This window comes from Streptomyces alboflavus (assembly GCF_000716675.1).
Taxonomy (GTDB): Bacteria; Actinomycetota; Actinomycetes; order Streptomycetales; family Streptomycetaceae; genus Streptomyces; species Streptomyces alboflavus.
The window spans coordinates 1-57,671 of the sequence record NZ_JNXT01000057.1 but is presented as its reverse complement, the minus strand read 5'-3'; the positions used below and the strand labels follow the sequence as shown (position 1 = coordinate 57,671).

Here is a 57,671-nt window from a genome sequence, read left to right as displayed (position 1 = left end):
GGGGCGACACGTCGATCTTCGTGCCGCCGGTCAGGGACGGGCGCAGCTGCATGCGCGTGTCCATGGGCCCCACGGACGTACGTACGCTGCCGACGATCAGCAGCCCCAGCCAGGCCCCGAGCAGCACCACCGCCACCAGGCCCACCGCACGGCCGAACGGGTGCGGGGTGCTTGTGAGGTTCGTGGTGGGGGGCCGGTGCGCCGCGCGGTAGCGGCTGACGAGAGCCGTCGCCGCCCCGCGCAGGCCGCGCAGGTTGCGCAGAACGACCGTCACGTCGCGCCCCATTGGGCCCGTATGCCCATGCGCGGAGGTGGCTATGCCCGCGCCGGTCCTTCGCCCCGCCCGTCGGGGGCGCGGGCGCGGGCTCCGCGCGCGGCTGTTCCCGGCCGGGGCGGCGGCGATCGCGGGGCGTGGCGGACAATGGGCGTGTGCTGGAGATGACGCGCGAGGAGTTCGAGGAACTGGTGGCCGAGGCGCTCGACCGGATCCCTCCCGAGCTGACGCGGCTCATGGACAACGTCGCGGTGTTCGTCGAGGACGAACCGCCCCGCGACGACCCCGAGCTGCTCGGTCTCTACGAGGGAACTCCGCTCACCGACCGCGGTGAGTGGTACGCGGGGGTGCTGCCCGACCGCATCACCATCTACCGGGGTCCCACCCTGCGGATGTGCGAGTCGCGCGAGGACGTCGTCGCCGAGACCGAGATCACCGTGGTGCACGAGGTCGCGCATCACTTCGGGATCGACGACGAGCGGTTGCACGCCCTGGGGTACGGCTGAGGTTCCGGGGCCTCGCACCTCGGGCCTGTGCGGTCGCGCTGAGGCTTCGGTCACAGGTCGGGTGCGGGCGCGGGGTTTCCGTGTCCTCTTGCGGGGCGCGGGAGTTGGGCAGGGCGTTCCTTCCCCCAGCGCCTTCGGAGGTGCTCGGCCGTGCGCCATGTGTACGTTTCCGTTCGGTGGGCCGCGGCCGTGATGGCCGTCGCGGCCACCGCGGGCTGTATGAGCATCGGCGACGACGGGAGCGGCGCGCCCGCCCCCGCACGGTCCGCCGGTGAGCGGAGCGGGGCCGCCGCCCCCGACGGGGGGAGCGTCACGCCCGGCGGCTCCCGTGGCGACGGGCGCGCCGACGGCGGCCGGGGCGGCGAGAAGGACGGCAAGGGCGGCAAGGACGCCGAGGGCGGCGAGGACGGCGGGAAGGACGGCGGCAAGGACGACAAGAAGCCGGCCGCCGGGCGCGGCAAGGACGCCGCGCCCGACGACAAGCCCTCGAAGGGCGGCTCCGGCGGCGGCTCGACCGTCGAACCCACCAGCGACGGCGGCAAGCCCTCGCCGACTCGTACGCGGCCGGGGCCCCGGCCGACCCGGAGCACCCCCGCCCCCGACCCGACGTCCGCGACGCCCACGCCCACGCAGGAGCCGACGTCCCCGGAGCCGTCGTCGTCCGCCCACGGAGGGGTGGGGGAGCCCGCCGGGCGGGGGGAGCCTTCGCCTCAGGCGGGGCCGGCGTAACGGGGTGTCTACGGGGGGTGTGAAGCCGTGGTCGGGGCCTTGGGAAAGCCCCGATATGGTGGGCGTTTGCCAATTGGGGTGGGGGGTGCGTATGGTGGTAGATCGTTTGATCCCATTTGCCCGGCGCCGACACAGAAGAGCGCCGCGTGGCGCGTACTCTCCCTTGCCGTGGCTGACCGCATAGAGGCGGTCCATTGCGAAATCACGGAGTTGACGGGCGCGTGCCGAGACTCCGGAAGGTTTCGCATTTCGCATGTCCATTTTCAGTTCTGACCACGCCGTCCTGCCCGAGAACGAGTCGGTCGAGGCCGTCGAGAGCGACGCCGTAGCGGCTGTCGCCGAGACCGTCGAGCCCACCGAGACCGTCGAGCCCACCGAGATCGTCGAGGCCGCGGACGTCACCGAGGTCACCACCGACGCCGTCGCCGAGGCCGTCGAGGCCGACGCCGACGCCGAGCCCGAGATCACCTTCGGTGACCTCGGCCTGCCCGACGGAGTCGTCCGCAAGCTCGCCCGCAACGGCGTGCACACCCCGTTCCCGATCCAGGCCGCGACCATCCCGGACGCCCTGGCCGGCAAGGACATCCTCGGCCGTGGCCGCACCGGCTCCGGCAAGACCCTCTCCTTCGGTCTGCCGACCCTGGCGCGCCTCGCCGACGGCTACACCGAGAAGAAGAAGCCCCGCGCGGTCATCCTGACCCCGACCCGCGAGCTGGCGATGCAGGTCGCCGACGCCCTCCAGCCCTACGGCGACGTCCTCGGCCTCAAGATGAAGGTCGTCTGCGGCGGTACGTCCATGGGCAACCAGATCTACGCCCTGGAGCGCGGCGTCGACATCCTCGTCGCCACGCCGGGCCGACTGCGCGACATCATCAACCGCGGCGCCTGCTCCCTGGAGAACGTCGAGGTCGCCGTCCTCGACGAGGCCGACCAGATGTCCGACCTGGGCTTCCTGCCCGAGGTCACCGAGCTGCTCGACCAGGTCCCGGCCGGCGGCCAGCGCATGCTGTTCTCCGCCACGATGGAGAACGAGATCTCCACGCTGGTCAAGCGCTACCTGACGAACCCGGTGACGCACGAGGTCGACAGCGCCCAGGGCAACGTCACGACCATGACGCACCACATCCTGATCGTGAAGCCCCGCGACAAGGCGCCCGTCACCGCCGCCATCGCCGCCCGCAAGGGCCGCACCATCATCTTCGTCCGCACCCAGCTGGGCGCCGACCGCATCGCCGAGCAGCTCCGCGACGCCGGTGTGAAGGCCGACGCGCTGCACGGCGGCATGACGCAGGGCGCCCGTACACGCACCCTCGCGGACTTCAAGGACGGCTACGTCAACGCCCTCGTCGCCACCGACGTCGCCGCCCGCGGCATCCACGTCGACGGCATCGACCTGGTCCTGAACGTGGACCCGGCCGGCGACCACAAGGACTACCTGCACCGCTCCGGCCGTACGGCCCGCGCGGGCCGCAGCGGCACGGTCGTCTCCCTCTCGCTGCCGCACCAGCGCCGCCAGATCTTCCGCCTGATGGAGGACGCGGGCGTCGACGCCTCGCGCCACATCATCAACGGCGGCGGCGCCTTCGACCCGGAGGTCGCCGAGATCACCGGCGCCCGCTCCATGACCGAGGTCCAGGCCGAGTCCGCGGGCAACGCGGCCACCCAGGCCGAGCGTGAGGTCCGCGACCTCACCAAGGACCTGGAGCGCGCCCAGCGCCGCGCCGCCGAGCTGCGCGACGAGGCCGACCGCCTCACCGCCCGCGCCGCCCGCGAGCGCGGCGAGGACCCGACGGCCGCGGTCGCCGCCCTCGCCGAGGCCGCCGACGCCCCCGCCGAGACCGAGGGCGAGACCGCCGCGGTGTCCGTCGACCGCCGTGACGACCGCGGTGGCGACCGTGGCGGCTTCAACCGTGACCGTCGCGACCGCCGTGACGACCGCGGTGGCGACCGTGGCGGCTTCAACCGTGACCGTCGTGACGACCGTGGCGGCGACCGCGGTGGACGTTCCTTCGAGCGCCGTGACGACCGCGGTGGCTTCAACCGTGACCGTCGTGACGACCGCGGCGGCGACCGTGGCGGCCGTTCCTTCGAGCGCCGTGACGAGCGGGGCGGCTTCCGCCGCGACGACCGCCCGTCCGGCCACCGGGGCAGCGACCGCCCGTTCAACCGCGACCGCCGCGACGACCGCCCCGCCGGCGGCCACCGCGCCGGCGGCCACGACCGCCCGTCGTACAACCGCGGCTCCGGCACCGGCTCCTTCGGCCGCCGCGACGACAAGCCGCGCTGGAAGCGCAACGGCTGACGCCGTCTGAGCAGTGACTGAAGGCCCGTACGACGTACACGTCGTACGGGCCTTCGCCAGACCACGGGCACCCGGACGGGATACCCGATCGGATGCCGGGCCCCGTCCGGCTATGCTCATGGGTGCGCCGACACTGTGTCGGCGAGGACCGTTAGCTCAATTGGCAGAGCAGTGGACTTTTAATCCATTGGTTGTGGGTTCGAGTCCCACACGGTCTACCGGGAGCGGGAGAGGGGAACCCCCTCTGACCTGCTACGCAGCGTCCGCGTCCACTTCGGTGGGCTCGGACGCTGCGTCGTTCTCCGGCTCGTGCGTGAGTGATGCGTGAGCGGACGAGGCGTCAGCAGGCCTTCCTCAACGAACTCCTCGACGCACCCGCGTCCGTGGCTCAGGGCGAGCCGGGCAGTTGTGGCAGGGGCGGTCGGCGCAGCAGGAGGAAGGCGCAGCATACGGCTGTCGCCGCGAGCACGGCACAGGCGGTGAAGGCGGCACGGTGGCCCGACGCGGCGTCGTGAGCGGTCGTGCAGGAGGCGGCGACGGAGGAGGCCACGGCCACGCCGAAGGCGCCGCCGATCTGGAACGAGGCGGTGCTCAGGCCGGAAGCCACCCCGGAGTCCCGCTCGGCCACTCCGCCGAGCGCGGCGGCCGTCCCGGCCACCGCGCATGCCCCGAGACCTGGACCGAACAGGAGCAGTCCGGGCAACAGGTCGCGAGTGAAGGAACCGTTGGCCGGAACCGAGCTGAGGAGGGCGCAGGCACATCCGATGAGGGTGAGGCCGCCGACTGCCACCGCTCGCGTGCCGAGGCGGGAGACGAGGGCTTGGCCCGCGTACGCGCCGACGGCGGCCAGGGCGGGCAGGGGCACGGTGGTGAGGCCCGACCGCAGCGCGGACCAGCTGAGGGGGCCCTGTCCGTACTGGGCGATGGTGTAGGGCGCGCCGAAGGCACAGGAGCCGAGGAGGAACATCACGGTGTTGCCTCCGGTGACCGTGCCGGTACGGAACAGGCGGGGCGGTACCAGGGGCGCTGTGACGCGGCGCTCGATGGCGCCGAACAGGGCAGCGAGGAGCGCGGCCGCGACGAGCAGCCCGAGGGTCTGTGGGCTGAGCCAGCCGGCACTGGGCGCCCGTTCCACGGCGTACACGCAGGCGACCATGGCGGCGGTCGCGGTCACCGCTCCGGCCGTGTCGAAGGCGCGGGGGCGGCGGGGTGCGCGGCTTTCCCTCAGGAGCAGCGGGCCCAGGACCACCATCACCGCGGCGACCGGCACGTTGAGGAAGAAGACCCATTCCCAGCCGAGGAAGTCGGTCACCGGGCCGCCGACGAGGAGCGCGGCCGTACCGCCGAAGCCGCCGCTTCCCGATCAGAAGGCGAGCGCCCTGTTGCGTTCCGGCCCCTCTTCGAAGGTGTTCATGAGGATGGAGAGCGCGGTCGGTGCGAACACGGCGGCCGACATGCCCTGGGCGACCCGCGCCGCGACCAGGACACCGAGCGACCAGGAGAGTCCGCAGAGCAGCGAGGACAAGAGGAAAAGCAGGCTACCGGCGACGAAGACGCGGCGCCGACCCAGCAGGTCCGCGGTACGGCCGCCGAGCAGCATGAGACCGCCGAAGCTCAGCAGGTACGCGGCCATGACCCATTCCTCATGACCGTCCGTCACGCCGAGGTCCTCGGCGATGGTCGGCAGGGCGAGGATGACGATCTGCGCGTCGAGGATCACCATGAACCCGGCCAGGCAGAGCAGAGCGAGGGCCCGCCAGCGTGCCGGGTCGGGAGTGGGGGCGGTGGCCTTCGTGGTCGGATCTGACATGGGACTTCCTCAGGTGCGTGGCCTTGCCGGCCGCGGTCTGACCGGCCTGGGACGAAGGACGGTCTCGGAGGGCTGCGCGGCGACGACCAGATGCCGATCGCTCGCCATGACGTACCTCGCCCTGTGCGCTCGCGTCCACGGCGACACCCGTGCCGGGTGCGAACGAGCGCCGTCCAGCGGAATGTGCCGCCCCGGTTCACGCCTGCCGCCGCTGATCATCGAGGGTCACCCCGTCCGGCGGGCCACGGCCGGCCTTGCGGACTGGTGCGGCCGTCTGCCGTTCTCGCGGTTGTCCACTGCCCAGACCACGAGCCCCAGAGCGGTGAATGCGGCGCCCGCTGCGGACACGGCGTGCCATCCACCGACGCGGTAGGCGGCCGTCCCCACGGCGGAACCCGCCACCCCGCCCAAGGTGTAGCCGGTCATGTAGGCCGACGCGATCCGCGCGCGGGCGCCTTCGACAAGGCCGTAGACCACGCTCAGGTTCAGCATGTGGGTCCCCTGCACGGCGATGTCCATGGCCAGGACACCGACGACGAGCCAGGCCAGGTACCGGTCCCCGGCGGCGATGGCGGTGAACGAGGCGGTGCCGAGCAGGAGGAGAACCCCGGTCGCCGCGCCCTGCCGACCGCGGTCCGCGAACCGGCCGGCCCCGCGCGCCGCGAGCGCGCCCGCGGCGCCGAGCAGCGCGAACCAGCCGATGCCCGCATCGGTGTAGTGGTAGGGCGGCCCGGCCAGCAGGAACGCCGCCGTCGCCCAGAAGACCCCGAAGCTCGCGAAGACGCAGGCGCCGATCAACGAGCGCCGCCGCAGCACGGGTTCGTCCGCCACCAGCCGGACGGTTGCCCGCAGCTGCGCTGTGTAGCCGAGCGCCGCATCGGGCGGTGTGGACGGCAAGGCGCGGGCGAGCGCTCCGGCCAGCAGCAGCGTGACCAGGGCCGCGATCCAGAACAGACCCCGCCAGCCCACGGCCTCGGCCGCCAGCCCGGCGACGGTCCGGGACAGCAGCACTCCCGCCATGCCACCGCTGAGCACGGTCGCGACCACCCGGCCACGCTCGTGGTCGGGCGCGAGCGTGGCCGCGTAGGGCACCAGCACGTTCACCACGCCCGCGCTCGCCAGTCCGGTCACCGCACCCGCGGCGAGCAGCACACCCATCGTCGGCGCCACGGCGGTGGCCGCCAGGGCACCGGCCTCGCCGAGCAGCAGCACGCACACCAGGGGGCGTCGACGGACGATGTCGCCGAGCGGCACGACGATGAGCAGGGCCAGCAGATAGCCGACCTGCCCGACTGTGACCAACTGCCCCACGGACGCATCCGCCCCGAGGGAATGCCCGATGCGGGGCAGCAGCGGTTGGCAGTAGTAGAGGTTGGCGATGGTCAGGCCGTAGGCCCCGGCGAGCAGCCGGATCAGCCATCGCCGAGGGCTCGGTTGCGCGCCGGGAAGGAGCGGCCCTGCCGTCTCTGGAGTGGTCACGCTCATGACGCTAGTTCGGTATTGGGCCGCTGCTAAGGTCCACTTTTGTGAGGGAATCCTGGCCCATTTTCGGTGTCGATCTTCATCTGGAGATCGACCCGGCGCTCGGCCGTCAGCGGGGTCTGGAGCAGGCCCTGCGGGCGGCCATCCGCTCCCGCCGTCTCGTCTCGGGGACCCGACTGCCCGCCACCCGCAGGCTCGCAGCCGACCTCGGCCTGTCCCGGGGTACAGTCCGGGGCGCGTACGACCAGCTCGTAGCCGAGGGCTATCTCACCGCCGACCAAGGCTCCGGCACAGCAGTGGCCCAGCTCCCCCACCTCTCGGCCGACGTCCCCGGCGAGCCATCCGCTCCGGCGCCGGAAGTGCCCTGGCACGACCTGCGGCCGGGCCGACCGGACGCCTCCGCCTTCCCGGTGACGGCGTGGCTGCGCTCTGCCCGCCGCGCACTGACCGCAGCTCCGGCGGACGCCTACGCGTACGGCGACCCGCGCGGCCAGTTCGAGCTGCGCACCGCGGTCGCCGCTTACCTGGGGCGCACCCGCGGGGTGCTCGCGCATCCCGACCGGATCGTGATCACCAATGGTTATGTGCAGGCACTCGCCCTGCTGACTCGCGTGCTCGCCGAGAACGGACCGGCCACGGTCGCGATGGAGGACCCCGGCGCCGCCTTCCACCGGGAGGTGGTCCGCAGAGCCGGAGCGACGGTCGCCCCTCTCCCCGTCGATGACCGCGGTGCGCGCACCGACCTCCTGGCCACGTTTCCGTCCGTCGACGCGGTGGAGGTCACACCGGCGCACCAGTACCCCACCGGACACACCCTTCACCCTGCGCGCCGCCGCGAACTGGTGGCCTGGGCGCGTTCGACGAGCGGTCTGGTCATCGAGAACGACTACGACGGTGAGTTCCGCTACGACCGCCACCCGGTCGGCGCCATCCAGGGCACCGCAGCGGAACACGTCGCCTATGTCGGCACGGTCTCCAAGACCCTCGGCCCGGCCCTGCGCCTGGGCTGGGTGGTCTGCCCGCGCCGACTGCTGACTCCGCTCGTCGAAGCCAAGCAGTACGACGACCACCACACCGAAGTCCCCGGACAACTCACTCTGGCGGACTTCATCGACAGCCACGCCTACGACCGGCACATCCGCACCAGCCGACTGCGCTACCAGCGCCGCCGCGACCAACTCCTCGCCCGGCTGCGGGCCCTGCCCGGACCTCCGGCCCGCCGCCCGGCCGTCCACGGCATCGCCGCCGGTCTCCACGTTCTGCTCAGCCTGCCGGACCAGGGCCCCACCGAAGAGGACGTCCTGTCCGCCGCCGCGGCCCGGGCACTGCGGCTGGGTCGGCTGAACGGACGCTGGCACGCGTCCGGTGACCACCCCCAGGGCGTCATCATCGGCTACGGGACACCGAGCGAACACGCCTACCCTGCCGCGCTCGACGCCCTCACCGACGCTCTCGACTGTGTGTACGGGGCTGCGTGAGGGAGCTTGAGCGGCCGCTCTTGTCGCATCGGCTTGACTCTGTCGGGACCTTGGATTTTCTCAGTGCGGCAGCTTGGTCAACGGGCCTGCTCAGGTAGCTCCGTTGCCCGGTGTAGCTGTCGAGGTGCCCGTTGTTTCTCTGCTCGCGCTCTGGCACCGTCCCAGGCCATACCCCGGCCAGCCCGAACCCACTGACTAGCACCAGTGCCCGCACTGCGAGTTCGAGATCTGTCAGGAGGGCTGGTCAAGCACGTGCCTGCGTGAGCGATGCGTGAGCGGACGACGGCCCACTCTTCACGTGCTGGTGGATCACTTAGCTGCATTGACCACGTCTGACCAGGCATCCCCGGACAGACCCGCACAGAACGAGGGCCCCGGCCGGGACGGTCGGGGCCCTCGTGGCTGGTCGCCGACGGGGGTCAGGCGGCCACCGCGCTGCGCGGCCCCAACTCCTTGGCCAGACGCTCCTTCAGGACGTCCAGGTCCTCGCAGTCGCCGCCGGTCCGCTCGGCGATGTGGACGCGGTACAGCTCGGCCAGCTCCTCCTGGGTGACATCGAGGCCGAGCTGGTCGAGGAGGTGGCGCAGGACGGCGCGGCCGGAGTGGCGCCCGATGAGCAGGGAGCGCTCACGGCCGAAGCGCGCGGGCTCGGCGTACTCGTAGGTGGCGGGGTTGCGCAGGATGCCCTGCTGGTGGATGCCGGCCGCGGTGGCGAAGGCGTACGTGCCGAAGATGGCCTTGTTGCGGGGCTCCTCCATGCCGATGACCTTGCGCAGCGCGGTGTACGCCGCGTACATCGAGGCCAGGTCGATGTCGGTGCGCAGGCCCAGGTCGTCGCCGCGGTAGGCGAGGAGGGCGGCCACTTCCTCCAGGGGCGTGTTGCCCGCGCGCTCGCCGATGCCGCCGAGGGTCGCCTGGACCTCGTCGGCACCGGCCTGAAGGCCGGCCACGGCGTTGGCCAGGGAGAGACCGAAGTCCTGGTGGCAGTGGGTCGCGATGCGCACGGGCGCGGGCGCCCAGGTGCGGAACGCGGAGATCAGCGCGGCGTACTGGGCCGGGGTGTGGCAGCCGGAGGTGTCCGCGACGACGAAGCACGTGGCTCCGGCGGCGATGGCCTCCTCCGTGATGGCCCGGAGCAGGTCGTGCTCGCCGCGGCTGGCGTCCTCGATGCCGATGGACACGGACTCCACGCCGAGGGAGCGGGCGAAGGTGACGGTGTCCGCGACCTCGGCGACGGCCTCGGCGCGCGAGATGCCGCGCTTGTGGCGCAGATGCATGTCACTGCCCGTGGCCATGATCTGCACTTGGTGGTTGGCCGTGCCGCCCGCCTCCACCGCGGTCGCCACGTCCTCGCGCACCGCCCGGCAGAACGTGGTGAAGCGGGCCTTCGTCAGGTTTCTGGAGATGAGTCGGGTGGCTCTGTACTCACTGCGGGAGGAGGCGGGGAAGCCCGCCTCGATGTAGTCGACACCGAGCGCCTCGATGCGCAGGGCCATGTCGAGCTTCTGCTGCGGGGTCATGGCGTTGCCAGGGGCCTGTTCACCATCGCGGAGCGTGGTGTCGAAGACCGAGATCCGGCGAGCTTCAGCGGACTGCTGCATGTGTTCCGTACTCCTCAGACCGTGTCCGGCACGGTCTCCTCAGACCGTGTCGAGCACGGTGCGTGTCAGGGATTCCAACGGGGAGAGGGCGTGTGCGGCGATGGCGTCGGCGTCCCGGACGAAGTCCGTCCAGAACCCCGGCCGGCTGCTGCCCGCCTGCATGAACCAGCGGGTGTGCTCGGTGGGGATGCCCAGGACGTAAAGCCCCTCGTCCGGGGCGCCGGAGCTGTCCATCGGATGGAAGGGCGACCCGGTGACGGCCACGCCGCCCGTGTCGAAGGCGTCCGCCCCGGTGCCGTTGCGAAAGCTGGTCCAGAGGCCTCGCTCGACGAGGCGGCGGGTCAGCGGCGACGGGTCCCGGTGCAGGTCGGGGGAGGGCACACGGGCGTCGATCACGGTGTCCACGCGCACGTGCGAGTCGGTCACGTACGGGGACGAGCAGAGGAAGCGGCCGGTCGCGGCGTCCCCCGTGAAGCGGGTGTCCGGGCCGACGACGCGCAGCGTCCCGGCCGAGACCAGGGCCGCGACCTGCCGCAGCCGGACACGCGGCGGACCGGCTGCGAGGAACGAACTCCTCGGGTTGTACCAGCCGATGAAGTCGTCGCGGTGCGACGCCGGGAGCAGCCCGCCGAAGTCGACGAACTCGCGGATGAGCGCGCGGGTGTCCCGCAGGACGTCGAGGGCGGCCTTCAACGGCGAGTCCACATTGCCGAGTTCGGCGTGCGCGAGGTCGTCCTCGACAGCGCTCAGGAGGGCCTTGGAGAACTCCTCGGGACCGGCGAACGTGCGCCCCGCGAAGGGCCGGGCGAGCCGGTCGAGGTCGAGCGGCGGCAGGTCGCCCACGCCGTACCGGTCGGCCGCCGCGGCCGGCTTCGGCGGTCCTGACTCGGCGGCTCTCGCGACTTCGGCGGTGAACTCCCGGGCGGCCCGCTCGCCCGCGCGATGGCGCAGTTCCGTGGCGTAGTAGACGAGTTCCACCTCGGCGAGGAGCCAGGGAACGATGTCCGCGCGGAAGTCGTACGGCCCGTGGGGGCGCGCCCGGCGTACCTGGTCGGCGGTGAAGAGCACCGGTGTGTAGCGGTGGTTGGCGTCCTTCTGGTTGCGTCCGCGCGCGGGCAGAGGCATGGCGCTTCGGGAACCGGCCACCAAGAGCGGCTCGTCGCCGCTGGGTTCGTAGACGAGCCCGCCGATGCCGTCGTCCCGGAAGGCGCCGCCGCGCCCCAGGGTCAGCGCCGCCATGACGTCGTAGAAGGAAAGGCCGAGGCCGAGAATTCCGACCGCCGAACCCGCCGGAATTCGGTCCAGCGGCATATCGGCCGTGGAATCGCCGCGGATGTACGAGAGGCGCGGCCGCGCGGCCGCGAATTCGGCGAGTTCCCGCTGTGCCCCGGTCAGTCGGGGCCGGGTGTGTCCCGTGGTCAGGACCACCCGGTCGGCGTCGAGGCGGGTGCCGTCCGAGAACGTCAGCCGGTAGCCGTCGGCGGCGCGCTCCAGGTCGGCCACCGCCGCCGTGGTCCGGTGCAGCCGCACGCCCGCGGGCAGCGTCGCCTCGATGGTGCTCAGCACGTACAGCATGTAGCGGCCGTGGACGGCGCGGGGAGCGTAGCCGTGCGGGCCCGGACAGTTCGCGTCGGCGGAGCTCCACCACTCGGCCAGCGAGGGCCCGGCGCCGGGGCGGTGCGGCCCGCCGTCCTGGGGGCCCGAGTACGCGGAGACCTCGCCCGCCACGGTGTTCATCAGGAACCACTCGGGCTGGTCCGTCCGCCAGACCCGGCCGCAGCCCACCTGCACGGAGTCGATCAGGTGGATGTCCACGGGGTGGGCGGGCGGCGCCGCGAGCAACCGGGCGGCGAGGCGCTCGACCACCGAAAGGCCCCGCGGCCCGCTGCCGACCACCGCGACGCGATACGGAGCCGACTCGGACAGTGAGTTGTCATCGGCAACACGGAGTGTCAAGGCAGGCCATTCCCTTTCGAGTTCCCACGATTGCGTTCGCACGCAGGCGATACCGCGCCGGAGTTACGGCGCAGGCGATACCGAACTGGCGTTACGGCGCCGGCGTTCCCGCGTTGGCGTGACGCCCTGGCGCGCAGAATTCGATTGCGCCGCCAACCACCGTAGAGGCGCCTGCATTCAACCTTCAACGACCCATTGCTCATGCTTCACATGAATTTCCCTCATGCACTGCCGAGTTGGCGATCGGCCGATTTTCCGGTGGTACTGTGGCGGCGCCTCGATATGAGCCAACTCGGCCTGTGCCAACGGAAGGAATGCGTGATGCGGCGACCTGCACTTCTAGTGATGGACCTCATCAATGAGATCGTCCACCCGGAAGGAAAGTACGCGGGCGACGGATATCTGGAACAGGTACGTCGGCGCGGTGTGCTCGATCACGCTGCCGAAGCAATTTCCCTGGCCCGCGCCCAGGGAATTCCCGTGCTGTACGTCGTGGTGGGATTCTCGTCCGACTACGCCGAGTGGCCCGAGACGTCCCCGGTCTTCCGTGAGGCACGGGACGACCGGCGGATCGTGCTCGGCACCTGGGCCACCCAGGTGCACGACCAGCTGAAGCCCGCCGAGGACGAGCCCGTCGTCGCCAAGCACCGGCTGAGCCCCTTCCACGGCACCGACCTCGACGGGCTGCTGCGGGCGCGGAACGTCAACACCCTGCTGCTGACCGGGGTCACCACGGATCTGGTCGTGCTGTCCGCCGCACGTGAGGCACACGACCGCGACTTCGCCGTCGAGGTCCTCGAGGACGCCACCGCGACGTCGGACGACGCTCTGCACCAGGCCGCCCTGACGGTGCTCGCCCGCACCGCGACGATCAGCTCAGTCCGGCAGGCGCTGGCCGGCTGACCGGCCTCGGCACGCCCGCACCGAGAAGAGGAGAACCGTGCAGCACCGCCTGTCGAACCGGATATCCGGCATCGAGAAGTCGGCCACCTACGACATATTCGACATGGTGCGGAACCTACGCACCCAAGGGGCTTCTATCCTCGATCTCGGCGGCGGTGAACCCGATTTTTCCACGCCTCCGCACATCACCGAAGCGGCCGTCGCCGCGCTGTCCGAAGGATTCACCCACTACACACCGAGCCGAGGCATCCCGGAACTCCTGGAAGCCCTCTCGGAGAAGCTTGCCAAGGACAATGGCATCCACGCCGAGGCCGTCAGCGACATCATTGTCACGCCCTCGGCCAAACACGCCCTCTACATTTGCTTCCTCAGCGTCCTCGACCCCGGCGACGAGATCCTCGTGCCGACCCCGAGCTGGGTCAGCTACGGCGCCATGGCGCAGCTCGCCGGCGCCCGGCCGGTGCCGGTGCCGCTCGCGGCCGACCAGGGGTTCCGGCTGAGCCGGGACCGCCTGGAGCGGCAGGTGTCCGGCGCGACCAAGGCGATCGTCGTCAACACGCCGAACAACCCGACGGGGCACGTCCTCGACGAGGACGAGGCCCGCGACATCGCGGAGTTCGCCGCCGCGCACGACCTCTTCGTCATCTCCGACGAGATCTACGAGAAGATCCGCTACGGCGGCGCCCGGCACCTCAGCCCCGCCAGCCTGCCGTCCTGCGCCGACCGCACCCTCACCGTCAACGGCTTCTCCAAGGGCTACGCCATGACCGGATGGCGGCTCGGCTATGTGGCGGGCCCCGCCGGTGTCATCGGGGACGTCCTCAAGGCGCAGCAGCACACCGTCGGCTGCGCGGGCTCGTTCGTGCAGCGCGGCGCGCTCGCCGCGCTCACCGGTCCGCAGGAGCCCGTACAGGACATGGCGGACGAGTACGCGGCCCGCAGGAAGCTCGTCGTCGACGGCCTCAACGCGCTTCCCGGGGTCTCCTGCTCCGCGCCGGGTGGTGCCTTCTACGCCTTCGCCGACATCCGCGGCACCGGCTTCGACGACTCCGCCGAGTTCGCCACCTGGCTGCTGACCACCGCCGGCGTGGCGGTGACGCCGGGCACCGCGTTCGGGCCGGGCGGCGAGGGGCACGTACGGCTGTCGTTCGCGACGTCGCGCGACGTCATCGAGCAGGCGCTGGACCGCGTCGGCGCCGCGCTGGCCGCGCGCTCCTGACCACCGAGAACTTCAGCCGCCATCGAGAACTTAGCCGCCACCGAGAACCGTGAGCCGAGGGACGGAGACTGACATGGGATCGACACTGGCCCAGAAGGCGTGGGACGCGCACGTCGTACGGGACGGCGGTGCCGGGGACGACCTGATCTACGTCGACCTTCAACTGCTGCACGAGGTCAACACCCCGCAGGCGTTCGACGCCCTGCGCGCCGCCGGTCGCACCGTGCGGCGGCCCGACCTCACCATCGGGACCGAGGACCACAACACGCCGACCCTCGCCCTCGACCGGCTCATCCAGGATCCGGAGGGGCGCCGCCAGGCGGAGCTGATGCGGGAGAACTGCGCACAGTTCGGCATCCCGCTGCACCGCCTCGGCGACCCGGACCAGGGCATCGTGCACGTCATCGGCCCGGAACTCGGACTGATCCGGCCGGGCATGACGATCGTCTGCTGCGATTCGCACACCACGACGCTCGGAGCCTTCGGCGCCCTCGCCTTCGGCATCGGCGCCAGCCAGGTCGAGCACGTCCTCGCCACCCAGACCCTGCCCATGCGCCGCATGAAGGACATGGCGGTCGAGGTCACCGGCCGGCTGGCGCCGGGCGTCACCGCCAAGGACCTGATCCTCGCCCTGATCGCCGAGATCGGCACCGCAGGCGGCCAGGGGCACGTCATCGAGTACCGGGGAGAGGCGATCTCGGCCCTGTCGATGGAAGCCCGGATGACGCTGTGCAACATGTCCGTCGAGGCGGGCTCCCGCGCCGGGATGGTCGCCCCGGACGAGACGACCTTCGCGTACCTGGAGCAGCGCCCCGGCATGCCCAAGGGTGCGGCCTGGGACGATGAGGTCGCGTACTGGAGGTCGTTGCGCACCGACGAGGACGCCGTGTTCGACCGGCGGGTGAGCCTGGACGCGAGCGCGGTGAGCCCGTACGTGTCCTGGGGAACGAACCCGGCCCAGAGCGTCCCGCTGCACGACCGGGTCCCCGCCGCCGACGAGTTCGCCGACGCGGACGAGCGGGCGGCGGCCGCACGGGCCCTGGAGTACATGGGTCTCGTGCCCGGCACCCCGATGCGGGGCATCCTCATCGACACGGTCTTCCTCGGCTCGTGCACCAACGGCCGGATCGAGGACCTGCGCGCGGCCGCGGCGGTGCTGCGCGGGCGCAAGGTCGCCGACGGGCTGCACATGATGATCGTCCCCGGCTCGGCGCGCGTGCGTGCGCAGGCCGTCGAGGAGGGCCTCGACCGGGTCTTCGCCGAGGCGGGCGCCGACTTCCGGGCCGGGGCCGGCTGTTCGATGTGCGCCGCGCTCAACGAGGACCGGCTGCTCCCGGGCCGGCGCGCCGCCTCCACCAACAACCGCAACTTCGAGGGCCGGCAGGGCAAGGGGTCACGCACCCACATCGTCTCGCCGCCGGTCGCCGCCGCCACCGCCGTGGCCGGCCGGCTCGTCGCGCCCGCCGATCTGTGAGGACACCGCCCATGGAACAGTTCACCGTCCACACCGGAACGGCGCTTCCGCTGCGCCACAGCGACGTCGACACCGACCAGATCATCCCGGCGCGGTTCTGTGTGCGCTCCACCCGCACCGGGCACGCCGACGCGCTGTTCGCCGACTGGCGCGACGACCCGGACTTCGTGCTCAACCAGGCCGCGCACCAGGGCGCGACCGTACTGGTCGCGGGCCCCGACTTCGGTACCGGCTCGTCGCGCGAGTACGCGGTCTGGGCGCTGCAGGACTACGGCTTCCGGGCCGTGATCGCGCCCCGGTACGGCGACATCTTCCGCGCCAACTCCCTGCTGAACGGGCTGCTCACCGTGGTGGTCCCCACCGACGTGGTCGAGCGCCTGTGGGAGGCGGTGGCGGCGGACCCCACCGTCGAGGTCGTGGTGGACCTCATGGCCCTCGAGGTCCGCTGCGGGGATCTGACGCAGCCGTTCTCACTCGACGAGGAGGTCCGGGCCCGGCTGTTGTCGGGCGAGGACCTGATCTCCGCCACGCTGCGGCACGAGGACGCGATCGCCGCCTATGAACGTGGCCGCCGCGCGGCCCTGCCCACCACCCGATAACCACCCTGCAAGGAATCCGCCAAGGAATCCGTCAAGGAACAAGGAAGGCGAACCATGGAACCCCTTTACGTCCTGACCGACGCCGAGCGTGACGAGTTGACCGCGGTCCTGGAAGGCGTCGCCAAGCACCCGTACGAGGACTACGCGGCCTTCTCCCGCGCCGTGGCCGACGTGGTGGACCGCGGGGAGGTTCCCGCGTTCTTCCGGGAGGTCTGCGAGCGCGTCCGGCACGACCGGGAGACCGGGGCCGGCGAGGCCCACGTGCTGCGCAACTGCCCGCTGGACCACGAGATCCCCGTCCTGGACCTGGACGACCCGGTCGCGGACAAGCACGCGAAGAAGAACACCTTCGTCGCCGAGACGTTCCTTGAGCTGTTCGGGCAGCTGGTGGGCACTCCGCTGCTGTCCTACGCGACGCGGTTCAACGGCGACTTCTTCACCGACGTCATCGCCATCAACCGCTACAGCGGCATGCAGACCGGCTTCAGCGACAGCGAACTCGTCTACCACAACGACCGTACCGCGCACCCGGTCCGCGCGGACTTCATCTCCCTGCTCGGCATGCGCTGCCCGGAGGGTGACTACATCTACACGGGCTTCGTCAGCGGCCGTGGCCTGCTCGCCCACCTCAGCGCCGAGGAGCAGGAGACACTGCGGCAGCCGTACTTCTTCACGCCGTACGACGTCCTCTCCCGGGACAACAACGGCGACCTCACGGACTCCGGCGCGCACCCGATCCTGGAGAACGAGCACAGCTTCCGCTACCTGGACACCAGCACCACCGTGGTGCCGGGCGCCCCGGAGAAGGCCAAGGACGCGCTGCTCTCGCTGAAGAACGCCCTGGTGAAGGCGGACAAGCAGCGGCACCGGCTGCTGAAGGGCGACCTGTTCACCTTCGCCAACCAGGACGGTCTGCACAGCCGCGACAAAATGGAGATCAACGACCCGGAGCGGGCCCGCCAGCGCTGGCTGCTCAAGACCTACGCGTTCCGCGACCAGGCCGCCGCCGACCGGCACCGCGACCGCTGGATCGACGGCGTCCAGGGCCGCGTCGGGGACTGACGCGGCGCGCTGGTCCCGTCGGTCCGGGCCCCGGCCCCGGTGTGGGTGCCGGGGCCGGGGCGTTCCCGGTCAGGACAGCGAGGGAAGCCGGTGGCGGACCGGGCAGGTGCGTGCAAGCGCCTGTGCCGACCGGATGAACTCCATGGTCAGGGAGCGCTCGTCGGGCTCGGCGCTCACCCCGATGGCGATGTGTCTGCGCACCGCGGGTTCGAAGGGAACGGCGACGAGGTCCTGGCGCGACGAGGGGATGGCCAGGGAGGGCAGGACGGTGACCCCGAGCCCCTCGGCGACCATCGAGAGCACCACGTGCAGATCCTGGATCCGATGGGCGACGCGCAGCCGCGCGCCCGCCGCCTGGAACAGCAGCCGCAGTGTGGGCTCCACCCCGTCGGCAGGAATGATCAGGTCCTCTTCCGCCAGGCGCCACACCGGAAGCCGGGCCACCGAGGCCAGGTGATGATGGCCCGGCACGACGACGCACATCTCGTCCCGCAGCAGCGGATACGTCGTGAGGTTGTACTTCGGCAGGGTCACGATGCCGACGTCGATCGTGTGCTCGTACAGCATCTCGGCGATCCTGCGGTCGTTGCCCTCGCGCAGGCCGATCTCCAGACTCGGGTGCCGGGCACGGAAATCGGCGATCAGGCGGGGCAGCAGTTCCAGCGAGAAGCTCTGGCTGATGCCGATGAGGAGGCGGCCCTCGGCGGTGGTGTGGGCGGCGCTGGCCTCCAGCTTGATGCGCTCGGTGCTCGCGAGGACGGAGCGGGCGTGCTCCAGGATGCGGCTGCCGGCCTCGGTGAGGTCGACGCCGGAGCGGTCCCGCCTCATGACGCCGACCCGCAGCTCCGCCTCCAGGCCCGCGATCGCGTGGCTGACGGCCGACTGGGTCACGCCCAGGGAATCCGCGGCCTTGGTGAAACTCCCATGGTCGGCAATCGCTACGAACGCGGCCAGCTGTGAAAACTTCATGTCAGTCATCCGTTCACCGCCCGGGGCGGGGCCTGGGCCCCGCCCCGGGCGCGTGTCATGGAGCGGCTACGACGTCGGGAGCTGGACGGACTGCGCGTGCCGGAAGACGTTCTTGGGGTCGTACTTCGCCTTCACCCGGGTCAGGCGCGGATAGTGGTCCTTGTAGTAGAGGGTGTGCCAGGGAACACCGGAAGTGTTCAGCTTCGGGTCGGTGATATCGCTGTCCTGGTAGTTCACATAGCAGCCGTCGGTGCTGGCGTTGGGAGCCGGATAGCCGCCGGTGGACGAATAGACATCGGTGAAGATTTCCCGGAGCCAGGTCACATTGTCCGTGTCTCCCGATTTCCCGGTCCACTGGGTGGAGAAGAGCGCCTTGAAAACCGAGTCGCGCTGCGCGGTCGCCGTTTCGGAGGGCTTGACCTCGCTCACCTTCCCGCCGTACGGGAAGAGAATGAGATTGGACATCGGGTTCTTGTGGTCGGATCGGGTCAAGTGCTGGTACAGGGACGCGATCTGTGCGCCCGTGAAACCCTTCCGCTGGTAGGCGGACTTATAGGCGCCGCGCAGGGTGGGATTCGTGAGTGAGGGGTAGTGCGTGCCGATGAGTCGCACCGACGTCAGCCACGGAATCCGCTGGGGCGTGAACAGGTCGGGCAGCGGCGGCTGTTCGCCGACCGGTTCGGTCATGGGCTGTGTGTCGATGCCCACCGTCGAGGTGATCGTGGACAGGTACTTCTTGAGCTTCCCCTCGGCGTCCGGCACCGAGGCGTCGATCTGGGTCACCAGGCCGACGTTCCCGTTCGCCTTGTGGTTGAGCATCAGCAGGCCGCACAGCGGTGCGTACGGAGAGTCCGGGGCGCTGTTGCGCTCGTGCCAGGTGCCGTAGTTGCGCAGCAGCGTGGTGAACCGCTGCTTGTCCAGCTCGGCCCAGGGCAGCGTGACGGCGCTGAGCAGGACGTCCTTCGGCGGCCGCATCAGCTGCCCGGAGGGCTCCGCCCCGCTCGCCCCCGGCGTGCGGAACCAGAACCGGGTGACGATGCCGAAGTTGCCGCCACCGCCGCCGGTGTGCGCCCACCACAGATCGTGGTGGGGGTCCTGCTCGTCGCGCGTCGCCACCACGCTGCGCACCGTTCCGTCGTCGTCCACGACCACCACCTCGACCGCGTCGAGATGGTCGACGGTCAGACCGTACTGGCGGGAGAGCAGGCCGAAACCGCCGCCGGTGACATGGCCGCCCGCACCCACGGAGTAGCACATGCCGGCCGGGAGGCCGACGCCCCAGCCCTTGTAGAGCCGCTGGTAGACGTCCATCAGCGTGGCCCCCGCCTCCACGGCGAACGCCTTGCGCTCCTCGTCGTAGGAGACCGCGGACATCATCGTCATGTCGATGACGACCTTGACGTCGGGGTTGAAGACGTGGTCGGCGTAGCAGTGGCCGCCGCTGCGCACGGAGACGCGCTTGTCGGCGCGCACCGCGTCGCGCACGGCCTGCACCACTTCGTCGGTGGAGCGGACCAGGCGGACGTAGTCAGGTGTGCCGACCCAGCGGGTGTTGTGTCCGACGGTCAGTTCCGGGTAGCGGGGATCGTCCGGAAGAACGGTGATCGGCGTGGCCTTGCCGCCGGCGTTGGCGCTGCCAGTGGCAGCGATGGCCTGGGACCGCGGGAGCCCCCACTCCACGGCCGTCGCGCCGGCCAGCGCTCCGGTGATGGTGAGAACGGAGCGTCTACGCACGTTTCCCATTTTCGGGCCCTCCTCATGAGCAGCGGAGGGAATATTGGAAAATGGCAGGGCTAAATAAGCGTCGACACTCCCCCCGGGTGCAGACGCAGCATTTTGAAATAACTCGGCATAAGTCGACGGGTAGGCCGGAAAATTCTCAAGAAGTTAGTGATGGCCCGCCCTGACCTGCATGGATCCCCTTGCCCCACCTAAACTGTACAACGCTCAATATACATTCGTGGCGGTCCGTCAGCAAATAGGGCAGAGAGGTCGGAGCGGATATTCCTTGGCATTGGGCCGGGAAATCGATTACGGCCAGGCGCGCATCGCGGTCGCCGCGACCTCCTCCAGTTGTGTGCGGCTCGCGCCGTCGCGTGCCTGCTGGGACATGCCCTGGAAGACCGCGGCGAAATACCGGGCGAGCGGTGCCGGGTTGACCTGGGCGGAGAGTTCCCCGGCGGCGATCCCGGCCCGGATGCGGTCCTCGAAGGCCGCCGTGAACGCGGCGCGGTGGGTGCGCAGGATCCGCTCCGCCCCGGCGGACGCGGTCGCGTTGTCGTTGGCGGCGAAGACGACGAGGCAGCCGCGCGGGCGGTCGTCGGCGGTGAGCTGCCCCGCGGCCTCGCGCAGCATCCGGGCGATGCCCCCGTGGGCCGTCGGCTCCTCGCCGAGCGCGCGGCCCATGTAGGCGCCGTACGTCGTGACGTAGAAGTCCACGACCTCCTTGAACAGCGCTTCCTTGCTGCCGAAGGCGCCGTACAGGCTGCGGGCCCCGATGCCCATGGCCTCGGTGAGCAGGGTGATCGAGGTCGCCTCGTAGCCGTGCTCCCAGAACGTGCGCATCGCCCGGGCGATCGCCTCGTCCCGGTCGAACAAGCGGGGTCGCCCGCGCTGCTTCGTCGTCATGACGCGATTTTACAGCGCTCGCTGAAAAATCTGTTAGCCTCCCTTTTGCAACGAGCACTGCAAAAAAAGAGGAGGGGCCTGACATGGGCGCGCTCACTGGTAAGACGGCGCTGGTCACGGGGGGTAGCCGAGGGATCGGCCGGAGCATCTCGGAGCGCCTGGGGCGCGACGGGGCGCTGGTGGCGGTGGCTTACGGCCACAACGAGGCCGCCGCCAAGGAGACCGTCGCGGCGATCGAGGCAGCGGGCGGGAGGGCGTTCGCCGTCCACGCCGAGCTGGGTGTCCCCGGGGACGCCGAGGCCCTGTGGGCCGCCTTCGACGCGAAGATCGCCGAGTTCGACTCGGACGGCGGCCTCGACATCCTCGTGAACAACGCGGGCACCGCGCTCGCGGCCGGCATCAAGGAGACGGACGAGGCCGGTTTCGACAAGGTCTTCGCCGTCAACGCGAAGGCGCCGTTCTTCATCATCAAGCACGGCCTCGACCGGCTGCGCGACGGCGGCCGCATCATCAACACCACGTCCGGCATGACCCGGATCGCCTTCCCCGGCATCGCCGCGACCGCCTCGTCCAAGGGCGCGCTGACCACCCTGACGCGCACCCTGGCCCTGGAACTCGCGCCGCGCGGCATCACGGTGAACTCGGTCGCCCCGGGCGTCACCGAGACCGAGGTCAACGCCTGGCTCGCGGACCCGCAGGCCCGCGCCTACGGCGAGTCCTTCTCGGCGTTCAAGCGCGTCGGCCAGCCCGAGGACGTCGCCGACGTCGTCGCCTTCCTCGCCTCCAACGACTCCCGCTGGGTCACGGGGCAGGACCTCGACGCTACGGGTGGGTCGCTGCTCGGGCAGTGAGTCGAGCCTGGGCGCCCTCACTCTGCTGCACCGAGTGGGGGCGCTTCGGCGTTCTCAAGGGGGCTTGCGTGCCCTGTGCGTGCCCCTTGGTGAGCGTCCTGAGGAGGGCGTGGTCCGGCCCGGAGCGGGGTCGTGCGCCCGTGGCAGACTCGGCTGGTGCAGATCCGGATGCTGGGGCCCCTCGAAGTGCGTACCGACGACGGTGGGTTGGTCGACGTGTCGGGGGCGCGGCTGCGGGGGCTGTTGGTCGCGCTCGCGCTGCGGGCGGGGCAGGGTGTTCCGAAGGGCGTGCTCGTCGACTGGATCTGGGGGGACGCTCCGCCCGCCGACGCCACGAACGCCTTGCAGCGGCTCGTGTCGCGGTTGCGGAAGGTGCTGCCGGACTGCGCTGTCGAGGGGCAGGCCGGCGGGTACCGGCTGGTGGTCGCGGCCGACGCTGTCGATGCCCTGCGGTTCGAGCGCCTCGTCGCCGCGGGGTGCGTGCGTACGGGGGACCTTTCCGGGCGGGTGCGGGTGCTTCGTGAAGGGCTTGAGTTGTGGCGCGGTGCGGTCATGGAGGACGTGGGCGTGCGTGGCAGCGCGCCCTTCGACGCCGCCGTCGCCCGGCTCGACGCGCTGTGGCTGACCGCCACGGAGGAGCGGGTCGAGGGGGAGGTCGCCCTCGGGCGCGGGTCGGAAGTCGTCACGGAGCTGGCCGGGCTCGTGGCCGCGCATCCGGTACGGGAGCGGCTCGTCGCCTCGCTGATGCGGGCCCTCGTCGCCGCCGGGCGCACCGGTGAGGCGGTGGCCGCGTACGAGCACGTGCGGGACGCCCTCGCCGACGCGCTGGGCGCCGATCCCTCGCCCGAGCTCGCCGCCTTGCATGGCGCCCTTGTACGGGGGGAGTTGGGGGAAGCCGCCCCGACGGGAGGCTCGGGCGGTGCCGGGCCGACCAACCTGCGCGCCGAGTTGACCAGCTTCGTCGGGAAGAGCGCCGACATCGCCGCCGTACGCGAGCGCCTCCGCGCACACCGCCTCACCACCCTCATCGGGCCCGGCGGCTCCGGCAAGACCAGGCTGGCCTCCGAGACCGCGCGCACGCTCCTCGGTGAACTGCCCGACGGGGCCTGGCTGGTGGAGCTCGCCGCCATCGGCCCCGACGGTGACGTGGCGCGGGCGGCTCTCGCCGGGCTCGACCTGCGGGACGCCCTGTTCGGCGGGGCCCCGAACGCCGATCTGACGGACCGGCTCGTCGCCGCCTGCCGGGACCGGGACGCGCTGCTGGTCCTGGACAACTGCGAGCACGTGATCGAGTCCGCGGCCGTGTTCGCCCACCGGCTGCTCGGCGAGTGCGGGCGGCTGCGGATCCTCGCGACCAGCCGGGAGCCGCTCGGCATCACCGGCGAGGCGCTGTGGCAGGTCGAGCCGCTGGCCCTGCCGGACGGCGGCGCGGGACCGGACGCCATCGCGTCCTCGCCCGCCGTCCAGCTCCTGCGCGACCGGGCAGGGGCCGTGCGCCGGGGCCTCGCCGCCGACCCGCGCACTCTGGCGACGATGGCGCGGGTGTGCCGCGCCCTCGACGGGATGCCGCTGGCGATCGAACTGGCTGCGGCCCGCCTGCGCACGATGTCCGTCGACCAGCTCGCCCACCGGCTCGACGACCGGTTCCGCCTGCTGACCAGCGGCAGCCGGACCGCCCTGCCGCGCCACAGGACGCTGCGCGCGGTGGTCGACTGGAGCTGGGAGCTGCTCACCGACGCCGAGCGTGCGGTGTTGCGCAGGCTCTCGGTGTTCTCCGGCGGGGCGAGTCTGGAGGGGGCGGAGCGGGTCTGCGCGGGGTACGCCGACGACGTGGCCCCCGGGGGCGACGGCGGCCACGCGAACGCCGCCGACGCCGTCCTCGCCCCTGAGCACGTGCTCGAACTCCTCACCGCCCTCACCGAGAAGTCCCTGCTCCGCGCCGAGGGCGGCACCGCGCCCCGCTACCGGATGCTCGGCACCATCAAGGAGTACGCCGGGCAGCGCCTCGCGGAGGCGGGCGAGGCGGACCTGGCGCGGCGCGAGCACCTCGCGTACGTCTCCGGGCTCGCCGAGACCGCCGAGCCGCACCTGCGCCGGGCCGAGCAACTGGAGTGGCTCGCCGTGCTCGACGCCGAGCACGACAACATCGGCGCGGCCATGCGCGGCGCGCTCGCCGCGGGCGAGGCGCAGGCGGCGATGCGGCTCGCGGCGGGCGCGGGCTGGTACTGGTGGCTCAGCGGCCACAGGACCGAGGGCTTCGAGCTGATCACCGCGGCCACCAGGACGCCCGGTGCGGTGACGGACGACGTACGGGCCACGGTGTACGGCCTTGTCGTGCTGTTCGTGACGTCCGGGCCCGGCGACGAGCACCAGGCCGCGGAGTGGATCCACAAGGCGTACGAGTTCGGCAGGCGAGGGCGGGGAGGGCGGCGCAACCACCCGCTGATCGGCCTGGTCGCCCCGCTGGAACGCATGCTGCGGGAGCCGGGTGCGGGGGTGTCGGCGTTCGAGGAGCTGCTCGACCACGAGGACCCGTGGGCGCGGGCGCTGGCGCGGCTGCTCATGGGCAAGATGCGGATCATGTTGGGGCCGGACGGCCAAGGCGGCGGGCCGGACGGCCAGGACGGACAGGACGTGGACGCGCACCTCGCCCAGGCCATCGCCGAGTTCCAGTCCCTCGGCGAGCGCTTCGGCATCTCCTTCGCGCAGACCGAGTTCGCCGCCCGCATCGCCGTGCGCGGCGAGTTCGCCGCCGCGTGCGAGCACTACGAGCAGGCGATCGCGGCCATCGCCGAGGTCGGCGCCACCGAGGACGTCATCCCGATCCGGTCGGCGCAGGCGCAGTCGTACCGGCTCCTCGGCGACAAGGCCGCGAGCGCGGCCGCGCTGGCCGATGCCGAGCGGTGCGCGGAGCGGGTCACCTGGCCGGGCTCCCTGGCCGTCCTGGCCTTCGCGAAGGCCGAACTCGCCCGGTGGGACGGCGACGTCGCTCAGGCGCGGGCGCAACTCGACGTGGCGAGGGACCTGTTGGGCGAGGAGGCGGAGCGGGCCAACATCCGCTCCATGACGTACGACCTGCTCGGATATCTCACCGACGACCTCGACGAGGCCCGCGCGCACCGGGCGGCGGCCTGCGCGGCGGCGGCCGAGGCGGGGCACGCGCCGGTGATCGCGCGAGCTCTTGTCGGGGTCGCGGACCTGGCGCAGCGCCGGGGCGATCACGAGCAGGCCGTACGGCTGCTCGCGGCGGGCGAGGCCGTGCTCGGGCTCACGGACCGCTCGCACCCGGACGCGGCCCGGATCGAGCGGACGGCGCGGAGCCGCCTCGGCGACACGCGGTTCGCCGAGGCGGCTCTGGAGGGGAGGCGGACCGGCTGGTCCGAGCTGGCCGGGGTCACGCTCGCTTCTTGAACGAGGAGACCGCCCACAGGTACCCGATGACGGCGAAGCCGACGCTCCAGGCGACCGCCGCGATCGTGTCGCCGCTCGACGGGTTGCCCGCGAGGAGGCCGCGCAGCGCCTCGATGATCGGCGTGAAGGGCTGGTACTCCACGAACTGCCGTACGCCCGTGCCCATCGTCTCCGAGGGGACGAACGCACTGCTCAGGAACGGCAGCATGATCAGCGGGACGGTGGCCATGCCCGCCGACTCGGGCGACTTGGCGGCGAGGCCGAGGCCGACGGTGAGCCAGGCGGCGGCGAAGCTGACCAGGACGATCAGGCCGAGCACGCCGAGCCATTCGGCGGCGCTCGCGCCCGGGTCGAACCCCATCAGGAAGGCCATCCCGATGATCGCGGAGCAGGCCACCAGGCAGCGGACCGTCGTGACGACGACGTGGCCCGTGAGCATGGCGCCGCGGGAGACGTCCATGGTCTTGAACCGGTTGATGATGCCCTTGGTCATGTCGTCGTTCACGGCCGTGGAGGTCGCTCCGAGGCCGTAGCTGATGGTCATCACGAGCAGGCCGGGGGTCGCGTAGTCGATGTAGTCGACGCCGGCGCCGACGTCGAAGCCGCCGCCGAGGACCTTCACGAACAGCAGCATCATGACGATGGGGAACAGGATCGCGTTGAACACCGTGACGGGGTTCCGCAGGGTGTGCTTCAGGTTGCGGCGCAGCATGATCGCCGAGTCGGCCATGGCCGTGGAGACAGTGCTCACTGGGAGATCGCCGCCTTGTTCAGGTAGTTGGTGCCGGTGGTGAGGCCCGTGTCGGTGCGCTCGGTCAGGGCGAGGAAGACGTCGTCGAGGTCGGGGGTGTGCACGGTCAGCTCGTCCGCCTCGATGTCGACCGAGTCCAGCCAGTCGAGGATGGAGCGGAGCTCGCGCTGGGTGCCGTCGCTGGGGATCTGCAGGGACTGCGCCTCGTCGTCCTTGGTGGCCTCCTCGCGCAGGGCGGAGGCGGCGTGCCGGTACGCGGCCGGGTCGGTGAAGCGGAGGAGGACGTGACCGCCGGGGATGAGGCGCTTCAGCTCGTCGGCGGTGCCCTCGGCGGCGATCTTCCCGTTGCTCAGGACCGCGATGCGGTCGGCGAGCTCGTCGGCCTCTTCCAGGTACTGGGTGGTGAGGAAAATGGTGGTGCCGTCGGCGACCAGCTCGCGGACGATCTGCCACATCGTGCGCCTGCTGCGCGGGTCGAGGCCGGTCGTCGGCTCGTCCAGGAAGATGATCTCCGGGCGGCCGACCAGCGTCATCGCCAGGTCCAGCTTCCTGCGCATGCCGCCGGAGTACGTCGACACGAGCTTCTGCGCCGACTCCACGAGGTCGAACCGCTCGAGAAGCCCCGAGATGAGCTTCTCCTTGTTGCGCACCCGCTTCAGCTCGGCCATCAGGAGCAGGTTCTCCCGCCCCGACAGCAAGTCGTCCACGGCCGCGAACTGCCCCGTCACACCGATGGCCGCCCGCACCCCCTTGGTCCCGCTCGCCACGTCGTGCCCGGCCACCTGCACGACCCCGGCGTCCGCCGTCATCAACGTGGTCAGGATGTTCACCGTCGTCGTCTTGCCCGCCCCGTTCGGCCCGAGCAGCGAGTAGACCGACCCCGCGGGCACCTCGAAGCCGATGCCGTCGAGCACGACCTTGTCCCCGAATGTCTTGCGCAGTCCCGAAACCGCGATCGCTGAAGTCCTCATGTCCTCAAGGTCGCGGCGGCACCTTTCACGGGGCTGTCACGGGCCTGACACGGGTCCTGACAGCGGAGACGCCGACCGTGACAGGGGCCGGCCCCCGCCCGGGGCGAGCCCTGAACGGCCGATCGGGTGACCCGTCCCCCACATGGCCCACCACCCCCTGCACCCCCACCCGCCCCACGGCACGCTGCCAGGGGCGCGACCCGACTACGGAGGTGCGGGATGGCGGCAGCGGAGCGCAAGGGCCGTGGCGGGCGGGTGGGGCTCGTGGTGGCGGTGGTCCTGGCCCTGGGAATCGGCGCCGCGGGGTGTGGTGGGGACGACGGCAAGGACGAAGGCGTACGCCGGGCCCGCGCCGCCGATCTGCCGTTCGCCCACCCCGGGGTCCTCGTCAGCAAGAAGCAGTTGGACCGGGTGCGCGCGCATGTCGCCGCGCGGCAGGAGCCCTGGTTCAAGGCGTACGAGCAGATGCGGGCCAGCAAGTACGCCGCGGACGACTACACGGCCAAGCCGTACGCGGTCGTGGCCTGTCCGCCTGATCTGCGGCCGGGGCAGGGGTGCGTCGAGGAGCGGGAGGACGCGCTCGCCGCGTACACGCACGCGCTGCTCTACAACATCACCGGTGACCGCGCGCACGCCGCGAAGGCCGTGCAGATCATGGACGCCTGGTCCCGTGTCCTCACCCGGCACACGGAGGCGAACGCCGGGCTCCAGACCGCCTGGGCCGCCACCTCCTGGGCCCGCGCCGCCGAGGCCGTGCGCTACACCTACGACGGCTGGACCGACGGCGAACTGCTGCGCTTCGAGCGGATGCTCCGCAACGCCTACCTGCCCCAGGTCCGCGACGGCTCCGCCGAGTCCAACGGCAACTGGGACCTCGTCATGGCCGACGCCACCATCGGCTTGGCCGTCTTCCTCGACGACCACGAGTCGTTCGAGCGGGCCGTCCACCACTTCCGCACCCGCGTCCCCGCCTACTTCTACCTGAAGTCCGACGGGCCCCTGCCCGTCCCGCCGGAGGGCAGCGGCATCACCACGAAGGCCCAGCTCCAGAAGTACTGGTTCGGGCAGAAGACCTTCGCCGACGGGCTCTCCCAGGAGACCTGCCGCAACTTCAAGCACGCCAGCTACTCGCTCGCCGCCACCGCCCACATCGCCGAGACCGCCTGGCATCAAGGTGTCGACCTGTACGACGAGACCAAGGACCGGCTCAAGGCCGCCCTGGAGTTCCACTCCCGCTACCAGCGCGGCGCCGCTGTCCCCGGCTGGCTGTGCGGCGGGAGGGTCCAGCGCGACATGGGGCCCGACACCGAGGTCGCCCTCAACCACCTGCACGGACGCCTCGACCTCGACCTGCCGCAGACCCAGCGGCTCACCGCCGAGCTGCGGCCCGAGGGGACCGACGACCTGTTCGTGGCCTGGGAGACGCTGACGCACGCCGGGAACACGTGAGGCCCGGGCACGGACGGCCCTCGGCCCGGGCACGGACGCGGGGTGGAGCAGCTCGGTAGCTCGCTGGGCTCATAACCCAGAGGTCGCAGGTTCAAATCCTGTCCCCGCTACTGAAACCGAAGGCCCGGAATCGTTCATCGATTCCGGGCCTTCGGCATGTGCGGCCACTCCCGCCTCGGGCGGATGCGTTTCGGCTGTACGTGGCGTTGTTTCACGCCGTTGTCGGCGCTGGGCTTTGCGTTGACTCGTGTGCCGTGCGTAGCTTTGTGGTCACTATGAGTCGGGTGCGATACGTGCTCTCGGTGGTGCTGCTCACCGCCTGCGCGCTGTTCGCCGGTGTGTGCCACGGGCCGCACGGGCTCACCGCCGCGACCGCGGTCACCGCCGTCCCGCCCGTCCACCACGCCTGCCCGGGCCCCGGCCACGGCGAGCACGCGGGCTCGGCGCACCCCGCCGCGCTCGCCGCACAGCCCGCCGACCGGGAGCGGCAGGACGGGGCGGGCGGCAAGACCGGCAAGACCGGCAAGGACGCCCTCGGCGGCGTACCCGCGACGGACACGGCGGCCCGGCTCGCCCGGTGCGCGCCGCCCCGCGCCGGACCCTGTTGTCCCAAGGCGGGCCAGCAGATCCTTCTCGCCATCGGAGTGGACCGGAACTGAGGGTGCCCCGGAGTTCCCGCGCGGACTCCCACGCCACCCCCCCATCCACGTACCGAAGCACCGAAGGACACCCCCGCATGATCGGCAACCTTCAGCCCGCGGCGGCCGCCGTGGGCAACACGCCCGTGCTCTGGATCGACGAGCCCACGCCCGACGGCGGCCGCGGCTACTGGGCCAAGCTCGAAGGCTTCAACTTCGGCGGCATCAAGGACCGGGCCGCCCTCCACATGGTCGAACGGGCCCGCGCCCGCGGCGAGTTGCGGCCCGGCGCGCCCATCGTCGAGTCCACGTCCGGCACCCTCGGCCTCGGCCTCGCCCTGGCGGGCGTCCACTACGGCCACCCCGTGCACATCGTCACCGACCCCGGCCTCGAACCCATCGTCGAGCGGATGCTGACCGCGCACGGCGCCCGCGTCCACCTCGTCCGCGAACCCGGGCCCGTGGGCGGCTGGCAGCAGGCCCGGGTCGAGCGGGTCGCCGCGCTGATGGAGCGGCCCGAGTTCGCCGGGGCCTGGTGCCCGAACCAGTACCACAACCCCGAGAACCAGGCCGCGTACCGGCCCCTCGCCGACGAACTCGTCCGGCAGATCGGCCAGTTCGACGTCCTCGTGTGCGCCGTCGGCACCGGCGGGCACTCCGCGGGGATCGCCAGGACCCTGCGCGCGCACGCCCTGCCCGGCCTCGAACTCGTCGGCGTGGACAGCGTCGCCTCGACCATCTTCGGGCTCGCCGCCGGGCCCCGCCTGATGCGCGGGCTCGGCTCGTCGATCCACCCGCGGAACGTCGACCACGCCGCCTTCGACGAGGTCCACTGGGTGGGCCCCGCCGAGGCCGTGCGCAGCGCGCGGCGGCTCGCCGGGCGGCAGTTCGCCTCCGGCGGCTGGAGCGTGGGCGCGGTCGCGCTCGTCTCCGCGTGGCTCGCCCGCACCCGGCCGCGCGGCACCCGGATCGCGGCGGTCTTCCCGGACGGGCCGCAGCGGTACTTCGACACGGTGTTCAACGACGAGTACTGCGACGCCCACGGGCTGCTCGGCCGCCCCGGCACGATCCCGGACGAGCCCCGGGAGGTGCCGGGTCCCGGCGACGGGGTGGTGGCGTGGAGCAGGTGGCGGGCCGGACGGTGCGCGACGGCTCCGCGGTGGGAGGTGCGGGGCGAGGCGCGAGAAGGGGTGCGGGGAGACGTGCGAGGTGAGGCACGGGGAGACGCGCTAGGTGAGGCGCGGGGTGCGGTGAGCCTGTCCGGCGGCGGCCCCGGCCGTCCCGGTGAACCCGTCGGCGCCCACGGCCACCCCGTCGCCGTACCGGGCGAAGGCGTCGTCCAGTGACCCAGGTCTGGGCCCGCGCGCGCACCTTCGAGCCCGCCGTGCAGCTCCTCTTCGTCAACCAGTTCAGCATCAACCTCGGCTTCTACATGCTGATGCCGTACCTGGCGGCCCACCTCTCCGGCCAACTCGGGCTCGCCGCCTGGGCGGTGGGCCTGGTGCTCGGCGTGCGGAACCTCTCCCAGCAGGGGATGTTCCTGGTCGGCGGCGCGCTCGCCGACCGGCTCGGGTACAAGCCGATGATCGTCGCCGGGTGCGCCCTGCGCACCGGCGGCTTCGCGGCGCTCGCGTTCGCGCAGACCCTGCCGGTGCTCATCGCCGCGTCGGCGGCGACCGGACTCGCGGGCGCGCTGTTCAACCCGGCGGTACGCGCGTACGTCGCCGCCGAGGCGGGCACGCCGGAGCGCCGCGTGGAGGCGTTCGCGCTGTTCAACGTCTTCTACCAGACCGGCATCCTGCTCGGCCCGCTCGTCGGACTCGCCCTGACCGGCGTGGACTTCAAGCTCACGTGCGCGGTGGCGGCGGTCCTCTTCGCCCTGCTCTCGGTGGTGCAGGTGCTGCGCCTTCCGGTACGCAAGGGGGATGCGGCCGGGGACGGCTCCGCCGGTCCGGCGCGGGGACAGTGGCGGGCGGTGTTCGGCAACCGGCCGTTCTGGCTGTTCTCGCTCGCCATGACCGGCTCGTACGTCCTGTCGTTCCAGGTGTACCTCGCGCTGCCCCTCGAAGTGGAGCGGCTGCTCGGCGGGGGCACGGCCACGACGGTCGCGACCAGTGCGCTGTTCGTGGTGTCGGGGCTCGTCGCGCTCGTCGGGCAGCTGCGGATCACCGACTGGTGCCGGCGGACGTGGACACGGGAGCGGTGTCTGGCCGCCGGGCTCGCGCTGATGGGCGCCGCGTTCCTGCCGCCCGCCCTGGGCGGACCCGGGTACGCGGGCGTCACGGCGCTGCTGCTGTGCGCGGCGGCCCTGGCGGCCGCGAACGCCGTGCTCTACCCCTTCGAGATGGACACCGTCGTCTCGCTCGCGGGGGAGCGGTGGGTGGCCACGCACTACGGCCTCTACAACACGGTCTGCGGCGTCGGCATCACCGCGGGGAACCTCGCGATGGGCGCGCTGCTCGACGTGGCGGACGACCGGGGGCTGCCCGCGGTGCCGTGGCTGGCGCTCGCCGCGCTCGGCGGCGGCTGCGCGCTGGCGCTGCGCTCGCTGGGCAGGTCCGGTCGGCTCGCGGCGCCGGTGCCGGTGCTCGGGGGTGACGCCGCCTGACCCTCGCGCGCCCGGGGCGTGCGGTGCCGGTTCCGCTCGGCCGCACGCCTCCGGGCGCGTCCCCGCCCCACCACACGGCTCACCCACTCGGCCCACATCAGGTCGCCCCTGGCTCCCGCTGCGGGAAGCCTGGATGGGCCGACGCGGCGCTGATGCGGTGGAGTGGAGTGGTGGTGGTTGCTGTGCGTGGTGGGGGGCCGGACGGTGCGCAGGGCGACCCGGGGGCCGGGGGTGGGGGGTCTGGTGACCGTCGGTCTGGTGACTGTCGGTCTGGTGACTGTCGGTCCGGTGACCGTCGGTCCGGCGGTCGGGAGCTCGGCGGTCGGGAGTCCGGTGGTCGGGAGCTCGGCGATCGGGAGCCCGACGGTCGGGAGTCCGGCGGTCGGGAGTCCGGTGGTCGGGAGCTCGGCGATCGGGTGCCCGGCGGTCAGGAGTCCGGCGGTCGGAAGCCCGGCAGCCCGGCCCGCACCCGCGCCCGCCCCCGTAAGACAGCCCGCCTCTCCCAGCCGACCATCGCCCCCGGCGGCACCACCCGCACCCTCCCCCGTGAGCGTGCCCTCGTCCGCGCCCTGCCCCCGCTCCTCCTCGTCGCCGGGATCTGCTTCGACCTGCTCACGCCGCCCGAGTTCACCGCGTCCCCGCTGTTCGCCGCGGCGCCCCTGATCACCGCCCCGTTCTTCCGGCTGCGGACCACCGTCGCGACCGCCGCCGTGTCCTGTCTCGCCGTGCTCGTGCTGCGCATGAGCCACCCCTTCGGCGGCCCCGACGTCCAGGTCATCACCGAGTTCGTGACGATGCTGACCGTCGGCGCGCTGGCCGTGGTCATCAACCGGGTCGTCCGCCGCGGCGACGCCCGCCTCGCCTCCGCCCGCTCCATCGCCGAGGCCACCCAGCGCGCGGTCCTGCCCCAGCCCGACCCGCGGATCGGCGGCCTGGACATCGCCGCGCGGTACGAGGCGGCGGAGGCCGACGCGTTCATCGGCGGGGACCTCTACGCCGTGCAGGACACCCCGCACGGGGTGCGGCTCGTCGTTGGTGACGTACGGGGCAAGGGGATGGGGGCGGTCGCCGCCGTCGCCGTCGTCATCGGGGCCTTCCGGGAGGCCGCCGAGCAGGAGGCCACGCTGGAGGCGGTGGCGCAGCGCCTGGAGCGGGCCCTAGCGCGGGAGGGGACGCGGCGCGACGGGCTCGACGCCTTCGAGGGGTTCACCACGGCGGTCCTCGTGGAGATCCCGCGCGGCGACGAGGGCACCGTACGCATCATCAACCGCGGCCACCCCGAACCGCTGATGCTGCGCGCCGACGGACGGCTGTGCGTGCTCTCGCCGTCCGAGCCCGCGCTGCCGCTCGGCATGGGCGACCTCGGCACCTGGCCGGACCGCGCCGACCAGACCCCGTTCCCGCCGGGGGCCACGCTGCTGCTCTACACCGACGGGCTCTCCGAGGCCCGCGACGAGAAGGGCGAGTTCTACGTCCCCGCCACCCGGCTCGGCGGCCGCATCTTCCCCGGGCCCGCCGGACCCGACTCGCTGCTCGCGACCCTCGTCGACGAGGTCCGCCGGCACACCGGGGGCGCCGCCACGGACGACCTGGCGATGCTCGCCGTCCGCCGCCCGATCACGGTCGGTGACTGAAGGGCACCCCTCCGCAGCCCGATTGACGTGATGTCAGCAAGCTCTGAAAGTCCAGAACGATGCGGTGCGTCATGGACCGGGCTCAACTCGCCCTACTCCAGCCGCTGATGTCCTTTGTGTTCGTGGCGTAAGCGTTAACGATCAGACGGAACAGCTTGGAATACGGCACCGCTGTCTATTAACGTTCGATAACGCAGCGCGGTTGTCCCAGCCGGCACTCAAGTCGGCTCCGTGCGCACGCGCCTAATCCCGCAAGGGAGCCGGGGAACCACCACATTGGGGTGAATCGGGCACGCATCACGCCCGTAGGAGACCTTCCTGCTCCGAACCCGTCAGCTAACCCGGTAGGCGAGAAGGAAGGAAAGGAGTGCGCCCCAGTGGCGTCCAACCGGCCTGCCCCCGAAGCGCTCTACGTACCGAACGACGAATCCGCCGAAGGACCCGAAGGTCCCACCGGATTCGGCGGGTACGCCCCCCAGGAGCCCTGGGAGGAGTGGAACCCCACCGCGGAGTCCATCCGCCCCGTGCGCGGCAGGCACCGGGTCCACAAGAAGGGCGGCGGCGGCCTCGCGCGCAGCTCCACCGTCCTCGGCGTCGGCGTCATCGCGGCCGTGGGCGCGGGCGGCATCGCCACCGCGCAGGGCGGCAAGCCCCCGGTCTCCATCGCCATGCCGGACATGTCGGCGGTCACCGACCAGCTCCCCGAGGCCAAGTCCCTGCCGGGCGTGGGCTCCCTGATATCCGATGACTCCGACGGCGGCGCCGACACCGCCACCGTCGCGGCCGCCGCGCCGCTCAGCTCCGCGGGCGTCACCACCGCCGACGCCGAGCGCGGCACCACCGGCGCGGGCGAGGCCCTGCGCGCCCGCATCATGCAGCAGGCCGAGAACCAGCAGCACCAGGCGGAGGACGCCCAGCGCATCGCCGCCGAGGACGCCGCCGTGAAGAAGGCCGCCGAGCAGGCCAAGGCCCAGCAGGACAAGGCGAAGGCCGCCGCGAAGGCCAAGGCCGCCGAGGAGAAGCGCAAGAAGGAGGAGGCCGCGCGCAAGAAGGCCGAGGCGGAGCGCCTCGCCAAGCTCGCCAAGAGCTTCTCGCTGCCCACCTCCTCGTACACCCTCACCTCGCACTTCGGCGACTCCGGTTCCATGTGGTCCTCCGGCCAGCACACCGGCCTGGACTTCGCCGCCCCCACCGGCACGCCCCTCAAGGCCGTGCACACGGGCACCATCAAGTCGGCCGGCTGGTCCGGCTCGTACGGCTACCGCACGGTCCTGGAACTGAAGGACGGCACCGAGATCTGGTACTGCCACCAGTCCTCGATGAGCGTCAGCGTCGGCCAGAAGGTCACCACGGGCGAGGTCATCGGCCGCGTCGGCGCGACCGGCAACGTCACCGGACCGCACCTCCACATGGAGGTCCACACCAGCGGCGGCGCCAACATCGACCCGCTGGCCTGGCTGCAGGGCAAGGGCCTCAACCCGTAACACCCAAGGCTCCGGCGGTCCTGGCGACGACCCCCCGACGCCAGGGCCGCCGGTCGGAACCCGCGACGGCGGGGCCGCGCCCGGGAGCGGGGCCGGAGATTTCCGTGGGTCACACACGGAATTCGTTCCCCGGTGCGGATGTTGAGCCCCTTATGACCACACTCCGCCCGCTGGGCTCCTCCGACCTCGAAGTATTCCCCCTCGCCCTCGGCGGCAACGTCTTCGGCTGGACCGCGGACGAGACCCAGTCCTTCGCCGTCCTCGACGCCTACACCGCCGCGGGCGGCAACTTCATCGACACCGCCGACGTCTACTCGGCCTGGGCGCCCGGCAACAAGGGCGGCGAGTCCGAGACCGTGCTCGGCCGCTGGCTCGCCGCGCGCGGTAACCGCTCCGACGTCGTCATCGCCAGCAAGGTCGGCGCCCACCCCGACTACAAGGGCCTCGCGGCGAACACCATCAAGTCCGGCGTCGAGGAGTCGCTGCGCCGCCTCGGCACCGATTACATCGACCTCTACTACACGCACTACGACGACCCGTCCGTGCCGGTCGAGGAGTTCGTCACCGCCCTCGACGAGCTGGTGCGCTCCGGCAAGGTCCGCGCGATCGCCGCGTCCAACATCAGCGCCGAACGCCTCCAGGAGTCCCTGGACTTCTCCGACCGCGAGGGCCTGGTGCGCTACGTCGCGCTGCAGCCGCACTACAACCTGGTCTCCCGCGACACCTACGAGGGCCCGCTCCAGGAGGTCGCGTCCCGCTCGGGCCTCGCGGCCATCCCGTACTACGCGCTCGCGGCCGGCTTCCTGACCGGCAAGTACCGTCCGGGCGCCGAGGTCGACAGCGCGCGGGCGGGCGGCGCGGGCGCGCACCTGGAGACCGAGCGCGGGCAGCGCGTCCTCGCCGCCCTCGACGAGATAGCCGAGGAGCGCGGCGCCCGGCACGCCACGGTCGCCCTCGCCTGGCTCGCCGCCCAGCCGACGGTGGCGGCGCCGCTCGCCTCCGCGCGCACGGTCGAGCAGCTCCCGGCGCTCCTGGAGGTGGCCGACCTCGACCTGACCGAGGACGAGGTGGCCCGCCTCACCGCCGCTTCGGCGTGAGCGGGCGGGGCACGCGCCGGTCCGTGTGTCAGGTGCGGTAGGGGTTGTACGAGGGGTAGGTGGGGCCGGGCGTTCCGTACGGCGCGGCGCGGATGTGGGGCGGCCGGCCGTACACGGCGTACGGCATGTACGGCGGCCCGTACGCGGTGTACGGCAGCGGCACCACGACCGGCGCCGTCACCCGCGCCGCGTACGCGAGCGCCGGGCGGACCACCTCGCGGCGCTCCCACAGCGCGTCGAGCAGCTCCCGCTCCCGGACGGCGAAGTCGGCGCGGGCCCGGCCCCGGCCCGCCCGGTGCCGAAGGAGCGCCAGCGTCGTCGCGTACGTCTCGTACGCGACGACGGTCCGCCCGCCAGGGCGGCCCAGGTGGTGCGCGGCGTAGTCGCGGGCGAGGTTCCGCGCGGACATCGAGCCGAGCGCGAACGGCTCGGCCGCGGTCAGCCAGCCCGCCGCCACATAGGCGGGCAGCTCGGCGCGCACGAGCCGCAGCTCGCGCTGGCGCAGCCAGACGGCGAGCCAGCACAGCAGCCCGAACAGAGGCAGCATGAACGTGGCGTACACGACGAAGAAGCCGTACTCGCCGAAGCTCGCCGAGCCGTTCCAGAAGGCGTGCAGGCCCATGGCGAGCAGCAGCCCGGCGATGGGCAGGAGTATCCGCCGCACCGTGTGCCGCTCGCCGCTGAGGGCGGCGATCCCGAAGCCGATGCCGGTGAGCACGGTGAACAGGGGATGCGCGAACGGCGACATCACGACCCGGACGAAGAACGTCGCGGCCGTCACCGACGCGAGGCCGGTCTCGCCGCTGAGCTGGTCGGTGCCGAAGGCGTTGCCGAGATAGAGGATGTTCTCGGTGAAGGCGAAACCGGTCGCGGTGACGCCCGCTATGACGAAGCCGTCGACGACCCCGGTGAAGTCCGTTCTGCGGAAGAGGAAGACGAGCAGCACGGCCGCCGCCTTCGCGGTCTCCTCGACGATCGGGGCGATCACGGTCGCGCCTAGGGTGTCGGCGCTCGTCGGGTCGGCGGTCGCGGTGGCTATCCAGCGGGTCGCGAAACTGTTCGCGACGATCGCTATCAGCGCGGCCGCGCAGGCGCCCCAGGCGAAGGCGAACAGCAGGTTCCGCCATGGTCCGGGCGCCACCCGGTCCAGCCACCGGAACGCGGCGACGAGCAGCGGCACCGGCAGCGTGGCGAGGCCGAGGCCCACCAGGAACCCCTCGGTGCCGGTCTGCTGACGCACCAGCGCGAGGATCACCAGACCGGACAGGGCAAGCAGCGTGACCGGCGCGGCCGCCCGGATGGCCCGCCGCTGCCACCAGCGCGGATGCCGGGATCCGGGTGCTCCGGCGGGCCCGGCGGCTGCCGGGTTCGTCGGGTACGCGGGACTGGTGGCCACGGCTTTGACAGTAACGAGGGTTGCGGCGGACCGCGATGGTGCCTCGGGGCCCGGGGGCCTCAGGAGCGGGGCGGGTCCTCGGGGGCGGGCGGCCCCGCCGGGTCCTGCGGGGCGGGCTGCGGCTGCTCCGCCGGGGCGGTCCCGGGCTGCTCCGCGAGGGTGGCGGCGCGGCGGAACAGGAGGTCGTGGACGACATGTCCCTTGCGCAGGCCCTGGCCCTCGAAGCGGGTCTGCGGACGGAAGTCGGGCCGCGGCGCGTACCCGCCGTCCTCCTGCACGTTCTCGAAGTCCGGATGCGCGGTGAGCACCTCCAGCATGTGCTCCGCGTACGGCTCCCAGTCCGTCGCGCAGTGCAGCAGGCCGCCCGGCTTCAGGCGGGGTGCGAGCAGGCTCAGGAACTCCGGCTGGATCAGGCGGCGCTTGTTGTGCCGGGCCTTCGGCCACGGGTCCGGGAAGTACACGCGGACGCCGTCCAGGGCCTCCGGGGCGAGCATCTCCGTCAGCAGGATCACCGCATCGCCGTTGGCGACCCGAATGTTGGACAGCCCGTTCCGCTCCGCGAGATTCAGCAGGTTGCCCTGGCCCGGGGTGTGCACGTCCACGGCGAGGATGCGGGTGCCGGGGTCGGCGGCGGCCATCTGGGCGGTGGCCTCGCCCATGCCGAAGCCGATCTCCAGGACGACGGGGGTGCTTCGGTCGGCGTGCTCACCGCCCTGGTCGTCCGCCGCGAACAGTGCGTCCAGGTCCAGGACTTCCTTGCCGTCGATGTCCAGGCCCCACTGGGGCCAGAGCCTGCGCAGGGCGTCGCCCTGGGCGGTGGTGACGCGGCTGCGGCGCGGCGTGAAGCTGCGGATCCGCCGCTCGAACCTCGACCCGGTCGGGTCGGGCGCGGGTCCGTCGGGGAAGCGGGGGGTGCCCTTCGGGCGGGGATTCTCAGACACAGTGGGGCGATTTTACCGGGGGTGGGCCTTCGCGGGGGCGCCCCAGTCCCGCCCCTTCCCGAAACTGGGGGCTCCGCCCCCAGACCCCCGCTCCTCAAACGCCGGAGGGGCTATATCTAGCCCGTCCGGCGATTGAGGACGAGGCGCGGAGCGCCGATCAGCGGGGGTCCAGGGGGCGGCAGCCCCCGGTTTCGGGAAGGGGCGGGACTGGGGCGCACCCGCGAGGCAACCGCTCACAGCGCGTCAAGCACCCGCCGCGCCACCTCCCGCCCGATCGGCAACGACGCCGTCGCCGCGGGCGAGGGCGCGTTGAGGATGTGGACGGCACGGGGCCCCTCCCGGATGAGGAAGTCGTCGGCGAGCGACCCGTCCCGCAGCACGGCCTGCGCCCGCACCCCAGCCGCAGCGGGCAACAGATCCTCGGCCCGCACGGCGGGAAGGAGCCGCCGCACGGCGTCGGTGAAGGCCCCCTTGGACAGCGACCGCCGCAGCTCCCCGGCCCCGTACCGCCAGTGCTCCCGGGCCATCCGCCAGGCCCCCGGCCAGGCGAGCGTCCCGGCGACCTCCCGGGGCCGGACGACCGACCAGCCGTACCCCTCGCGGGCGAGCGCGGGCACCGCGTTGGGCCCGACGTGCACCCCGCCGTCGACGCCGCGCGTGAGGTGGACGCCGAGGAAGGGGAAGGCGGGGTCGGGCACGGGGTAGACGAGGCCCCGCACCAGCCCGGGCCGGGCGAGCGTGAAGTACTCGCCCCGGAAGGGCACGATGCGCATGCCGGGGTCGTCGCCGGTGAGCCGGGCGATCCGGTCGCAGTGGAGCCCGGCGCAGTTCACGAGGACCTTGCCGCGCACGACGTCCCCGGCGGCGGTGCGCACGGCGACGCCGAGGTCGGCGCGCCGGTCGATCCGCACGACCTCCGCGCCGTAGCGCACCTCGACGCCGGAGGCGCGGGCCAGCTGGGCGGCGACGGCGCCGTAGTCGCATATCCCGGTGGTGCCGACGTGGATGGCGGCGAGGCCCTCCACACACGGCTCGTACTCCGCGATCTGGGCGGGGCCCAGCTCGCGGACCGGGATGCCGTTCTCCCGGCCGCGCTGGACGAGGGCGTGCAGGCGGGGCAGCTCGGCGCGGTCGGTGGCGACGATGAGCTTGCCGGTGACCTCGTGCGGGATGCCGTACTCCGCGCAGAACTTGACCATCTCGGCGGCGCCCCGCACGGCGTACCGCGCCTTGAGGGAGCCGGGGCGGTAGTAGATCCCGCTGTGGATGACGCCGCTGTTGCGCCCGGTCTGGTGGCGGGCGGGGCCGCGCTCCTTCTCCAGGACGGTGACCCGCGTGCCGGGCGCCGCCCGGGTCAGGGCATACGCCGCCGCGAGCCCGACGATCCCACCCCCGACCACGAGCACGTCACAGTCGTACGCCACAGCACCTCGCCCCATCGCACCTCCCACCCCCGATACTGCCTTGCGCCACTGACATCCCCGCCAAACCTGCGATCGGGGAGAGCCGGAGCACGTCCGTGCCCGCGGCGGGCGATCCGGCCGCGGGCCCCGGCCCGGTGCTCCGGGCTACGCGGGAGCGACGAGCAGCGGCCGCGCCCGTTCCCGCAGCTCCACCACCCGGGGCTCGTCGCCGTACGGCTCCAGGCGGTGCAGCAGGTCCTTCACGTACTCCGTGGTCCGCGCGGACGAGATCCTTCCGGCGACCTCCACGGCTCGCACCCCCTGCTCGCAGGCGGCGTCGAGGTTGCCCGACTCCAGCTCGGCGACGGCCGACACCACGAGCCGTAAGCCGTGCGAGCGCACGAACTCCTCGGTGGGCCGCGACAGCGCCTGCTCGGTGAAGCGGCGCACCTGGCGGGGCGCCTTCAGGTCGCGGTAGCACTCGGCGGCGTCCGCGGCGAAGCGGTCGTAGCCGTAGAAGCCGAGCCAGGAGGGGTCGTTGTCGCCGTCCCTGGCGCGCTCCAGCCAGCCCTCGGCGGCCCGCAGGGCGGCCCCGGCGGCGGGCGCGTCATTGGCGCGCGCGTGCGCGCGTGCCTCCACGAGCCGGAAGAAGCTCATGGTGCGCGCGGTCGCGAGGCCCCTGTTGCGTTCGAGCGCGGCCTGCGCCAGGTCCACGCCCTCGTCCCCGAAGCCCCGGTACGTCGCCTGGAGGGACATGGATGCGAGGACGTAGCCCCCGAGGGGCACGTCGGCGGCCGCGCGGGCGAGCCGCAGCGCCTGGATGTAATACCGCTGGGCGGCCTCCTGCTGGCCGGTGTCGAAGGCCATCCAGCCGGCGAGCCGGGTCAGTTCGGCGCTGGCTCCGAAGAGGGCGCGTCCCACCTCGTCGGAGTACGAACCGAGGAGCAGGGGCGCCGCCTCGACGCGCAGGCACTCGGGGACCATGGAGGAACGCCAGTCCCCGCCGCCGTACTTGGAGTCCCAGCGGCGCGCGTCCTCGGCCGCCTCGCGCAGTTTCAGGACGTCGCTGTGGCCGACCTTCATCGGCGGTCCGCCGTCGTCCTGGTGGGCCGCGTCGGGCGCCCCGTCGAGCGAGGCGTGCGAGGCGTCACGGGCGACGGAGCTGTCGGCCGGGGTTATCAGCCAGCGGGAGGCGGGCGTGGCGTACGCGCTGACCGCGAAGGAGCCGGCCAGGGACTGCCAGATGCCGCCGCCGGTCCTGCGTCCCGCCAGGTCCAGGCGGTACAGCTCGGTGGCCGACTTCACGGCGGCGCCCACGTCGCGCGGGAAGGCGAGGCCCACCTCGGGGGCCGGGTCCGCGTCGGCGAGGCCGATCTCGTGCAGCGGCACGGGGCGGCCGAGCTTCTGCCCGATGGCGGCGGCGATGAGGTGCGGGGCGGCGCCCTGCGGCACCATGCCCTTGGACACCCAGCGCGCCACCGAGGTCTTGTCGTAACGAAGCGTCAGACCGCGTTGCGCGCCGAGGTCGTTGACTCTGCGGGCGAGTCCCGCGTTGCTGATTCCCGCGAGGGCGAGAACGGTGCCGAGCTTCTCATTCGGCCCGCGTTGCTCCCTGGACATGGCCACCCCTCGACACAGACGGCTGCCGGGCAGTGGCTTGACCGCACGGCATTCGTGCTGTGTTCCCCCGGGGGACAGCGACTGGGTGCCCGGCCCGTCGGCGTGTCGTGCGCCGCGGCCCCGATCCCCGGCCGCAAGAGCACTTGGCCGAGCCCCCAGGTATATGCCTCCGCGAAAACATCAGCACACCCAGCGTAGTTCCGCGGATCCCAAGCGTTAAGAGGCGCAGTTCCGTATGGCGAGATTGTTGTCCGTACGGGAGTGCGGGTGTGTCGCCGCGCGCTCCGGGTGTGTGGCCGTGCGCCTATGTGTGCGCTCTTCTCCGGCCATGTGGGGAGCGCTTCCATGGTGGGTGCGTGGGTCGGCCCGCTGCGCTGGAGTCAGTGGGCTGGGGGACACCGCCGCCTCCATCCCCGCGGGCGGCGGACCGGTCCGGGAGGCGCACACCGCCTCCCGGGCTGTGCGTGGATGTCGCGGCGCGCCGGGGGGCGGTCGAGCGTGTTCGGCCATGGCTGAATTGGCCGAAAATCGACCCCTCGAAAGTGGGCTCAAGCCGCCCCACGTCCCCTTGTCGGTGCCGTTGCCGCCTCAACGACCGAACGCCCAGGGCGCGTTCGCGCCGGTGTGAGCGCCGCCGCAGGCACTCCCGCGCGCCTCCTTCGTGGCAGCATGGGACCCCGGTCCCTCGGTTCCCGGGCGCACTGGTGCCGTCCTCGGCCCCCCGCCCCCGGTTTCCGTACTCGGGCGGACCAGTCGCGGATCGGTTCCGGATGCGTGCCATGCGTGCCGGATCAGTTCCTGGGCGCACTGGCCGTCCACAGCCTGTGGAGGCGGCGATGCGGTGGTTGGTGGGGTGGAGCAGTACCACCACTGGACCCCCCGTGGGCGCTGCCGCCGTCGGCACGGCGGGTGCCACCGGTGCCGACGGCGAGACGCTGCACCCCGTGGGGTCCCAACTACTCTGGGGCGACCCGGACCCGCTGTGGGCGGTGGGTGACTGGCGCGCCGACGAGGTGCGCACGGTGAAGGCCGACGACCGGACCCGCATCGCGGTGCTCGGCACCTGCGGCGCCAGCGACGAGGAGCTGCGGGTCAGCCTGTTCGCCGCGCGCGGCGGCGCCCTGCGGCACCTCACGGCCTGGCCCGGCAGTTACACCGCCGTCGTCCAGGTCGGCCGCCGCGTGATGATCGCCGGTGACCTCGCGGGCGCGCGGCCCGTGTTCTTCACCCCCTGGGCGGGCGGCACGGCCTACGCCACGGCCGCGCTGCCCCTCGCCGACCTCATCGAGGCCAACCTGGACATCGGACACCTCGCGGCGCTGCTCGCGGCCCCCGACGTCCCGGAGGCGCTCCAGGACTCCACCCCGTACCAGGACGTGCGCCGCGTGCCCCCCGGGCATGCGCTCATCCTCCGCGCGGGCGCACGGGAGATCGCCGGGTACGAACCCGTCGCCTCGCTCGCCGTCGCGGCGCCCGCGGCCGACGAGGCGGGTGCGCTCGGCGGGGTCAGGGACGCCCTCGTCGAGGCGGTACGCGCGCGTCTGCGCGCGCCACGGCACGTCCCCGGCACGGACATCGACCCCGGGCCCGTGCCCGGCATGGGGCCCGCCGAGCGGCGGGCCGCGCGCGGCATGCCCGTGCCCGGCATCGGAGCCGACCTCTCCGGAGGGCCCGCTTCGGGAACCCTCGCCCTCCTTGCCGCCGGTCTTCCCGGGATGCCCGGCACGGTCCTCGGACACGGCACCGGCGCCGGGGAGCGGCTCCTCGCCGTCACCTTCAACGACCTCGTCTCCGGCGGCCGCGAGGCCGAGCTGGAGCGCGCGGGCGCCATCGCCGCCAACCCCCGGCTGCACCACGTCGTCGTCGCGGCGGGCGAGGAGGCGCTGCCGTACGCCGACCTGGACGGGCCGCTCACCGACGAGCCGAGCGCCGTCATCGTCAGCTCCCAGCGCCACCGCGCGCGGCTCGCCGCGGGCAGCGCCGACCACTTCACCGGCTACGGCGCGCGGCAGGTCCTCGACGCCCATCCGGCGCGCCTGGCCGACCTGTTGATGGACCGCAAACGACGGCACCTGGTGCGGCCCGTCACCGCCCTCGCCAAGGCCGAGGGCTCCGTCATGGTCCCCGCGCGCGTGTACGGCGCCGCCCGCAAGCTCGCCCGTACGACGCACCGCGCGGGCGTGCAGTCGCTCGCCGACCGCCTGCTCCACCGCCACTTCGAGGAGCCCGGCGGAGCGGTGGGCGCCTCGCTCGCCGCCCTGGCCTGGGCCAGACCGGGGCCGGCCGCGCGCTGGCTGACCGGTGAGGCCCTCGCAGAAGTATCGGTTCGCCTCCAGGAGACGGCGACGCGGCCGGGACCCGGGCCCGGGCAGCGGCCCGGCGAGTTCCGCGCGCGTGCGGCGCTGTTCCGGCACGCCGCCGACCTGCGCGTCCTTGAGCAGGCCGCCGAGGTCCGCTTCCAGCGGCTGCACGCGCCGTTCCTTGACAACCAGGTCGTACGCGCGTGTCGGGCGCTGCCGGAGTCCCTGCGGGTGCGGCCCGGGGCGCGGGCCGCGATCCTGCGCAGCGTTCTCGAAGGCGCCGGGGTCACCGAGCTCCCGCCCGGCTGGGGCGCCCCCTCGCACGCCTCCGCGGCCGCCGCCGCCCGCACCGGCCTGCGGGTCGCCGTGCACGACCTCGTCGACCTCTTCGACACGCCGCTGCTCGCCCAGGCCGGGCTCGTCGAGGCCCGCGTCGTCCGCAAGGCCCTGCGGGCGGCGGCCGACGGCGAACCCCTGCCGCTCGACGGCCTCGCCGACCTCGTCTCCACCGAGATCTGGCTCCGCCGCCTCCTCTCCCGCCGCGGCACCTGCTGGACCGGCACCCCGGCCCGCCAGCGCGCCGTCCCGACGGGGTCCGTGGTGCCGCAGCGGGGGGCGCTCGGCGCGGGGCGCTAGGCGCTGTGCCTGGGAGGCGGGGTGGGGCCCCGGGGTGGCCCTTGCCTGCACCGCCGCTGCGCGGCGGATCCCTCCCACCCGCCCGCCCGTTCGCCGGAACAACCCCCCTCGGGCCGGGACATGGGCCACCCCGGCAGACTCTCCGGCCGGGTCGTGCGCACCGGTGCCACGACGGCCGGTCAGGCGTCGCGGGGCTGAGTGGGTGGCGCCTGGGCCCTGCCGCCTGCGGCCTGCCGCCTGCGGCCTGCCGCCTGCGGCCTGCCGCCTGCGGCCTGCCGCCTGCGGCCTGCCGCCTGCCGCGCGGCCCTGCGGCCCGGGCTGCCGTTGCGCCCGCAGGCAGCCGGTGCCTGCTGTCCGCCCCCTGCTGTGGGCAGCTGGTCCGCCCAGAGGGCGATGGGGGTGCCCCCTGCTCGAGCGAAGCCGAGAGTTTGGGGGAGGGTGGGCGCAGCTCAGTTCCACGGCGCCGTGACGTCGGGGGAGGGCCACGCCCCCGTGCGACGGCGCCACGACGGCAAGGGAAGGGCACCCCCACCCCGGCGGCGCCACCCCCGTGCAACCCCCGCCGCCCCGGCGAACCCCACCCCCCAGGGCGCCCCCGCCAGCAATCCCCGCGACGCGATCGCCCCCACCGGCCACAATGACCCAGTGCGGTACCAGATCCTGGGCGCCACGCAGGCGCACGACGACCACGGGGCACCCCTGCCCGTAGGGGGCCCGCGCCTGCGCTCGCTGCTCGCGGCCCTGGCCCTGAGGGCCGACCGCACGACCCCCGTCGAGACCCTCATCGACGACATCTGGGCGGACACCCCACCGGCGGACGCCCCCGCCGCCCTCCAGGCCCTCGTGGGCCGCCTCCGCAGGGCCCTCGGCCGGGACACCATCGCCTCAGGGCCCGGCGGCTACCGCCTCATCACCCCACCCGACGCAGTCGACCTGCACCGCTTCGAGCGCCTGACCCGCGAGGGCACCACCGCCCTGGCCCGCGACGACCCGGCGACAGCCGCCCGCGTCCTGCGCGAGGCCCTCGCCCTGTGGCACGGCCCGGCCCTCGCCGACCTCCCCGACCGGACGGCGGCCACCCGCCCGGAGGCGCGCCGCCAGGAGGCCACCCGCGCCCGGGTCGAGGCGGACCTGCTGCTCGGCCACGCCCCGGACGTCGTACCGGAGCTGAAGGCGCTGACCACCGACCAGCCGTACGACGAGGCCCTGCGCGCCCTCCTCATCCGCGCCCTGCGCGGCGCGGGCCGCGGCGCCGACGCCCTCGCCGCGTACGAGGACGCCCGCCGGACCCTCGCCGAGGGCCTCGGCACGGACCCGGGTCCGGAACTGCGCGCCCTGCACGCACAGTTGCTGGCCGAACCGTCGAAGCCGTCGAAGCCGGGGGAGCCGGGGGAGCCGGGGGAGCTGAGGGGGGCGGGGGAGGCGCAGGGCAAGGCGCGGGCCGACGCGCCGAACGAGGCCGCGCCCCGACCGACGCGCCCCACGGACAGCAAGCTCCCCACCGGCACCACGCCCTCCTCAACTCCCCGTCCCCCCACCGAACGTCAGGGAAATCTCCGACCCCGGCTGACTTCCTTCGTGGGGCGGGAACCGGAGCTCGGGGCCATCCGTTCGGACATGCAGAGGGCACGTCTGGTCACGCTCACGGGACCGGGCGGCTCCGGGAAGACCCGCCTCGCCGAGGAAGCCGCCGCCGGGCATCCGAGCGCGTGGCTGGCCGAGCTCGCCCCGCTCGACCGACCGGAGGCGGTGCCCGGAGCGGTCGTCAGCGCGCTCGGCCTGCGCGAGACCGCGCTGATGACCAGTGAGCTGACGATGTCGCACGGCGACCCGCTCGCCCTGCTCGTCGAGTACTGCGCCCCGCGCAGCCTGCTCCTGATCCTTGACAACTGCGAGCATGTGATCGGCGCCGCCGCCGAGTTGGCGGAGACCCTGCTCACCCGCTGCCCGGGGCTCACCATCGTCGCGACCAGCCGCGAACCCCTGGGCGTGCCGGGCGAGTGCGTGCGCCCGGTCGAGCCGCTCCCGCCCGACCCGGCGCACCGCCTGTTCGCCGAGCGGGCGGAGGCCGTGCGCCCCGGCTTCGACGCCGCCGGGGACGCGGATTCGGTGGCGGAGATCTGCCGCCGCCTCGACGGCCTGCCGCTGGCGATCGAGCTGGCCGCCGCCCGCCTGCGGCTGCTCATTCCCCGCCAGATCGCCGACCGGCTCGACGACCGCTTCCGCCTCCTGACGAGCGGCGCCCGCACGGTCCTGCCCCGCCAGCAGACCCTGCGGGCGGTCGTCGACTGGTCCTGGGACCTGCTCGACGCCGCCGAGCGCACGGTCCTGCGCGAGGTGTCCGTCTTCGCCGGCGGCTGGGACCTGGAGGCCGCCGAGGCGGTCTGCTCCGGATCGGCCGCGGACCTCGTCGGCGCGCTCGTCGACAAGTCCCTGGTCGTCGCGGACGCGTACGACGCGGCCGGGGAGGGCGGACGAGCCGACGGCGCGCGCCCGGGGATGCGCTATCGCCTCCTGGAGACCATTCACGAGTACGCGACGGAGCGCGCCGCCGAGACCCCCGAGCTGCGCGCCGAGGCCGAGCGGCGGCACAGCGCGTACTTCCGCGCGCTGGTCGAGACGGCCGAGCCGCTGCTCCGCTCCGCCGAGCAACTGCCCTGGATCCACCGCCTGGAGACCGAGCTGGACAATCTCCGCGCGGCCCTGCAGCGCTCCCTGGAGTCCCGCGACGAGGAGTCGGCCACGGCGCTGGCCCTGGGCCTCGGCTGGTTCTGGTGGCTGCGGAACTACCGCACGGAGGGCACGCAGTGGGTCGGCCGCGCCCTTGCCCTGACGCTGCCGCCGGGCACCGAGGAGTCCGGGGCGGGCCTCTCGTCGTTCACCGCGGGCGCCGCGGGCCTGGCCGCCGACCTCGCGGACGAGGACGCCCCGGCCTTCTGGCCCCGCATGAACCTGCGGATGCTGCATCTGTTCCTGACGGTGGAGTCCAGGCCCGCGGAGCTGCTCGACGGCGGCGTGGAGGAGGACTACGTCCTGCGGGTGCGGGAGGTGTTCACCCGGCCTGTGCCCGAGAGCGGCCGGTTCCCCGGCCTGGTGTGGCCGTTCACGCTCTACTCCGGCGACTCCCCGGGCTGGGGCGCGGACATCCTGCGGTATCTGGACGTGGCGGTCACCAACTGCCGCCGCTTCGGCGGCGACTGGGAGGTCGCGATCACGCTGATGTTCCGGGTGCACACGAGCGTCGACCGGCAGGGCAGCCTGGGCGGCGTCGACGACGACCTGGCGGAGCTGCGTGAGCTGAGCAGACGGGTGGGCGACCGGTGGCTGCGCGCGCAGGTGTGCAGCGCGGCGGGCGAGGCGGCGATGGCCCGCAGCCGCCACGAACAGGCCCGGCAGGAGTACGAGGAGGCGCTGCGGCTCGCCTACGAGGTCGGCGCGTACGCCGAGGCGCCCTTCCTGATCGCCCGCCTCGCGGAGATCGCCTACCGCTCGGGTGACGCCGCCCTCGCCGTGAAGGGCCTGGAGGAGGCCAACACCGCCGGTGATCAGTACGGGGTCATGGACTCCCGTGCCTTCGTCCGCCTCATGAGCGCCGAGATGGCGCTGCACGACGGCGACGTGGCGCGGGCCCGCACCCTGTGGGAGGAGTCCCGCGCGGCGTCCGAGCGCGGCACGCTGCCGCCCCAGTTCGCCGCGGGCCTCGGCGGTGTGGACGCCAGGATCACGGCGGCCGAGTCCGGTCCCGGCGCCGGGCTCGCCGTCCTCGCCGAGGTGCTGCCGGAAGCCCTGCGCAGCCGCTGTTCGGAGATGGTCGTCGCGGGCCTGGTGGACGCCGCCGCCGTGCTCAAGTCCCAGGCCGGCGACCACAACCGCGCGGCCCGCCTCCTGGCCTTCGCCGCCCACTGGCGTGGCGGGTACGAACGCCCCATGCCGGACCGGGTCGAGGCCGAGCGCGCGGCCGCGTCGGCCCGCGCGGCGCTGGGGGACGCGGCCTATGAGCGGGAGAGCACCGCGGGCCGCGAGATGACGATGACCGAGGCTCAGGAGAACCTGGCGGCCACGTCCGACTGACCCGCGCCATCACTCCGCCGTCGGCTCGCCCACCGCGCACTCCGCTGTCGGCTCGCCCACCGCGCACCCCGACGTCGGCTCACCGACCGCGTCGCCGCACTGACTGCACCGCCGTCCGGCACCTCGGGTGCGAGCGCCCCCTCAGCCACCCAGCTGCTGCCGTAGCCACCCAGTTGCTGCCGTAGCCACGCAGCTGCTGCCGTCGGCTCAGATGCAGGACAGCCGTGACTGCGCCCAGTCCGCCAGGGCCGTCGACGAGAACGGCGTGTGGGGCTCGACGACCAGGCGGATCGTCTTGCGGCCGGTCAGGCCGACCCGCACGGGCACCGCCGCGTCGCCGCCCTTGATCATCGGGGAGCGCCACAGCGGCACCCCGTCGCCGTACACGGAGAAGCGCACCTTGCCCAGGCCCATCGTCATGTCGTCCACGCCGACGAGCGCCTCGTAGGCGGAGCACTTGCGGTTCAGGTCGATGGTGACCGAGGAGCGGCCGTGGACGGTGACGCCGTGGCCGTAGTGCTTGTCGGCGATGGACATGCCCCAGCGCTGCCACACCCAACTGCTCTCGCCGAGCCGCATCTCGGGCTTGGTGCCGTCGCCGTTGAGGCCGTACTCCAGCTGGTTCCACTGGAACACCCGCGGCGCGGGCGGCGGCGGTGGCGGGGGTGGCGGCTTCGGCGTCGGCTTGGGCGGTGTGGGCGTCGGCTTGGGCGGCGGGGGCGGCTTGGGCTTGGGCTTCTCCGGGGGCGGCTTCGGCTTCGGGGTCGGCTTCGGCGTCGGCTTGGGGGTGGGTTTCGGCGTCGGCTTCGGCGGTGGGGGCGGCTTGGGCTTCGGAGCGGGGGGCTCCGGCTTGGGCTCGGGCTTGGGGGGCGGCGGCGGATCGCGCGGTACGACGGGCGCGGAGACCGGCGCCTTCGCCTTCGGCGGGTCCTCCTTGGGCTTGGGGTCACCGGCGAGCGCGATGGCCACGGCGACTCCGGCCGCGACCACGACACCCGCCGCGATCCCGGCCTTCGCGGGCGCGCCGAGCCCCTCGGACGCTGCCGCGCCCCCGGCCCCGGCCGAACCGGCCCCGCCCGCCGCGGCCCCGGCGGCCCCCGCCGCACCCGCGCCCGCGACGCCGCCGCCGACGAGGGCGGCGACCTTCGCGTACCCGGCGGCACCGAACCAGCCGATGACGGCGATCGGCACGACGGCAGGGATGCTGCTCGCGACTTCCTTGATCTGCCCGGCGGCGACCCGGCAGTCCGCGCACTCCTCCAGATGCTTGCGCAGTCCGCGCTCGGCACGGGTGCGCAGACCGCCGCGGGCGTAGGCGCCGAGCCGGTCGGCGTAGCGCGCGCACTCCTCGCTCTCGGTGCGCGTGGCGCTCACATGGGCCTGGAGGTAGGCCTGCTTGAGGCCTTCGCGGGCGCGGCTCGCGAGCACGCGGGTGCCGTTGGCGTCCAGGCCGAAGAGGGTGGCGACCTCGCTCGGGGACTCGTCCTCGACCTCCGTGTGCCACAGGACGGCCTGCCAGCGCTCGGGCAGGCTGCGGAACGCCTGCATGGCCAGAGACTGCTCGGCCTCGTGCATGGCGCGCACGTCCGCACCGAGGTCCGTCCCCGCTCCGAAGGAACCCAGGGACCCCGTGTCGTCGGAGACTTCGGAGCCCCGGGCGGCCTGCGCGGCGAAGACCGCGAAGTCGTCGACCAGTTGCTCCCGTTTCGCGGACTTCGTCCATCCGGCCGCGACGCGCCGGACCGTGGTCAGGAGATAGGCGCGCACCGCGTGCTCGGGGCCGGACCCCGAGCGCACGGCTCCCAGCATCCGGGCGAACACTTCGGCGGTGAGGTCGTCGGCGGTGTGGGCGTCGCGGCAGCAGGTGCGGGCGTAGCGGCGTACCGATTCGGCATGTCTGCGGTACAGCTCGGCGTAGGCGGAGTCGTCGCCCGCGCGCATGCGCTCGATGAGGTCGGCGTCGGACGGCGGGACGTCGGGGCCGGTGCGGGGAGGGGGCAGCACGGACTCCGTGCCCCCGGCGGAACCGGGGCCTGCGCCGCCGGCGGGCTCACCGGACGGAGGGCCGCCTCCCGGAGCTCCCTCCGAGCCGCGCTCCCGCTGCGTCGGCACACTGGGATCGGGCCCGGCCGCCCCGGCCGCACCGGAGCCACCGCGCGCGGGACCTCCCGCGGCGTCGGAGCCCCCGGTCCCACCACTGCCACCGGGACCGCCTTGGTTCGGCACCTGCCGGGGAGGAAGCCCGCTCGACTCACCCCCACCGGGGGTGGGCTCGTCCCGCCCGTCAACACTCATCGCGGAACGCCTCCGCATGCACACTCGGACCCGAACACCGGGCAAGAGTGCCACACGGCCGCGCTCCATCGAATAGCGAAGACGAGCAACCACCCGTCCGGGGCGAGTTCCCGCAATGGAGCACTAGCGTTCACTCATTCGGGGAATGCTCAACTCCCGTGCACAGTACGGGAGTTGAGCATTCTGGGCGCGTCAGGGCTCGTCAGGGCCCGAATGTCCCACGTGAACGGCTATGCGGGCCGGGACCGAAGCCCCTCGAGCAGGATGTCGAGCAGCCGCGACGAGGCCGCCGCCTGCTGCGCGGCGTCCGGCAGCGAGGGCGCCGCCGTGGCTATCACGAGCAGCACGTCCGACACGGTCACGTCCGCGCGCAGCTCACCGGCCGCCCGCGCCCGCTCCACGAGCCGGCCGACGACCTCGAGCAGCGCCGCCGCTCCGGCGTCGTCACTCTCCACCGCCGGCGCCGGCCGCTGCTCCACGAGCCGCAGATCGGGCGCGGACAGCGACGTCACCTGCCGCTGCTGCGGCACCCGGGCCTCCGCCGAGCCGACCGTCCCGGCGGGGCTCGCCGCTCCCGTCGCACCCGCGGTGGCCTCGACGCCCTCGGCGTCCGTCTGCACCCGCAGCACCTGCGGCGGCAGCAGCCGCCCCGCGCCCGAAGCCACCGACGTCCGCAGGAAGCGCGAGAGCGCCGACCACGGCTCGTCCTCCTGGCCGAGCGCCGCCCGGGCCTGTTCCGTCAGCCGGGAGGTCTCCTCCTCGGCTATCCGTCGCACCAGTACGTCCTTGCTGGGGAAGCGGCGATAGACCGTGCCCACACCGACGCGGGCGCGGCGAGCCACGTCCTCCATCGGCGCGCCGTACCCCAGCTCTCCGAATACCTCACGCGCCGCGCGCAGCACGTGTTCGAGATTCCGCTGCGCGTCCACGCGCAGTGGTGTCGAACGCGCTCCGTCTGCCAGATCGCGGCTGTTTCCGCCGGTGGCGACGGCAGCTGCCGACGCGGTCGCGGAAGTCCAGTGAGAGTCCTGAATGTGCATATACGTTCCCCCGGTAATGACGTCTCCCCCCGGAGACACTCCCCGCCATCGATGACCGGCGTGCGGGCGAAGCTCCTCCACGAGTCCGGCAAACCGGACCCGACGAGCGCATCCCCCGACACCCCGACGTCACACGAACATAGTTGAGCCAGAGTCAATTCAGAAGAGGTGGGTTCCGCACAGAGAGCCCCCCGATCGGAGTACGCACCGTTTCCCACCCGATTGCCCCCCACGACACCACCCGGCCGGCACCCTCTGACCTGCGCACATTCCATCAGCCCCGGCGGCCGGGCGGCGCGGCCCCGACGGCGACTTCCTGTCATACAAATTGTCGAGCCTGTGGACAAACACGAAGTGCGGGTGCGTCATGGGATGGTGACGGAACCTGTGCGCATTCTCGTTGTCGGTGGTGGCTACGTCGGGATGTACACCGCGCTGCACCTCCAGCGGAAACTGAAGCCGGAGCTCAAGCGGGGCGCGGTGGAGATCGTCGTGATCTCGCCGGATCCCTATATGACGTATCAGCCGTTCCTGCCCGAGGCGGCGGCCGGTTCGATCTCACCGCGCCACGTCGTCGTACCGCTGCGCCGTGTTCTCGACAAATGCCGGGTGATCGTCGGCGAGGTGCGCTCCGTCGACCACGCCAAGCGCACCGCGTCGTTCACCACGCTCGCCACCGTGGAGGAGGGCGCGGGACCCCTCGACATCACGTACGACGAACTGGTCCTCGCGCCCGGCTCGATCTCCCGCACCCTGCCGGTCCCCGGCCTCGCCGACTACGGCATCGGCTTCAAGACCGTCGAGGAGGCCATCGGGCTGCGCAACCACGTCATCGAGCAGATGGACATCGCCTCCTCCACCCGCGACCCCGCCGTCCGCGACGCCGCCCTGACCTTCGTCTTCGTGGGCGGCGGTTACGCGGGCGTGGAGGCACTCGGCGAGCTGGAGGACATGGCCCGCTACGCCGCGCGGTACTACCACAACGTCAAGGCCGAGGACATGAAGTGGATCCTCGTCGAGGCGTCCGGGCGGATCCTGCCCGAGGTCGGCGCGGAGATGGGCAAGTACACGGTCAGCCAGCTGCGCAAACGCAATATCGACGTACGCCTGGAGACCCGCCTGGACTCCTGCGAGGACCGGGTCGCCGTGCTCGACGACGGCGCCCGCTTCCCCACCCGCACCGTCGTGTGGACCGCGGGCGTCAAACCGCACCCCCTGCTCGCCGCCACCGACCTGCCCCTGACCGACCGCGGCCGCCTGAAGTGCACCGCCGAGCTGGCCGTCGACGGCGCGCCGCACGCGTGGGGCGCGGGCGACGCCGCCGCCGTCCCCGACGTCACCGCAGACGAGCCCGGCAAGGAGTGCGCGCCCAACGCGCAGCACGCCGTGCGCCAGGCCAAGGTCCTCGGCGACAACATCGCCGCGAGCGTGCGCAAGCAGCCCCTCAAGGAGTACGCGCACAAGTACGTCGGCTCGGTGGCGTCCCTGGGGCTGCACAAAGGCGTCGCACACGTCTACGGACGCAAGCTGAAGGGCTACCCTGCCTGGTTCATGCACCGCGTCTACCACCTCAGCCGGGTGCCCACCCTCAACCGCAAGTCCCGCGTGCTCGCCGAATGGATCCTGTCCGGCCTGTTCAAACGCGAGATCGTCTCCCTGGGGTCGCTCGAGCACCCGCGTGCGGAGTTCGAACTCGCAGCCGGGGGCGAGCGCCCGAAGGAGTCCCGATGACACCCGAGACCTCCGACAGGAACTCCCCGGGCGGGTCCGGCGTCTGACGGATGTCAGTCCCGTCGGCCAGACTGGACGTGTGACCATGATGGGCGGGCACACCCACGACGGGCACACCCAAGAGAAATCGTCCGCTCCACGCCATGCTGTGTCTTCCCGGGAGGCGGCGCCGACAGCCGCCGCGCCACCGGCCGGACCCCCGGCCGCTCACCCCCGCCCGATCCAGAAGCGACACCACGAGGCCTACCGCAGTGAACTTCACGCGCTGGAGCGCCCGGCTCCCCGGAACACAGCGCCGCGCCGCGGCGCGCACCAAAGCCGGCGGTTCCCCGGCACAGCTGGGCGAGAGCTCCGTCCCCGCGGCCCGGGCCGAGCGCCTCGCGGACGCGCGGAGCCTCGCGGACACGCCCGCCGGGGTCGACGAACTCCCGGCCCGTGAGGTCCTCGACCGCATCCCGGCCCTCGTCGCCCTCGTGCACGGTCCGGACCACCGCATCGCGTACGTCAACGACGCGTACACCACGGCGTTCGGCGCTCGCCCCGTGGGCGCCCCCGCGCGCGAGGCGCTGCCCGAGCTGGACGAGGTCGGCCTGCTTCCGCTCCTGGACCAGGTCCTGCGCAGCGCCAAGCCGCGCACGGTCAAGTCCCGCAAGGCGCCCGGCGGCCGGTCCTACACCTTCACGTGCACGCCGGTGTCGCTGTCGCTCGGCGGTCCCGCGGGCGACGGCTCCGGCGGTGTGCTCGTCTTCGCCGCCGACGTCACCGACCACGCAGAGGCCGCCGAACGCCTGCGTGCCAGCGAGCGCACCCAGCGCGAGACGGCCGTGACGCTGCAACGCTCACTGCTGCCCCAGGAGTTGGAGCAGCCCGACGACCTGCGCATCGCCGCCACGTACCAACCGGGCGGAACGGACGCGGCGGTCGGCGGCGACTGGTACGACGTGATCACCCTCGGCGGCGGCCGCACCGCCCTGGTCATCGGCGACGTCATGGGCCGCGGGGTGCGCGCGGCGGCCGTCATGGGCCAGCTGCGCACGGCCGTGCGCGCGTACGCCCGCCTCGACCTGCCGCCGCACGAGGTGCTTCAGCTCCTCGACGGCCTCGCCTCGGAGATCGACGCCAGCCAGATCGCGACGTGTGTGTACGCGGTGCACGACCCGAACGAGGGCAGCCTCGCGTACGCCTCGGCGGGCCATCTGCCGATCCTCGTGCGGGACGAGAACGGCACGATCCACCGCGCGGACGAGCCGACGGGCCCGCCGCTGGGCACCGGCGGCTGGCTGCACGCCTCCGGCTCCCTGCCGCTCGGCCCCGGCTCCACGGCCGTGCTCTACACCGACGGCCTGGTCGAGCGCCGCAGCGAGGACATCGACGAGGGCGTCGCCGCCCTGGAGCGCGCCCTGGCCGGGGCGACCGGCACGCCCCAGGTGGTGTGCGACCGCCTGATCCGCGCCCTGGGCGTGACCGCCGACCACGACGACGACGTGGCGGTCCTCGTCCTGCAGCAGCCCGCCCGCACGGGTGTGCACGCGGACCTGTTCCGCAACGCCGCCCTGGAGCTCCTCGGCGGGGTGGAGGCCGCGCCCCGCGCGCGGGCCTTCGCCACCGGCGTCCTCGCCAGTTGGCGTTTCCCGCCCGAGCTGCACGACCTGGGCGTCCTCGCGGCCAGCGAGCTCGTCGCGAACTCCCTGCAGCACGGCACCCCGCCGATGCGGCTTCGGCTGCGCCGCACCGACCGCCGCCTGATCATCGAGGTCACCGACGGCGACGACCACCTGCCGCGCCGCCGCCGCGCCGAGCCCGCCGACGAGGCGGGCCGGGGCATCGCCATCGTCGCCACGATCGCCTCGAACTGGGGCTCACGGCGCACGCCCGGGGGCGGCAAGGCGGTCTGGTGCGAGTTCGCGCTCCCGCGGACCTAGCCCGCGCTTCCGCGGACCCCACTCCTAGGAGTGGGCGGTCACGGCCTCCGGGGCGTCCGGAGCGCCCTGCGCCACCACGCGGCTCTTCTGCAGGTGCGGGTGGTTCTGCGCCGGGCTGAGGTGCCGGCCGAGGCGCAGCCCGAGCACCGTGATGCCGAGCGAGAAAAGCAGGAACGTCACGATGTACGGAGCGTGCAGCGTGGCGCCCATGGGCCCGCCCACGGCCGGGCCGACCGCGAGCGCGAGCTGCTTGACCAGCGCGAAAGCGGAGTTGTACCGCCCGACCATGGACTCCGGCGCGAGGTCGGCGACCAGCGGCGCGACGGTCGGCGCGAGCATCGTCTCGCCGATCCCGAAGAGCGCGTACGTCGAGATGAACGCGGCGGTCGCCATGGCCTGGCTGCCGTGCCCGAGCCCTGCGTACCCGGCGGCTATCCAGGCCACGGCCCAGATGAGGCCGACGGCGGCGATCACCTGCGAGCGCTTGCGGCGCTCGACGAACCGCAGCACCGCGAACTGTGCGATCACGATGGCGCCGGTGTTGGCGGCCAGGGCGATGCCGAGCGTGGACGGGGATATCCCCGCGGCCTCGACGCCGTACGCCGAGAGGCCCGACTCGAACTGGCCGTAGCAGGCGAAGAACAGCACGAAGCCGAGGACGCACAGCTGCAGCATCACGCGGTTGCGGAATACGTCCCTGATGGTGCCGCCGGCCTGGGGGGTGGCGTCGGCGATGCGCGCCGAGCGGGGTATCCGGGCCGTCAGCATGATGCCGATGAGCACCAGGAAGATCACGGTCTCGATGGCGAAGAGCAGCGTGAAGTCACTGGGCCGCTCGTGCTTCACGATCTGGCCGCCGATGAGGCCGCCGATGCCGAGGCCCAGGTTCTGCAGGAAGAACTGCGTGGCGAAGGCGCGGGAGCGGGTGCCCGGTGTGGAGCACTCCACGATCATCGTGGCGAGCGCCGGCTGCATCACGGCCTGACCGGCGCCGAGCGCACCGGCCGAGAGCAGCACGAACGGCGCGCTGGAGGACAGGCCCAGGCTGAGCGCGCCGACTGCGGCGGTGGACAGGGCGACGACGAGCACGGGCAGGGGCCCGCGCCGGTCGATCGCGCGGCCCGAGAAGGGCAGCACGATCAGCGCGGCCACGGCGAACGCGGCGAGCACGAGGCCCGCGGTCACCGCGCCCAGGTCCCGGACCTGCGCCACGTACACGTACAAGAAGGGGACGGTAAAACCCAGACCGAACGCACTCAGCGCGTTGCCCACGTGGATCCGGCCCATCGCAGCGCCCATCGCCTTGTTCACTTTCACCTGCCTTAGGACTGAAGACTTCGAAGCTAAAGTTAGGAGCTAAACAATACACACCGAAGGACTTCGACGGCAAGCGACCCCGTGCCATACTGCGGCCATGGGCGATACCCCCGGCCCCACAGAGCCGACACTCGAAGAGCAGATCGCCGCCTACCAGCGGGAGTTCCAGGGCCTCGACCCCCAGGTCGAGAAGATCGTCTCGGCCCTCGGCCGCCTCAACCGCCGTATGAACGTCGCCTACGGCCGCCAGACCGCGACGCTCGGCATCAGCAACGCCGAGTGGGAGGTCCTCAAGGCCCTGGTCCTGTCCGGCGCCCCGTACCAAATGGGACCCGGCGACCTGGCCAAGCGCCTCGGCCTCACGCCCGCCGCGATGACCCACCGGATCGACCGCATGGTCAGCGAAGGCCTCGTCACCCGCGAGCGCGACGAGAACAACCGGGTGCGCGTCATCGTCGAGCTGACCGCGGAGGGCAGGGAGAAGTGGCTGGAGGCGATGCGCCTCGCCACGGTCTTCGAGGACGACCTCCTCCAGGACCTCACCCCCGTGGAGCGCGGCGTACTCGGCGAGGTCCTCACGCGACTCCTGCGCCGGGTCGAGCACGCCCAGCCGGACGCGGGCGGCCGCCTCACCGACCTCGACTGACCCTCGGCTCCCTCTCTACAGAGGGGTGCTGAGCCTCCGACCGGCGCAGGTTGACAGTCGTCTGCCCGATCCGTAAGGTACTTCGGGTTGCCGCCGAGCTGTAACGGTTCTGCGACAGCAACTCCCGCCGCTCACGCGGCCACTCAAACCACCTGCACGATCTCCCTCCGGGGATGATTTCGGCACGCCCGAATTCATTTCCCTGATCTTGTCGCGGCCGGAAACGGCCCGATTAGGAACTGCCGGGAGAATCCGCTAAAGTTTGAGACGTCGGAACGGCCCAACAGCCGCGAGGGCAAACCCGGTTGACTGGGAATCAGGCCCGAAAGGATCTGATAGAGTCAACACCGCCGGAAGGCCGAAAGGCCGGAAAGCACCGAGGAAATCGGATCGGAACGGGAAGCCGGAAAGATCTGATAGAGTCGGAAACGCAAGAACAAAAGAAACACCGAAGGGAAGCGCCCGGA

Annotated in this window: 39 protein-coding genes, 2 tRNA genes, 1 pseudogene and 1 riboswitch (1 of these 43 running past the window's edge); of the genes and pseudogenes, 25 read left to right on the top strand and 17 right to left on the bottom strand. The window is 72.7% G+C overall.

The features are described 5' to 3' along the window. A protein-coding gene (locus tag OO63_RS32525) for a metallophosphoesterase family protein (RefSeq protein WP_030362739.1) crosses the window boundary here: on the bottom strand, positions 1 to 286 show its start. The gene continues 1,274 nt to the left of window position 1, outside the view; only the first 286 of its 1,560 coding nucleotides appear in the window; its start codon is at positions 284 to 286; its stop codon lies off the left edge, out of view. 143 nt (positions 287 to 429) lie between these two features. On the opposite strand from OO63_RS32525, the gene OO63_RS32520 reads away from it, so the two are divergent. The 4 genes from OO63_RS32520 (at position 430) to OO63_RS32505 (ending at position 4,029) form a co-directional block, all read left to right on the top strand. Further along, positions 430 to 780, top strand: coding sequence for a metallopeptidase family protein (locus OO63_RS32520; protein WP_016643405.1), 351 nt, complete (start codon positions 430 to 432; stop codon positions 778 to 780). Positions 781 to 930: 150 nt separating this feature from the next. Next, positions 931 to 1,509 carry a hypothetical protein gene (locus OO63_RS32515; protein WP_030362738.1) on the top strand — a complete coding sequence of 193 codons (579 nt, stop codon included), beginning with the start codon at positions 931 to 933 and terminating at the stop codon, positions 1,507 to 1,509. Between the two features lie 253 nt (positions 1,510 to 1,762). Continuing rightward, positions 1,763 to 3,811: a DEAD/DEAH box helicase gene (locus tag OO63_RS32510; RefSeq protein ID WP_033264676.1), complete on the top strand. Its 2,049-nt coding sequence runs from the start codon at positions 1,763 to 1,765 to the stop codon at positions 3,809 to 3,811. A 145-nt stretch (positions 3,812 to 3,956) separates the two neighbouring features. Further along, positions 3,957 to 4,029, top strand: a tRNA-Lys gene (locus OO63_RS32505). A gap of 170 nt (positions 4,030 to 4,199) precedes the next feature. Here OO63_RS32505 and OO63_RS42970 read toward each other — a convergent pair. Both OO63_RS42970 and OO63_RS32495 read right to left on the bottom strand, forming a co-directional pair. Then, positions 4,200 to 5,621: pseudogene (locus tag OO63_RS42970) on the bottom strand (MFS transporter). Positions 5,622 to 5,846: 225 nt separating this feature from the next. After that, positions 5,847 to 7,100 (bottom strand): MFS transporter, encoded by a 1,254-nt coding sequence (locus OO63_RS32495; protein ID WP_157854098.1) that lies wholly within the window; start codon positions 7,098 to 7,100, stop codon positions 5,847 to 5,849. Between the two features lie 47 nt (positions 7,101 to 7,147). Here OO63_RS32495 and pdxR point away from each other — a divergent pair, with 47 nt between their 5' ends. After that, on the top strand, positions 7,148 to 8,581 hold the full coding sequence (gene pdxR, locus OO63_RS32490; protein ID WP_030362736.1) for a MocR-like pyridoxine biosynthesis transcription factor PdxR: 1,434 nt from the start codon (positions 7,148 to 7,150) through the stop codon (positions 8,579 to 8,581). Between the two features lie 419 nt (positions 8,582 to 9,000). Here the strand turns inward: pdxR and OO63_RS32485 are convergent, their stop codons facing one another. Then, entirely contained in the window at positions 9,001 to 10,182 is a 1,182-nt protein-coding gene (locus tag OO63_RS32485) for a LeuA family protein (RefSeq protein ID WP_033264675.1), read from the bottom strand. Positions 10,183 to 10,221: 39 nt separating this feature from the next. Continuing rightward, the gene (locus OO63_RS32480; RefSeq protein ID WP_051811392.1) at positions 10,222 to 12,138 is read right to left on the bottom strand and encodes an FAD/NAD(P)-binding protein; all 1,917 of its coding nucleotides are present in this window, start codon (positions 12,136 to 12,138) and stop codon (positions 10,222 to 10,224) included. Between the two features lie 345 nt (positions 12,139 to 12,483). Between OO63_RS32480 and OO63_RS32475 the strand changes: the two genes are divergently transcribed. The 5 genes from OO63_RS32475 (at position 12,484) to OO63_RS32455 (ending at position 17,395) form a co-directional block, all read left to right on the top strand. Next, the gene (locus OO63_RS32475) at positions 12,484 to 13,041 is read left to right on the top strand and encodes a cysteine hydrolase family protein (RefSeq protein WP_051811391.1); all 558 of its coding nucleotides are present in this window, start codon (positions 12,484 to 12,486) and stop codon (positions 13,039 to 13,041) included. A gap of 37 nt (positions 13,042 to 13,078) precedes the next feature. After that, on the top strand, positions 13,079 to 14,260 hold the full coding sequence (locus tag OO63_RS32470) for a pyridoxal phosphate-dependent aminotransferase (RefSeq protein ID WP_030362732.1): 1,182 nt from the start codon (positions 13,079 to 13,081) through the stop codon (positions 14,258 to 14,260). Between the two features lie 73 nt (positions 14,261 to 14,333). Beyond that, a complete protein-coding gene (gene leuC, locus OO63_RS32465; RefSeq protein WP_030362731.1) occupies positions 14,334 to 15,734 on the top strand; it encodes a 3-isopropylmalate dehydratase large subunit in 1,401 nt (466 codons plus the stop codon). Positions 15,735 to 15,745: 11 nt separating this feature from the next. Next, positions 15,746 to 16,333: a 3-isopropylmalate dehydratase small subunit gene (leuD, locus tag OO63_RS32460; protein ID WP_030362730.1), complete on the top strand. Its 588-nt coding sequence runs from the start codon at positions 15,746 to 15,748 to the stop codon at positions 16,331 to 16,333. Positions 16,334 to 16,387: 54 nt separating this feature from the next. Beyond that, complete coding sequence (locus OO63_RS32455) at positions 16,388 to 17,395, top strand: TauD/TfdA family dioxygenase (RefSeq protein WP_030362729.1); 1,008 nt, start codon at positions 16,388 to 16,390, stop codon at positions 17,393 to 17,395. Positions 17,396 to 17,464: 69 nt separating this feature from the next. On the opposite strand, the gene OO63_RS32450 is transcribed toward OO63_RS32455, so the two are convergent. The 3 genes from OO63_RS32450 to OO63_RS32440 all read right to left on the bottom strand — a co-directional run bounded on the left by OO63_RS32450 (position 17,465) and on the right by OO63_RS32440 (position 20,992). Next, complete coding sequence (locus tag OO63_RS32450) at positions 17,465 to 18,364, bottom strand: LysR family transcriptional regulator (protein WP_030362728.1); 900 nt, start codon at positions 18,362 to 18,364, stop codon at positions 17,465 to 17,467. 66 nt (positions 18,365 to 18,430) lie between these two features. Beyond that, positions 18,431 to 20,107: an FAD-binding oxidoreductase gene (locus tag OO63_RS32445; protein WP_030362727.1), complete on the bottom strand. Its 1,677-nt coding sequence runs from the start codon at positions 20,105 to 20,107 to the stop codon at positions 18,431 to 18,433. Positions 20,108 to 20,395: 288 nt separating this feature from the next. Beyond that, entirely contained in the window at positions 20,396 to 20,992 is a 597-nt protein-coding gene (locus OO63_RS32440; protein WP_030362726.1) for a TetR/AcrR family transcriptional regulator, read from the bottom strand. A gap of 83 nt (positions 20,993 to 21,075) precedes the next feature. Here OO63_RS32440 and OO63_RS32435 point away from each other — a divergent pair, with 83 nt between their 5' ends. Next, positions 21,076 to 21,843, top strand: coding sequence for an SDR family oxidoreductase (locus OO63_RS32435; protein WP_030362725.1), 768 nt, complete (start codon positions 21,076 to 21,078; stop codon positions 21,841 to 21,843). A gap of 156 nt (positions 21,844 to 21,999) precedes the next feature. Then, on the top strand, positions 22,000 to 25,254 hold the full coding sequence (locus OO63_RS32430; protein WP_030362724.1) for an ATP-binding protein: 3,255 nt from the start codon (positions 22,000 to 22,002) through the stop codon (positions 25,252 to 25,254). Here the strand turns inward: OO63_RS32430 and OO63_RS32425 are convergent. Both OO63_RS32425 and OO63_RS32420 read right to left on the bottom strand, forming a co-directional pair. Next, positions 25,238 to 26,005 carry an ABC transporter permease gene (locus OO63_RS32425; RefSeq protein WP_030362723.1) on the bottom strand — a complete coding sequence of 256 codons (768 nt, stop codon included), beginning with the start codon at positions 26,003 to 26,005 and terminating at the stop codon, positions 25,238 to 25,240. The genes OO63_RS32430 and OO63_RS32425 overlap by 17 nt on opposite strands. Then, positions 26,002 to 26,976 carry an ATP-binding cassette domain-containing protein gene (locus OO63_RS32420; RefSeq protein WP_031192796.1) on the bottom strand — a complete coding sequence of 325 codons (975 nt, stop codon included), beginning with the start codon at positions 26,974 to 26,976 and terminating at the stop codon, positions 26,002 to 26,004. The genes OO63_RS32425 and OO63_RS32420 overlap by 4 nt, the downstream gene beginning before the upstream one ends. Positions 26,977 to 27,195: 219 nt before the next feature. Between OO63_RS32420 and OO63_RS32415 the strand changes: the two genes are divergently transcribed. From OO63_RS32415 to OO63_RS32380, 8 genes are all read left to right on the top strand, one after another. Beyond that, positions 27,196 to 28,425: an alginate lyase family protein gene (locus OO63_RS32415; RefSeq protein ID WP_030362721.1), complete on the top strand. Its 1,230-nt coding sequence runs from the start codon at positions 27,196 to 27,198 to the stop codon at positions 28,423 to 28,425. A gap of 36 nt (positions 28,426 to 28,461) precedes the next feature. After that, positions 28,462 to 28,535: transfer RNA gene (locus OO63_RS32410), tRNA-Met, on the top strand. A 174-nt stretch (positions 28,536 to 28,709) separates the two neighbouring features. Further along, entirely contained in the window at positions 28,710 to 29,084 is a 375-nt protein-coding gene (locus OO63_RS32405) for a hypothetical protein (RefSeq protein WP_157854097.1), read from the top strand. Positions 29,085 to 29,161: 77 nt separating this feature from the next. Beyond that, complete coding sequence (locus OO63_RS32400) at positions 29,162 to 30,409, top strand: PLP-dependent cysteine synthase family protein (protein WP_234311411.1); 1,248 nt, start codon at positions 29,162 to 29,164, stop codon at positions 30,407 to 30,409. Continuing rightward, the gene (locus OO63_RS32395; protein WP_030362718.1) at positions 30,406 to 31,671 is read left to right on the top strand and encodes an MFS transporter; all 1,266 of its coding nucleotides are present in this window, start codon (positions 30,406 to 30,408) and stop codon (positions 31,669 to 31,671) included. Before OO63_RS32400 ends, OO63_RS32395 begins: the two co-directional genes overlap by 4 nt. Positions 31,672 to 32,087: 416 nt before the next feature. Further along, the gene (locus OO63_RS32390; RefSeq protein WP_397622272.1) at positions 32,088 to 33,305 is read left to right on the top strand and encodes a PP2C family protein-serine/threonine phosphatase; all 1,218 of its coding nucleotides are present in this window, start codon (positions 32,088 to 32,090) and stop codon (positions 33,303 to 33,305) included. Between the two features lie 230 nt (positions 33,306 to 33,535). Next, a riboswitch (cyclic di-AMP (ydaO/yuaA leader) is annotated at positions 33,536 to 33,671 on the top strand. 11 nt (positions 33,672 to 33,682) lie between these two features. Then, complete coding sequence (locus OO63_RS32385) at positions 33,683 to 34,789, top strand: M23 family metallopeptidase (RefSeq protein ID WP_030362716.1); 1,107 nt, start codon at positions 33,683 to 33,685, stop codon at positions 34,787 to 34,789. A 152-nt stretch (positions 34,790 to 34,941) separates the two neighbouring features. Then, positions 34,942 to 35,886: an aldo/keto reductase gene (locus tag OO63_RS32380; RefSeq protein WP_030362715.1), complete on the top strand. Its 945-nt coding sequence runs from the start codon at positions 34,942 to 34,944 to the stop codon at positions 35,884 to 35,886. Positions 35,887 to 35,914: 28 nt separating this feature from the next. Here the strand turns inward: OO63_RS32380 and OO63_RS32375 are convergent, their stop codons facing one another. The 4 genes from OO63_RS32375 to OO63_RS32360 form a co-directional block, all read right to left on the bottom strand. Continuing rightward, a complete protein-coding gene (locus OO63_RS32375; protein ID WP_030362714.1) occupies positions 35,915 to 37,282 on the bottom strand; it encodes a PrsW family intramembrane metalloprotease in 1,368 nt (455 codons plus the stop codon). A gap of 59 nt (positions 37,283 to 37,341) precedes the next feature. After that, positions 37,342 to 38,223: a tRNA (guanosine(46)-N7)-methyltransferase TrmB gene (gene trmB / locus OO63_RS32370; protein ID WP_078619499.1), complete on the bottom strand. Its 882-nt coding sequence runs from the start codon at positions 38,221 to 38,223 to the stop codon at positions 37,342 to 37,344. Between the two features lie 233 nt (positions 38,224 to 38,456). Next, on the bottom strand, positions 38,457 to 39,662 hold the full coding sequence (gene lhgO, locus OO63_RS32365) for an L-2-hydroxyglutarate oxidase (protein ID WP_030362712.1): 1,206 nt from the start codon (positions 39,660 to 39,662) through the stop codon (positions 38,457 to 38,459). 129 nt (positions 39,663 to 39,791) lie between these two features. Next, the gene (locus tag OO63_RS32360) at positions 39,792 to 41,246 is read right to left on the bottom strand and encodes an NsdA family TPR-like regulatory protein (protein ID WP_030362711.1); all 1,455 of its coding nucleotides are present in this window, start codon (positions 41,244 to 41,246) and stop codon (positions 39,792 to 39,794) included. Positions 41,247 to 42,082: 836 nt separating this feature from the next. Between OO63_RS32360 and OO63_RS32355 the strand changes: the two genes are divergently transcribed. Both OO63_RS32355 and OO63_RS32350 read left to right on the top strand, forming a co-directional pair. After that, positions 42,083 to 44,182: an asparagine synthase-related protein gene (locus OO63_RS32355; RefSeq protein ID WP_030362710.1), complete on the top strand. Its 2,100-nt coding sequence runs from the start codon at positions 42,083 to 42,085 to the stop codon at positions 44,180 to 44,182. A gap of 645 nt (positions 44,183 to 44,827) precedes the next feature. Next, positions 44,828 to 48,253 (top strand): AfsR/SARP family transcriptional regulator, encoded by a 3,426-nt coding sequence (locus OO63_RS32350; RefSeq protein WP_030362709.1) that lies wholly within the window; start codon positions 44,828 to 44,830, stop codon positions 48,251 to 48,253. Positions 48,254 to 48,460: 207 nt separating this feature from the next. Here the strand turns inward: OO63_RS32350 and OO63_RS32345 are convergent, their stop codons facing one another. Next, entirely contained in the window at positions 48,461 to 50,548 is a 2,088-nt protein-coding gene (locus tag OO63_RS32345; protein ID WP_030362708.1) for a sigma-70 family RNA polymerase sigma factor, read from the bottom strand. Between the two features lie 230 nt (positions 50,549 to 50,778). Beyond that, the gene (locus OO63_RS32340) at positions 50,779 to 51,588 is read right to left on the bottom strand and encodes a TetR/AcrR family transcriptional regulator (RefSeq protein WP_030362707.1); all 810 of its coding nucleotides are present in this window, start codon (positions 51,586 to 51,588) and stop codon (positions 50,779 to 50,781) included. Between the two features lie 372 nt (positions 51,589 to 51,960). Here OO63_RS32340 and OO63_RS32335 point away from each other — a divergent pair, with 372 nt between their 5' ends. Further along, positions 51,961 to 53,319 carry an NAD(P)/FAD-dependent oxidoreductase gene (locus tag OO63_RS32335; protein WP_030362706.1) on the top strand — a complete coding sequence of 453 codons (1,359 nt, stop codon included), beginning with the start codon at positions 51,961 to 51,963 and terminating at the stop codon, positions 53,317 to 53,319. Between the two features lie 251 nt (positions 53,320 to 53,570). Beyond that, the gene (locus OO63_RS32330) at positions 53,571 to 55,241 is read left to right on the top strand and encodes an ATP-binding SpoIIE family protein phosphatase (RefSeq protein ID WP_030362705.1); all 1,671 of its coding nucleotides are present in this window, start codon (positions 53,571 to 53,573) and stop codon (positions 55,239 to 55,241) included. Positions 55,242 to 55,265: 24 nt separating this feature from the next. Here the strand turns inward: OO63_RS32330 and OO63_RS32325 are convergent, their stop codons facing one another. Then, positions 55,266 to 56,540 carry an MFS transporter gene (locus OO63_RS32325; protein ID WP_030362704.1) on the bottom strand — a complete coding sequence of 425 codons (1,275 nt, stop codon included), beginning with the start codon at positions 56,538 to 56,540 and terminating at the stop codon, positions 55,266 to 55,268. Positions 56,541 to 56,655: 115 nt separating this feature from the next. On the opposite strand from OO63_RS32325, the gene OO63_RS32320 reads away from it, so the two are divergent. After that, a complete protein-coding gene (locus OO63_RS32320) occupies positions 56,656 to 57,204 on the top strand; it encodes a MarR family winged helix-turn-helix transcriptional regulator (protein ID WP_030362703.1) in 549 nt (182 codons plus the stop codon). Positions 57,205 to 57,671 lie beyond the last annotated feature (467 nt).

Excerpts from the sequence above, each read along its gene's own strand:
- leuD (WP_030362730.1), top strand. The coding sequence starts at position 15,746 with ATGGAACAGTTCACCGTCCACACCGGAACGGCGCTTCCGCTGCGCCAC.
- OO63_RS32485 (WP_033264675.1), bottom strand. The coding sequence starts at position 10,182 with ATGCAGCAGTCCGCTGAAGCTCGCCGGATCTCGGTCTTCGACACCACG.
- lhgO (WP_030362712.1), bottom strand. The coding sequence starts at position 39,662 with ATGGGGCGAGGTGCTGTGGCGTACGACTGTGACGTGCTCGTGGTCGGG.
- OO63_RS32400 (WP_234311411.1), top strand. The coding sequence starts at position 29,162 with ATGATCGGCAACCTTCAGCCCGCGGCGGCCGCCGTGGGCAACACGCCC.
- OO63_RS32340 (WP_030362707.1), bottom strand. The coding sequence starts at position 51,588 with ATGCACATTCAGGACTCTCACTGGACTTCCGCGACCGCGTCGGCAGCT.
- OO63_RS32420 (WP_031192796.1), bottom strand. The coding sequence starts at position 26,976 with ATGAGGACTTCAGCGATCGCGGTTTCGGGACTGCGCAAGACATTCGGG.
- OO63_RS32335 (WP_030362706.1), top strand. The coding sequence starts at position 51,961 with ATGGTGACGGAACCTGTGCGCATTCTCGTTGTCGGTGGTGGCTACGTC.
- OO63_RS32475 (WP_051811391.1), top strand. The coding sequence starts at position 12,484 with ATGGACCTCATCAATGAGATCGTCCACCCGGAAGGAAAGTACGCGGGC.
- OO63_RS32435 (WP_030362725.1), top strand. The coding sequence starts at position 21,076 with ATGGGCGCGCTCACTGGTAAGACGGCGCTGGTCACGGGGGGTAGCCGA.
- OO63_RS32320 (WP_030362703.1), top strand. The coding sequence starts at position 56,656 with ATGGGCGATACCCCCGGCCCCACAGAGCCGACACTCGAAGAGCAGATC.
- OO63_RS32510 (WP_033264676.1), top strand. The coding sequence starts at position 1,763 with ATGTCCATTTTCAGTTCTGACCACGCCGTCCTGCCCGAGAACGAGTCG.
- OO63_RS32450 (WP_030362728.1), bottom strand. The coding sequence starts at position 18,364 with ATGAAGTTTTCACAGCTGGCCGCGTTCGTAGCGATTGCCGACCATGGG.
- OO63_RS32360 (WP_030362711.1), bottom strand. The coding sequence starts at position 41,246 with ATGTCCAGGGAGCAACGCGGGCCGAATGAGAAGCTCGGCACCGTTCTC.
- OO63_RS32345 (WP_030362708.1), bottom strand. The coding sequence starts at position 50,548 with ATGAGTGTTGACGGGCGGGACGAGCCCACCCCCGGTGGGGGTGAGTCG.
- OO63_RS32445 (WP_030362727.1), bottom strand. The coding sequence starts at position 20,107 with ATGGGAAACGTGCGTAGACGCTCCGTTCTCACCATCACCGGAGCGCTG.
- OO63_RS32355 (WP_030362710.1), top strand. The coding sequence starts at position 42,083 with ATGCGGTGGTTGGTGGGGTGGAGCAGTACCACCACTGGACCCCCCGTG.
- OO63_RS32325 (WP_030362704.1), bottom strand. The coding sequence starts at position 56,540 with ATGGGCGCTGCGATGGGCCGGATCCACGTGGGCAACGCGCTGAGTGCG.
- OO63_RS32440 (WP_030362726.1), bottom strand. The coding sequence starts at position 20,992 with ATGACGACGAAGCAGCGCGGGCGACCCCGCTTGTTCGACCGGGACGAG.
- OO63_RS32415 (WP_030362721.1), top strand. The coding sequence starts at position 27,196 with ATGGCGGCAGCGGAGCGCAAGGGCCGTGGCGGGCGGGTGGGGCTCGTG.
- leuC (WP_030362731.1), top strand. The coding sequence starts at position 14,334 with ATGGGATCGACACTGGCCCAGAAGGCGTGGGACGCGCACGTCGTACGG.
- OO63_RS32455 (WP_030362729.1), top strand. The coding sequence starts at position 16,388 with ATGGAACCCCTTTACGTCCTGACCGACGCCGAGCGTGACGAGTTGACC.
- OO63_RS32380 (WP_030362715.1), top strand. The coding sequence starts at position 34,942 with ATGACCACACTCCGCCCGCTGGGCTCCTCCGACCTCGAAGTATTCCCC.